This window comes from Gammaproteobacteria bacterium (genome assembly GCA_035501935.1).
In the GTDB taxonomy this organism is placed as follows: domain Bacteria; phylum Pseudomonadota; class Gammaproteobacteria; order JAJPIJ01; family JAJPIJ01; genus JAJPIJ01.
Genome location: DATJVC010000032.1, coordinates 1 through 50,610 on the forward strand (window position 1 = coordinate 1; position 50,610 = coordinate 50,610).

Consider the following 50,610-nt stretch of genomic DNA (forward strand, 5'->3'; position numbering starts at 1 on the left):
GCGCGCGCCTCACCGCCGTATTTCTTGGCCATCACGGTCGTGATCGCCGCCGTCAGCGTGGTCTTGCCATGATCCACGTGGCCAATGGTCCCCACATTCACGTGCGGCTTGGTGCGCTCAAATTTGCCCTTGGACATGATCAAATCCCCTCAAGATGTTTTATGTCTCCAAAACAAACAGGTACTGGTGCCCACGACTGGAATCGAACCAGCGACCTCACCCTTACCAAGGGTGTGCTCTACCGACTGAGCTACATGGGCATAAAATTCCTCATCGAGCCTTGGTCGTTACGTTGGAGCGGGAGACGGGAATCGAACCCGCATCATCAGCTTGGAAGGCTGAGGTTCTACCATTGAACTACTCCCGCCTCGCGCTCGCGCCGGTCTGCTGTCCGCCACCATTTGGTGGAGGGGGAAGGATTCGAACCTTCGAAGGCAGAGCCGGCAGATTTACAGTCTGCTCCCGTTGACCGCTTGGGTACCCCTCCTCAATCGAGCCGAGTATTTTCGTTAATGGGGAGAAGGATGTCAATGAATTAACTATGAAGATCGTAATATTTTGCCGGTCAAACCATCATATATGGGCGTAGGTCCAGACAACCCGCCCAATTCTCCCGGTAGGATATCCTCCAAGGCGCGGCCAAACTGGCGATGGATCGCCATTGCATCCCGACAGGGCCGGCGGCCGGCGACGTTGGCGCTGGTGGATACCAATGGGCCTGTCTTCCGACATAACATGACCACGGGCGGATGGGCGGACACCCGCACCGCCAGACTGCCGCGGCCGCCATGCAGCCAGGCCGGCACACCCCCCTGGACCGGCAAGACCCAAGTCACCGGCCCTGGCCACGTGGCCCGCACCCGCTCCTTGATGCCGGGAGAGGGAAAGATGACAAACGGGGATAATTGATCGATGTCCGCGGCCACCAGAATCAACCCCTTGCCGACAGGGCGCTTTTTCAGGGCAAGCAACCGATACACGGCTTCGGCATTCAGCGGATTGCAGCCCAGTCCGTAAACCCCCTCCGTCGGGTACGCAATCACTCCACCACGGCGCACCACCCAGGCGGCCCGCCGCAGGCGGAAATCAACCATCAAGGGCGTCAACCTTCGGCGGCAACCTTGGCACGCTTGGGCGGGAAGCGACGCCCGCCGCGGCGCGCCGCCGGCGCCTGCGTCAACAACTCCTGTGCCTCCGCCAGCGTCAAGGCCGCTGGATCGCGCTCCTTGGGTACGCGGGCATTCTTGGTTCCATCGGTAATGTAGGGGCCATAACGGCCATTGAGCACGCGTACATTGGAATCGGGAAACTCCTTGATGAACTTGGCGGCATCGGCCTGCTGTTTTTCGACAATCAGGGCCAGCGCCCGTTCCAACGTAATGGTGTAAGGATCATCTTCCTTTTTGAGTGAAACGTACTTGGCGCCATATTTCACGTAGGGGCCGAAGCGGCCAACGCCGACGCTCACCTCATCGCCCTCCGGGTTCCGACCCAACTGGCGCGGGAGCACGGCGAGCGCCAGGGCTTCCTCCAAGGTGATGGTGTCGATGCGCTGGCCGGGACGCAGGCTGACAAAGCGCGGTTTCTTGTCGCTGTCGGCGCTGCCGATCTGTACAAAGGGTCCGTAGCGGCCCATGCGCGCAGATACCGGCAGCCCGGTTTTTGGATCGGTGCCCAGTTCACGGGCCTGTGCCACCTCCTTGCGGCTGACGTTGCTCTCCTTGTCGAGCACCTTGTGCTTGAAAGGCTGCCAGAATTCCGCCAGCAGCGGTGTCCATTGTTTTTCGCCGCGCGCCACCGCGTCGAGATCGTCCTCCAGCCGCGCGGTGAATTCATAATCCACATAATCGTGAAAATGATCGGTCAGAAATCTGGCCACAATGCGGCCGATGTCGGTCGGCCGGAAACGTTTGTTTTCCAGCTCGACATATTCACGCGCCTGCAACGTCGAGATGATGGCGGCGTAGGTGGAGGGGCGGCCGATGCCGTATTCCTCAAGGGTTTTGACCAGGCTGGCCTCCGAATAGCGGGGCGGCGGTTCGGTGAAATGCTGCTCGGCGCGCACGTCAATAAGGCTCACGCGATCGCCGATCTGCATGGGCGGCAGTATTTTTTCATCTGCATCGCCGGTGGTTTCGTCCGCACCCTCCATATACACCGCCATGAATCCGGGGTCCGCCAGCGTCGAACCATTGGCGCGGAAGGCTGTGGCCGCATCCACCGACAGATCCACGGCCACGGTGTCGATGGTCGCGGGATTCATCTGGCAGGCCACGGTACGCTTCCAGATCAACTCATAAAGCTTGTACTGCTCAATGCTGAGATGGCCCTTGAGCGATTCCGGCGTACGCAACGCCGAGGTGGGCCGGATGGCTTCATGAGCCTCCTGGGCGTTCTTGGCGTTGGTCTTGTACACGCGTGGCGTTTCCGGCATTTGATCAGCGCCGTATCGCTGGCGCACGAATTCCCGGATCTCGGTGACGGCCTCCTGCGCCAGATTGACGGAGTCCGTGCGCATGTAGGTGATGAGACCGACAGACTCGGGGCCGATATCCACGCCTTCATAGAGCTGCTGCGCCACCCGCATGACCCGGCTGGCGGTAAACCCCAGTTTGCGCACACCCTCCTGTTGCAGCGTCGAGGTGATGAATGGGGCGGCGGGCTGGCGCTTGCGTTGTTTCTTCTCGACGTTCGCCACCGTGAGCGAACCCCTGGCCGCCGATAACACGGCATGACGCACAGTTTCCGCCTGGGTGGCGCTGGTGACCGTAAATTGTTCGACTTTTTCGCCCGCGTAACGCACGAGCTTGGCTGCAAAGGGCTGTCCTGTGTGCTTGGCATCGGCTTCAACCGTCCAATACTCGCGCGGCGTGAATTTTTCTATTTCCTCCTCGCGCTCGGCGATCAGCCTCAACGCCGGACTTTGCACACGTCCGGCGGACAACCCGCGTTTGATCTTCTTCCACAACAGGGGCGAAAGATTGAACCCGACCAGATAATCGAGCGCCCGGCGGGCCTGCTGCGCGTTGACCAGTTCCATCGATAGATCGCGGGGGTGTTCAATGGCCTCCAGAATCGCCCGCTTGGTGATTTCATGAAAAACCACACGGTGGACCGGTTTCTGATCGAGCGCGTTGCGTTCCCGCAGCAACTCGGCCAGGTGCCAGGAAATGGCCTCTCCCTCGCGATCCAAATCGGTGGCCAGATAGAGTGCCCCGGCCTTTTTCATCGCTGCGGCAATGGCATCGACGTGTTTTTTGTTCTTGGCGATCGGTTCATAGTGCATCTTGAAACCGTTGTCCGGTTCCACCGCGCCCTTTTTGGGGCGCAGATCGCGCACATGGCCGTAGGAGGCCAGCACTTCGAAGTCGGGGCCCAAATATTTTTTGATCGTGCCCGCTTTCGCGGGTGATTCAACGATGACGAGTTGCTTGCTCATGAGTGATTCGATTAATGGATAAATGGGGACAGCCCGCGAAACACACGGTCAACGCCGGAGGGCTTTCCTCCCGCATGACGCGCGTCACAGAATCAATGCAATTGACTTCGAAATTCCTCCATGAGCAGGGACTCCGCCCACTGCGCGGCGTCGCCTTGTCCGGCCTGGTTGAACAGCACCATGCAAACCACCCAGCGTAATTGTTCGATGTCGATCTCCTCGGTCTCGAGGGCGATCAAGCGGTCGATGACCCGCTCACGATGATGGGCATTCAACACGCCGATCTGTTCAAGATGCTGCAGCAGACCACGTCCTTCACGGCTGATCTTGACACATTCTTCGTCGTTGAAGATCCGTATTGCGCCATGTGATGTTGGGGAAAGGTCTGAAGTTTCCTGATCTGTGGCCAGGGCCTGCAACCAATCCATGGCCTTGTCGATGGGCGTTTCCTCGAAACCGGCCTCCTGCAACAGTCCCCGCAAGTCCTGCCGCCCAACATCCACGCTCTCGCTTTCATCCGTGTGATTTTCAAACAGATACATCAAAACATCCATCATGCTGTGTCGCAATCTCATCTCCTAGACGCGGCGCAGGTAGAGACCGCCCGCCTGTGAACTGACCCGGCCTTCCAACTCCATCAATAACAGCATGGATGAAACGGCGTTGGCCGTCAATCCAGTGCGCGCCACAAGCACATCCACTGAGACTGGATCGTAGCCTAGGGCCTCAAGCAGTCGATCATGTTCTCCGTCGTGTGCCGATGTGTGCGCGAGGTTCGCGGTACCCTGTGGGTCCGATCCCGCCGGCTGCGACAACGATGGTAATTCCTCAAGGATGTCATCGACCGTTTCCACCAGCTTGGCGCCATCACGGATCAAGGCATGGCAGCCGCGGGCGAGCGGATTGTGTATGGAGCCGGGGATGGCGAACACTTCGCGGCCCTGCTCGACGGCGTGCCGCGCGGTAATCAGAGAACCGCTGGCCTTCGCGGCCTCCACCACCAAAACACCCAGGGCCAGTCCGCTGATGATACGGTTGCGGCGTGGAAAATTTTCCGGCCGCACCGGGGTGCACAAGGGGAACTCCGACACCAGCGCGCCTTGGGCGGCGATTTGCCCGGCGAGATCCTGATGACGCGGCGGGTACACGCGATCCATGCCCGTGCCCATCACGGCGACGGTATGCCCCCCGCCGGCCAGCGCCCCGCGATGGCCGGCGGCATCGATCCCCAGCGCCAGTCCGCTGATGATGGTGACGCCCCGCAACGCCAGATGACGGGCGAAATCCTGCGCCAGTTCAGCACCGGCGGGCGTGGGGTTGCGGCTGCCTACGATGGCGATTTGCGGCTGGTGCAGCGCCATGACGTCGCCGCGCACAAACAGCAGCGGCGGTGGATCGGCAATCTCGCGCAGCCGTGGTGGATATTCCTGATCCGCCAGAGTCAGCACACGGTGTTGCGGTGAACCCGACAGCCATTCCAAGTCCTGACTGACCGCCGCCCAGTCGGGGTTGGCCACTGAGGCCAGCGTATCAGAAGTCAGGTTCAGCGGCTTGAGCCTTTCCGCCGACATGGAAAAAACAGCAGCGGGATCGCCGGCATGTTCCAGCAATTTAAGAAAAGTGGCCGAACCAACGCCCGTTGTGCGGGCCAAGGCCAGCCAGTATTTGAGATCTTCGGAAGGCGGGGACACGCCACTATGTTAGCGCGTATCGATGAAAATATGTCCGCCCACCCAAAGGTGGGAGGACGATGATGAGATTGCTCAAGGATTGGCGACGCTGTCGCTGATATGCACCGGCCGCGTCGTATTCATCACCAAGGCATAGGACAGTTTATCGAAGGCGCGGAATACCATCAGTTCGCCCGCGCGTTCTTCCGGCAGTCGCACCTGATCGGGGACGGTGTTGAATTTCACACCAAAAAATTTGTCGACCGAGCGCTTGGTATTGCGGACATCATTGAACAGGTTTTCGAAAACCTGGTCGACGGCGCTTTGATCGGAATATTGAAATTTGAGACGGCGTTCGTCATCTTCTCTTTCTCGAAGATCGGTCTTGATGTCATCGCGCACGCTCAAGCTGCTCTGGAAAATACCCAACACGTGCCCGGGTTCGATGCCCTGCTCCTTGCCCAGATTGATGATGACCACCTGATTGCGCCCGGTCTCCCACACGGCATCGACTACGGAAACGATGTTGCCATGTACTTCCTGTGCCGGCGCATGTGGTATGAATTCAGGCAATTGCTCCTCGACGTCCGGAAACAATCGGTCCCCGTTCAACACCTCGCGCTTGGCGGTGATAAGTTGGGCCGTGGCCGGATCACCGCCGCGCACCACCACCACGTCGCCGACATGAATGGCCTGATAGCCGAGTATGTCTCCCTTGGCGCGGTATTCCAGAACATCGTTTTCACCCTTTGGGTTATAGACGACGTCGCCCTTGCGATACACGGTGTAATGAGTGACATTGCCGCCCTCGGGCAGCCCGCGCACGTATATGCGGTTGCCGGCGCCGTTCACCAAGTGTTGATCCTGGCTGGACACCACATAGGGCGCTGTCTGGATTTCCTGATCGCTCAAGACCAGATGACGGCTCAAAAAGGGATGAATCGCGTCCAGGGGGATTGCCCGGATCGCCTCCTCATGCGTATATTCCCGCACCGTCGGTGAAAGTTTGACGTTGCGTCCGCCGCCCTGTCCTGCACGGCTGAGTTCAAGTACGGGTTTGCCGTCGACATAGGCCAACGTCAACATGTCGCCGGGATAGATCAAATCAGGATTTTTGATCTGGGGGTTGGCATTCCAGATCTGCGGCCACAACCATGGTTTGGTCAGAAAACGACCCGAGATGCCCCATAGGGTGTCGCCTTTCACCACCGTATAGCTCTCGGGGTGATTGGGATTCAGTTGAAGCTCTTCTGCAAAGAGCGTCGCAGAGAGCAGTGTCAGACCGATAGTTATATATATTTTCTTAATCATGTCAGTACCCTTACACCATTTGCTTCATGTAGTTTAACAGAAAATCAACTGCAAGTTGAAGTCTTTTAAGAGGAAGCCAATCTAAGCGTACGAAAGGGATGCAAAATTTTCTGAGAATAAATAATAATTATTATATCATTCAGCAGGTTACATAATTCACAATTATCCGCATAGGTGTGGTATGGCACTCATGGACATATTGCATTACCCCGACCCCAGGTTGCGGACGCGCGCCATGCCCGTGGCCCGGGTGGATGATCGCATCCGACAACTGGCCGCTGACATGCTGGAGACCATGTATCACGCCCCCGGCATTGGTTTGGCCGCCACGCAAGTCAACGTGCACGAACGGGTGATCGTGGTGGATGTTTCACCGGAGCACAACGATCCGCGCTGTTATATCAACCCGGAGGTAATCGCCCGGGAAGGTGAGGAAGAAATGGAAGAGGGTTGCCTTTCCGTGCCCGGGGTTTTCGACACGGTGCGGCGCGCCGAGAAAATCCGCCTGCGGGCGCTGGACTTGCAGGGGCAACCCGTGGAACTCGATGCCGATGGGCTGTTTGCGGTTTGCATCCAGCATGAGATCGACCATCTGGACGGCAAATTGTTCGTGGACTATCTGTCCGGTCTGAAGCGCGACCGCATACGCAAAAAACTCACCAAGGCGGCGCTGTAACCGCGCCCGCCGCGGCACGCCGATCTTCAACATGCACCGCCGGAGATGAGCCGTGTCCGATTCCCTGCGCCTGGTCTTCGCGGGTACGCCGGAGTTTGCTGCTGTTTCCCTGCAAGCCCTTATCGCAGAGAAACGACATGACATCTGCGCGGTTTATACGCAACCCGACAGGCCGGCGGGGCGTGGAAAAATAGAAACCGCCAGCCCGGTAAAACAACTGGCTTTGAAACACGGCCTGCCGGTTCTGCAACCCGCGCGAATGGATGAAACCGCAATCGCCGCGCTCTCGGCCTTGAAGCCCGACGTGATGGTGGTGGTGGCTTATGGATTGATCCTGCCGACATTGCTGTTGAATCTGCCGCGCCTGGGTTGCGTCAATATCCATGCCTCGCTCCTGCCACGCTGGCGCGGCGCAGCACCGATAGAACGAGCCATTCTCGCCGGTGATGCCGAGTCCGGGATCACACTCATGCGCGTGGAACCTGCGCTGGATAGCGGCCCGATCCTGGCGCAGAAACATTGCATCATCGATGAACACGATACCGCCGGCGATCTGCATGACAAACTCGCCGCGCTGGGCGCCTCGCTGCTGCTGGAGACGTTGCCCGCCATCGCCGCAGGCCATATCGAGCCGACGCCACAGGACGAGCAACTGGCCACCCATGCCAAAAAAATAATCAAATCCGAGGCGCGGCTGGAGTGGCATCGCCCTGCGGCGGACCTGGCGCGTGCCGTGCGTGCTTTCAATCCCCGGCCGGGTGCCACAGCGGATCTCGCCGGCAAGGAGATAAAAATTCTGGAAGCGCGGTCACTTGGAACTCCCGCCGCAGGTGAAACGGGGCATATCATTCGCGCGGGCAAAGAAGGCATTGATGTGCAGACCGGCGATGGAACATTGCGAATCCTGACACTGCAGGTGCCGGGCAGGCGGGCCGTCACGGCGGCGGATTATTTAAACGCTCATCCCGGACTGCGGCGATCCGCATGATCGAACATGATGCCGCAGCGCGAGCGCGAGCCGCCGCCGCAAGTGCCATCAGGGCGGTCATGCAAGGTCAATCACTGGGCCGGGCGTTGCCCGATGTGTTGCAATCGTCACATGGGACGGATGAGCGCGCGCTGGCACAGGAACTGGCCTACGGTACGTTGCGATACGCGCATCAACTGCGCTTCGTCGCGCAACGCCTGTTGCAACATCCGCTGAAGGATCGGGACGCGGACATTGATGCCTTGTTGCTCGTCGGTCTTTATCAGTTGCGCGTTCTGCGGACACCGGCGCATGTCGCTGTCACCACCACCGTCGAGGCCTGCCGCGTCTTGCGGAAGGAATGGGCCTGCGGGCTGGTGAATGCCGTGCTCCGCGCATACGACCGTGGCCGCGAAGGGCATGAGCAGGCAGTGGCATTGTCCGCCGCCGCCCGCTTCAGCCATCCCGACTGGCTGATTGAACGCATGCAGGCGGCGTGGCCGGCGCAGTGGATGGAGGTGCTTGACGCGAACAATACCCGACCGCCGCTCTGCCTGCGCGTGAATCTGTTGCAAGGTTCGCGCGAGGAGTACCAAGATCAACTTTCCCAATGCCACATCCATTCCCATACAGGTCCTCATGCGGCCACGGCGCTTTATCTCGAACAACCGATGGATGTCGCGGCGCTGCCTGGATTCAGCGAAGGCCGCTGCTCGGCGCAGGATGAGGCCGCGCAGCTGGCCGTCCCGCTGCTGGATTTGCAGCCCGGCCAGCGGGTCCTGGATGCCTGTGCCGCGCCGGGTGGCAAAACCACGCATCTGCTGGAGAGCGAACCGCGATTGCGCCGGCTGGTCGCCCTGGACCGCGACACACGGCGCCTGGGGCGGTTGCGCGAAAACTTGCAACGTCTGAGACTGTCGTGCGAAATACAGGCGGCCGATGCGGGCAAACCGCAGGAATGGTGGGATGGACAGTATTTTGATCGTATCCTGCTCGATGCGCCCTGCTCGGCCACCGGCGTCATCCGCCGCCACCCCGACATCAAACTGTTGCGCCGGCCCACGGACATCACCTCGCTGGTCGGGACACAACGGCAATTCCTGCACGCCCTGTGGCCGTTGCTGGCACGCGGAGGTAAGCTGTTGTATGCAACCTGTTCAATCCTGCCCGATGAAAACCAGATGCAGATCCGGGAATTTCTGGCCCAGCGGCACGATGCGCGGGTTGAGGAATGGCCGCTGGCGTCGTGGGGGATTGCCACCGATCCCGGCCGGCAAATCCTGCCCGGAGGCGATCAAATGGACGGCTTTTACTATGCCCTGCTGGTTAAAACCTGATGTGATCCGGCGAAAGGCCGTCAAGATGGCAGTCATGCTGTGTCTGCCGCTGGCCTGGCAAATTGCCCTGCCCGCTACCGCGCGCGCCGAACCGGGTATAGTTGTCGAAGCGGCCAGTGCCCGCGTTGAGCATGACATCTATCTGGTCGATGCCCGGTTGCGTTACGAATTGAGCGAAGAGGCGCGTCAGGCGCTCGAAAGCGGCATTCCACTCACTTTCACGGTGGAAGTGGAATTCCGCGAGCGACGATCCTATCTGTGGGACCCCGTGGTCGCCGACAGCCGGCACTTTCTGCGTCTGGAGTATCACGTCCTGAGCCGCAGCTATCTGGTCAGCGATCTCACCATCAAAACCCGCCAGAGCTTTCCGCAATTGCAGGAGGCCCTGGATGCGCTTGGAACCATCCACAACATGGCGGTGGTGGAGCGCAATTTGCTGGACCCCAACGCGTCCTACCAGGCCCGCCTCAGCGCGCGGCTGGAGATCGAATCGCTGCCGGCTCCGTTGCGGCCGGCGGCATATTTCCAGAGCGCCTGGCGGATCAAATCCCCTGTCCACCAGTGGGCATTGACGCCATGAACGCCCGCCTGCGCCTATTGCTGGCGATCGCCCTGCTGAGTTCCCTGCTGCTCGGCTCGCTCATGATGATGAGCGACGCCCTGCAGAACTCCGAGCGTTTCGGCAGCATCTACTCGGTCTTGCTGGTGGCGAACACCGTGGGGCTTCTGTTTTTTGCCGCCATCATCGGCATCAACATCCGCCGCCTGTGGCGTGAACTGTCCGTGGCCGCTCCCGGCGCGCGGCTGAAGCGGCGCATGACGCTGATGTTCGCCGGCATCGCCGTACCACCGTTGTTGATCGTTTACGGTTTTTCGGTCGACGTGGTCAAACGCGGCATAGACAACTGGTTTGACGTCAACATCGAGGAAGCTTTGAGCAATGCGCTTGATCTGAGCCGCGCGTCGCTGGATTTGCGCATGCGTGATCTCCTGAAACAAACCCAGCAGCTGGCCGATAACATCAGTCAACCTTCGCGCAACAATGTGCGTCTCAATTTCGAAGAGCTGGAGCTGCCGGATAACACCATGGTCGTCAACGAACCCCCGTCCATGCCCCCCGTGGATCTGGATGATCTGCGGCACACCAGCGGCGCCGATGAATTGACACTGCTGACTTCCAAGGGTGCGGTCGTGGCCAGCACCGAACTTTCGCCCACCCTGCCCTCGGAAACAGTGTTGCTGCAACTACGACAAAAGGAAAACTATATCGGGCTCGATCCGGTGCATGATGATCGCCTCAGCATACGCGTGGTGGTCAATGTACCCGGCATAGGGATCGGCAATGATGGGCGCGTCCTGCAGGCACTGTACCCCGTCGCCGAACGCATGACCGCGATGGCCGGCAAGGTGGAACAGGCATTCGTGAAATACAAGGAACTGGCCTATCTGCGCCAGCAACTGAAGATCGGATTCATTCTGACGCTGACGCTGGTGCTGCTGTTCAGTCTGCTGGGCGCGGTATGGCTGGCGTTCTACTCCGCGGAAAACCTGGCGGCGCCGATCCGTGATCTGGTGCAGGGCACGCGCGCCGTGGCCACCGGCGATTACAGCACCATCCTGCCGGTGGATCGTCGCGATGACATGGGCGCCTTGGTGGAGTCGTTCAACGAGATGACGCGACGCCTGGCCGCAGCACGCGATGAGGCGCGGGAGTCGCGTGCCGAGGTTGAGGCCCAGCGGCTTTATCTCGAAGCCGTGGTGGGCCGACTGTCCACGGGTGTGCTGACCATCGATGCCGGACATCATGTGCGCACCGCCAATGCCGCCGCCGCGCACATTCTGGGCGCGCCGGGAACGCAACTCGGCGGCGGTTCTATTGATGACTTCGCACGCCTGATGCCGCACACCCAGCCGTTCGTGGACAGCCTGCTGCGCCATCTGCGCGCCGGTGATCGCGAATGGCAGGAGCAGATCACGTTGTTTGGCCTGTCCGGCCGCCAGCTTTTGATATGCCGTGGTGCACTGCTGACGGCGGCGCACGAGCACGGCGGTCATGTCATCGTGTTCGACGATGTCACCGCCCTGGTGCAGGGCCAGCGCGACGCGGCCTGGAGCGAAGTGGCACGGCGGCTGGCGCACGAGATCAAAAACCCGCTGACGCCCATACAATTGGCCGCCGAGCGGCTGCGACAGAAATACCTGCACACCCTGCCCGCCACGGAGATCGAAACGCTGGAACGGCTGACCACCACCATCATTCAGCAGGTGGAGACAATGAAAGGCATGGTGAACACCTTCTCGGATTATGCCCGCAATCCGACCGCCGGACACGAGTTGGTCAACCTCAACCAGCTGGTCGATGAGGTCATGGATTTATACCGCAGCGACGACCCGCGCATGACACTCACCGCTGAACTGGCGGATGATCTGCCGGTGATCCACGCGGATCCGAAACGCCTGCGACAGGTCATGAACAATCTCATCAGCAACGCCATCGAGGCCCAGTCCGAACTGCCGCAATGCCGGATCAAGGTCGGCACCCGCCTGTTGCGCGAGGCGGACGCGACCGCCGTTGAATTGCGGGTCACTGACCGCGGCCCCGGCATTCCGCCGGAAATGCTGGCCCAGGTATTCGAACCCTACGTCAGCAGCAAACCCAAGGGCACCGGATTGGGCCTGCCGATCGTCAAGAAAATCATTGAAGAACACAGCGGCAAGGTGTGGATGGAGAACAATGCCGACGGCGGCGCGGCGGCCGTTATCCGTCTGCCTGTATCCACCTCCGCCACGGCTGCAGCCACCGACTTTCCGACGGCCAGCAATGCACGGAGCAATGTCGCATGAACCGCCCGCATATTCTGGTGGTGGATGATGAGCCGGATATCCGCAACCTGCTCAAGGAGTTCCTCGCCGATGAAGGCTATGAGGTCAGTCTCGCCGCCAATGTCGCCGAAGCCAGGATCGCGCGGCGTGATCAGGCACTCGACCTGATCCTGCTCGATATCTGGATGCCGGATGGCGATGGCATCTCGCTGCTCAAAGAGTGGGCCGGCGCGGGCGGCCTCGATCCGCCGGTTATCATGATCTCCGGCCACGGCTCCGTGGAAACGGCCGTCGAAGCGACACGGCTTGGCGCCTACGACTTTATCGAAAAACCGCTGTCCTACGCCAAACTCAAGGTCACGATGCAACGGGCGCTGGAAACGGCGTCGCTGCGGCGCGAAAACATCGCCCTGCGCCGGCAAACCGTCGTCAGCGAACCGCTGGGCGACAGCCGCGCGATCGCGCAACTCAAAACCAGCCTGCAACGGCTGGCGCAACACAAGACCACCGTTTTCATGACCGGCGAGTCAGGCAGCGGCAAGGAGGTATTCGCGCGTTACCTGCACGCGCACAGCCCGCGCGCGGAGGCGCCGTTCGTGGCCTTCAACATCGCCGCCGTGGCCGCGGAGGCGCTGGAGGAGGAGCTGTTCGGCGGCGAACACGACGGACAGATTTTTGCCGGCGCCTTCGAGCGCGCGAATGGCGGGACGTTGTTCCTGAAGGACGTGGCTGATCTCAAACCCCCATTGCAGGCGCGCCTTCTGGACGTGCTGGAAAAACAGTCGTTGCTGCGCGCCAACGGCCGCGAACCGGTGAAACTCGACGTGCGGCTTGTGGCCGCCAGTCGCCGCGATCTCAAGGAGGCGGTGGCGCAGGGCCGTTTCCGCGATGATCTCTATTATCATCTCAACGTGGTGCCCGCCGCCGTGCCGCCGCTGCGTGAGCACAGCGAAGATGTGCCGCCGCTGCTGTTACATTACCTGGAGGCGGCGGTGGCACAGGAGGGTCTTTCCCCCCGCCGATTCTCCGCCAGCGCCATGCAGCGGCTGCGAAATTACGAATGGCCCGGCAACGTGCGTGAACTGCGCAACCTCGTGCAGCGGCTGCTCATCCTGGGACACGGCGAGATCATCGAGACGCGCGAGGTCGATCGGGCGCTGGGCCTGCAAACCACGGCGACGCCCGAGGCCACGGCCACAAACTACGACATCCCCTACCGGCAGGCGCGCGAGGAATTCGAACGCGCCTACCTGGAATACCAGTTGCAACTGGAACAGGGCAACGTCAGCCGCGTGGCCGAAAAAATCGGCCTCGAACGTACCCACCTGCACCGCAAGTTGAAGACGCTGGGCATCGACCCCAAGGCCAGCAAGGCTTCTCATCAAGACGATCGCGTGACCTGATTGGGCCGCTTCCGGCTTTCAATCCACACCCCTGGACCTTATGCCCACACCAGCCGCCCTGTTCGCTGCGCTCATTTTCGGCATCATCGGCCTGGCGGCCTTCCGCTACGGCAAGAAGTCATCCCAGTGGATACCGATGGCGCTGGGCCTGGCCCTTATGGGCTACCCCTATTTCTTCTCAAACACCTGGCTGCTTTACGGCGTTGGCGCAACGCTGACCGCCGCTTTGTTTGTATTCAGGAATTGACCATCCGTGGGCATCAGCCGGTGCAGATGGCGGTTTCGTGGCCATGCAGTTGCAGGGTGCCGATAAGATCTTGCACGTTCTTTAATTTGTGGCGCTTGAGATAATCAATGATGCCGGCATTGATCTTGGGGCAGGCCAGCGGATCGTAAAACAGTGCAGTGCCCACGCCGATGCCAGCCGCGCCGGCAATCAGAAATTCGACCGCATCATGCGCAGTGACAATGCCGCCCTGCCCGATGATCGGGATCTTGTGCGGCTTGCTGACTTGGTACACCTGATGCACTTTCAACAAGGCGATGGGCTTGATGGCGGGTCCGGAAAGCCCACCCTGATTGTTGCCGATGACGGGTTTGCGCTTTTCGATGTCGATGGCCATGCCCATGAGCGTATTGATGACGGCGAAGGCGTCGGTGCCCGCCTCAATGCAGCGCGTCGCGTTGGCGGCGATATCGGTCTGATTGGGTGACAGTTTGGTGATGATGGGTTTCTTCGTCGCGCGGCGACAGGCCTCCACCACCCGCGCGGACATCGCCGGGTCATTACCAAACTGCACGCCGCCCTCTTTCACGTTCGGGCAGGAGATGTTGATCTCGACGGCGTCGATGGGCGAATCATCGAAAATGCGCGTGACTTCCTCGTATTCCTCCACGGTCGATCCGGAGACATTGGCGATGAAGCGCGTCTCGCTGAAGTCGAGCTGCGGCAGGATCTTTTCGACGACGTAGCGCGCGCCGGGATTCTGCAGGCCGATGCTGTTCAGCATGCCATCGGGCGTCTCGGCGATGCGATGGGGGGCATTGCCGAGCCGTGGCTTGAGCGTGGTGCCCTTGAGGCACACCGCGCCGGCGTCGCGATTGGAAAAACCGACGATGCGCGTATACTCCTCGCCGAAACCCACGCATCCGGAAAGCAGCACCAGCGGAGTGGAAAACCTGAGCCCGCAGAAATCGAGCGCGAGCATTTTCTGATCGTCAGCCGTCAACGCCATTATGTTTCACGTTGTCCTGTATCAACCGGAGATTCCCCCGAACACGGGCAATATTATACGCCTGTGCGCCAACACCGGGGCGCAGCTGCATCTAATCCATCCGCTCGGATTCCGCATGGATGACCGCGAACTCAAGCGCGCCGGCCTGGACTACCACGAATACGCGCGCTGTAGCGAGCATGAATCGCTGGAGGCTTTTCTTGCCGCAACTACGCCGCGGCGTTTGTTTGGGTTTTCCACGCACGCTGCCCGCCCGTTCACGGATGTGCGGTATGCCGCCGGGGATGCGCTCCTGTTCGGGCCGGAGACCCGCGGCCTGCCGCCGGAGTTGCGCGCACGACTGGGCACCGAATCGCTGCTGCGCATCCCGATGCGCGCCAGAGTGCGCAGTCTCAATCTATCCAATGCGGCGGCGATCGCAGTCTATGAAGCCTGGCGGCAGTGTGGCTACGCCGGCCAGAACGAACCGGCGGATTATTCAGATGTTGGACCGCGGGCGAGCAGCGTCTGAACCGCGGCTTGCGGCGTGGTCTCACCGCGCAGGATGCGCGCCACCTCCACCGCAATGGGTATCTCCACACCGTGTTTCTTCGCCAGTTTCTCGACCGCGTCGGCGGTGTGTACTCCCTCCACGGTCTGATTGATCTCCTTCAGTGCCGTGGCGAGATCCTTGCCTGCCGCCAGCGCCAGTCCGAGGCGCCTGTTGCGGGACTGATCCTGGGTGCAGGTCAGCACCAGATCGCCCAGACCCGCCAGGCCCATGAAGGTTTCGCGGTGCGCGCCCATCGCCTCGCCCAGGCGCATCATCTCGGCCAATCCCCGCGTGATGAGCGCGGCGCGGCTGTTGGCGCCAAACCCCAGGCCGTCGCTGATGCCGGCGGCGATGGCGAACACATTTTTGACCGCGCCGCCGATCTCAATCCCCGTGACATCCTCACTGCGGTAGGTGCGGAACCGGCCACCATGCAGCCGCGCCACCAGATCACCGGCGAAGCCGGCATCACGGCTGCCGACAACTATCGCCGTCGGTACATCGGCCGCAACCTCCCTGGCAAAGCTGGGTCCGGAGATGACGGCCTGCGGGCAATCGCGGCTGAACATCTGCTCAACGATCTGATGCGGCAGACACAGCGTGTCACGCTCGAAGCCTTTGCAGGCCCAGCTGATGCGGACATCGGCCGGCGCATGTATGGCGATTTGTTCCAGCACACCGCGCAAACCCGCCACCGGTACGGCGGCGATCACGTCGCGCGCCTGCGTCAACGCCTCTTCCAGTTCCTCCACTGGCGTCAGCGGTGGTGGAAAGGCAAAACCAGGAAGGTGACGTGCATTGCAGCGTTCGCGGCTGAGGCGCGCGATATGCGCCGCGTCATGCCCCCACAACAGCACCGGATGGCCATTGCGGGCAATGAGAATGGCCAGCGCCGTGCCCCAGGAACCGGCGCCCGCAACCAGTATCGGCCGGTGATTCACGCGTTCGCCGCCAGGCGGATCAAATCAGCCGTTCAATGCCCCATGGCCGCCGGGCCAGCCTCGCCTTCAGCCACGGCACCGCGCTTACGCATGACCTCCTGCGCATACAGGGCTTCAAAGTTGACCGGCGCCAGCAGCAGTTGCGGGAAACCAGCCTTGGTGGCGACGTCGGAGACGACTTCGCGCGCGAACGGAAACAGGATATTCGGGCAGACGGTGGCCAGTACCGGCGCCAGATGCTGCTCCGGAAAACCGGCGAGATTGAAAATACCGGCCTGTTTGACCTCGATTAGATAGGCCACCTTGTCTTCGAAACGCACCGTCACCGTCACGGTCAGCACCACTTCGTGGATGTCGCCACCAAGCGACGTCGTATTGTTGGTGAGTTGCAAGTCCACCGTCGGACGCCACTCCTCCATGAATATATGGGGGGTGTTGGGCGCCTCGTAGGACAAGTCCTTCACATAAACCTTCTGGATGCTCAGATGACCCGTACGCATCTTCCCATCGGACTTGTCGTCCGCTGCGGCATTCGCCGGCGTATTTTTTTCCTCTGCCATGATGTTCTCTTTCTTTTTTCTTTATGCCTGAAACCCTGCCCATCCCCGGCAAATCCCTTGACGCAGTCAAACCACCACTGGAAGATTTTCCTGCCGCCAGGAGTTGAGTCCACCCTTTAATACATGCACCCTGGAGAAGCCCGCCTGCTGCAATGTCTTGCAGGCCCGGGTGGAAACGCTGCCGGCGGCGCAATATAGCAGCACCGGCCGTTCACGGTAAGAGGCCAGCGCCGGAACCTGCGCGTCCAGCGTGGCCGCCGGCGCATGACGGGCATTGACGATATGGCCGCGCTCGAATTCCGGTTGTTCGCGCACGTCCAGTACCAGCGCGCCATCGCGATTGATGAGACGCACCGCCTGCGCCGGCGCCAGCAGCCCGCCACCGCGGTTGAATTCGCCGGCGAGATTATAGGCCAGCAACGCCAGAATGACGCCGAGAATAATGAACAATACCCAATGATGGAGAATGAATTCCTGTAGCTGCGACATGGTGGTTTTCGAATTCGCTGCGGATGGATGCCTGCGATTGGATTTCACTTCATGATACACTGTCCAACTGAAACGTGCCGTTCGGCACGAACCTGGGTTTCGCGTATAGAACCTATCTCAAAAATCCGCGCATGCGCGACGGTGCGCGATTTTCGCGCAGTCCAAGGCGCGAGGAGCGAGATTTGGTGGCTCCAAATGAGCAACGAGCAACGCCGGAATGCGCGAAAATCGCCCCGTCCAATCATATGATTTTGTTATTTTCATTGAAGAGTTGCGACCCCAAAGCGCGTCTGCTTCGTTACTCGACTCGCCCAGAGGCGCCGTGGCTGTGGGCGTCACTTCGCGCCTTGCATCCGCATCTTTGGGGCCGCAACGCATCATGCGGGGATTTTCGAGATAGGTTCTGAATTCATGCCGCGGCAGTGTCAACCGGTGCTCCTGATCGTCCTCGACGGCTGGGGTTACTCCGAGAACACGCAGTACAACGCCATCCATAGCGCCCAGAAGCCGGTGTGGGATCGCCTGTGGGCGACATCCCCGCACATGCTGATCAGCGCCTCCGGCCTCGATGTCGGGCTGCCGGAACATCAAATGGGCAATTCCGAGGTCGGCCACATGCACCTGGGCGCGGGGCGCACGATGGACCAGGAATTCACCCGCATCACCAGCGCCATCCGTGAGGGGGAATTCCAACACAACCCGGTGCTCACCCGCACCTTCGACGCCGCAGCGCAGGAGGAGCGCGCCGTGCACATCCTCGGTCTGCTGTCGCCCGGCGGCGTGCACAGCCATGAGGACCACATCCTGGCGTTGATGGAACTGGCCGCCGTGCGGGGCGTCAGGCGCATTTACATCCATGCCTTCCTCGACGGCCGCGACACCCCGCCGAAGAGCGCGGGTCTCTCGCTGCAAAAGGTCATGATCAAGTTCAATGAACTGGGGCGATGCGGCCGCGTCGCCAGCCTCATCGGCCGCTACTACTCCATGGACAGAAACCAGCGCTGGGCGCGGACTCAGGCCGCCTACGACCTGATCGCCGACGGCCGCGGTTTGCACGTCTCCAGCGATCCACTGATCGCGCTGGACACGGCCTATGCCCGTGGCGAAACCGACGAGTTCGTGCAGGCCACGACCATAGTCCCCCGCGACGGGCGGCCGGTGCGGGTCGAGGATGGCGACTTCGTGGTATTTGCCAATTTCCGCGCCGATCGCGCCCGTCAGTTGAGCGAAGCCTTTCTGGAAAAACGGTTCCCCTTTTTCGCCCGCGCGCGCACGCCCCACCTGGGCGCATTCATCACCATGACGCGTTACAGCGATGATTATGATGTGCCGGCGGCGTTTCCACCGCAGCACATCGACAACACGTTCGGCGAATACATCGCCCGACTCGGCCTCAAGCAGTTGCGCATCGCCGAGACCGAGAAATACGCACACGTGACCTACTTTTTCAACGGCGGCGAGGAACGCGTCTTTCCGGGCGAGGATCGCATCCTCGTGCCCTCCCCACACGTGCGGACCTACGATCAGCAGCCGGCCATGAGCGCAGTGGAAGTCACCGACAGGCTGGTGGAGGCCATCCGCGGTAAAAAGTATGCCGCCATCGTCTGTAATTACGCCAACGCCGACATGGTCGGTCACACCGGCAATTTCGAGGCGGCGGTCAAGGCCATCGAAACGCTGGATCAATGCCTGGGTCGCGTCGAAACGGCGGCCCGCGAGGCCGGCATGGAAGTCCTTATCACCGCCGATCACGGCAATGCGGAAAAGATGCGCGAGGTCTCCACCAAACACGTCATTGGCCAGACGCACACCGCGCATACCAGCAACAAGGTGCCGCTGGTGTACCTGGGCCGCTCCGTGACAATGGCCCACAACGGCACGCTGGCCGACGTGGCCCCCACGTTGCTCACCATCATGGGCCTGCCCATCCCCAAGGAGATGACTGGCAAACCACTGGTTGATCTGCCGGTGACCGAGGTGATGTCACCGGCCACCAGCACGGGCCGCCGCGCGGCGTTTTAAAATCGTTTTTCCGCTGATATCCGTCATATATTTTTTCTGATCTTCGGCTCCCCCGGTCATCGCTGCAATACCTGATTAACTACGACGGCTCTTTGATATCTGCCCAGCGGATCGAGTTTGGTCGCAATGGCGAGTTCGGAGTATGCCGACTCTTTATTGCCCATCTGGGCGTACCAGTTAGCGAGACCGACGTGAAACATTGCGTCGTCCTGATTCAACGCAATGGCTTTTTTTAGGTATTCACCAGCCTCGAATTGCCGACCACGATCACCCTCCCAGACAGCGCGCAGATTGTATATCTCTGCGGTCATGCGCCTGCCATTTCTGGGATTTTGCGAGAAATTGTCGAAAATACCCGCCATGTCATCGGAGGGGATTTTGCAGTAGGCACGCTGGCAAAACACCAAATCCGTTAAGTAGGCCAGATTGGAATGGCTCGGCACGTCGATATTAAGCCGATGCTTAATGACGGAAAACCATGTCGGGTCCGGCTCCACTCCGGCTTCGTAGCTCATCATCACCAAAGTGCGATAAGGCAGGATGTCAATTTGATCGAGTTCGGCTGCGCGCTTCAGCGTATTCCGCGCCAGCGTCAGGGTGTCCGTATCATGCGTCTTCAGGTAGATGCGGAAGTACAACCAGCCCAGGGCATGCAACGAGCGGGCCGACTGCGGATGATTGATCGCTTCCTCGACGGTGTGCCCTGCGTACTCCCCGAAATCCCATGCGCGTGCGAAGGTGTTGTTGAGTATCAGAACAAAGAACAGGGCAGCCGGCGCAAAGCGCCACCACGCGTGTGTCGCGGCGCGCGCCAACAATGTCAATGCCCATGTTGTGGCCAGCAGGGGGCCATAGGCGGGTAGATAGTTGCGGTGTTCATGTGCAATCTCGAGTGGCAATATGGTCGATTCCAGCACATGGCCGGCCAGAAACCAGAACACGGCCAGGGCCAGCAGCGGTGTCCGTCGCGATGATCGCGCTGCGATTACAATCAGCACGATGATGCCCAAGATGGCGGCCAGGGTGGTGGGCGGCGACAGCAGACCACGCGAGATTGTGATGTCATCATGGTACAGCCCCATACGGGTGATATCCGGGTAGAGAATGAGGGAAAGGTAGAACCAGAGCACTCGCGTCTCTGTCATCAGGCGTTCAATCAACGTGAAGTCGCGACTTTGATAACCCTCGGCGAACCATTCCGGTCCGGAGAGCAGATACGGCACGGCCAACAATACTGGAAGCGCCACGGTGGCTGTAAAAAATCCATACAGGAATTTCCGATCCGTCGGCACCGCCACTCGCCAGCGAAACACCGTTACTTCAACGACCAGCATATACACCGGCAGCAATACGGCGGTTTCCTTGCTCGCCAACGCCAACAAACCGAACCCGCACAACGCCCCGATAATAAGCCCTTGTCCACGCCCCACCGCCAGCATCCTGCGTCTGCCCACGGCATAGCACAGCAACCCCGCCAGCATGAACAGACTGGCCAGGCTCGTCATGCGCTGTACGATGTACAACACGCTGGTGAGATTGAGTGGGTGAAGCAGCCAGATCGCGGCCGCAGCCGCCGCAAGCGGTTCACACATTGCCGGCGCGAAAGCCATTTCCGCCAGCAGGATGCGTCCCAGCAGAAATAGCAGTATGCCATTGATCAGATGGATGAGGAGATTGACGAGCTTGAAGTAAAATGGATTCAGACCAAAGTAATAATGATTCAGGGCAAAGCTCAAATAGGCCAGCGGCCGCAATAACGGTCCGGAATTACCCGCCAGTGCGGCGTTTTTGAAGGCCGCGACACTTGCCTGCGAGACGTGCAGGGCGTCGACTCTGACGATATTGGGGTAGTCGTCGAATTCGAATTCACCGCGCAAGCCGGGCCAATACGCCGCAACGGTCAGCAGCAGCGCCGCCAGCATTGCGAGCGCCGGGGAAAAGTTCTTGCTCATGGAGACATTAAATCATCAGGCATACAATGCTCATAACCGCGATCGCGCTGGCGCAGCTGGACGACGTGAAACTTAACCGTTCGTGATGCTCGCTTGTATGGTACGGCTGATAAGGTCGGCACTGGCTGTCGATCCAGTGGTGGCCGTGGAGGTCAGGTTGTACACGTTGTAGGTATTCGCGCCCTCTGTCACCGAGGTCGAAGTACAGGTCACGGTAATGGTGAAGTTATTCGGTGCTCCAGATGCCGATGTGATGGTGGTGCTTGCAGCGCAGCTGCCCCCCCCGCCGGGCGGTAACGCCTGGCGCGCAGCCCACTCGATGCCGCTTAGCGCTGCTGCGTACGCTCGCGCGCCCTGCAATGAATACGTTGCCGCCGCCTGTTCGGTCCCGGAAATAGTCACCAGAAACGCGGCCAGCGCCGCCAGCACGGTGATGATGAATACCGTGCCGACCAGCGAGAACCCAAGTTCGTATCGGCCGCGGTTAAATACCTTGGGGGATTTCCAGATCGACGGTTCCCTGCCCGCGGAATCCAAGTTTTTATTCATGGTATGTTGAGAACATGTGCTTGATCGAGGAGTGTCACCTGCATATTACCCCCACTTGTGGCGCTGGGATCCGTGACCGTAATACGAATAGTCAACAGTCCGGCCCGCGTCGCCGTGCCCGCCGTATAATCGAATTTGCACGCGGTCACCTGGTTCGCCAGCAGCCTGGCGACACCTCCCGGTGGCACGGCATGGGTGGCCGCAATGGGATAGGCGTCGTACCGATTGATTTGATTCGTGGAAACATCGCAAACGTAACTGACCGGCGTATCGACAACGTCAAAACGCTGGCTGGGCGAGCCCGTGGGAAACTTGGTCCTCCCGGCCGCTATGTTGAAGGATATCGATTTCAGCAAACCGACCGTTGCGACCTGCGTAATCACGGCGATGTTGTCACCGGCGTAGGCACTGGCGCCGCTTTGACCCGTGTTATAGATGACCAGACAGTTGGCGGTGGACGCATTCGATAGACAATTCGCCTGGGTGGCGCCGCCGCCACCGGCTGTGATAAGACCGAAACTCGGCGGCGGCCCCAATACCTCAAAGCAATCGGCGGCGGCATTGAAATTGAGGGTATCTCCATCACCACCCGCACAGACGTCGTTGTTGGTGGCATCGGCCTGGACGCGATAACGGCCGCCGCTGACGGTACGCAGGATCTCGATCGCGCACAGTGTGCCGGCGCTCGCCGTGCAGGAAGAGGAAAATGTGGTGCCGTCTGACGTGAGACGAATACTGTTGGGCGCCGCCAGCCGGATTTCGCTGGTCATGCGGTGCAGCGCGCTCTCGGCGACGTCGACCAGCTGGGCGCGCCGGGTGGTGTCCTCGAAGCCCGTAATGGGCTGCGAGATATTGCGCCACGCCACCGCCGCAAGTATGCCGCTGATGACGATGACCGTTACCATCTCGATCAGCGTGAATCCAGCGTTACGCATACGATGCATGATTCAGTAGTTGGTCTTATAACCGGTGACGGTGCGGGCGCCGGTGAGCGCCGGATGAGTGACCTTGACGTCCACGCGCACCACCTGCCCGTTGTTGGAATTCAATCCGTTGAAGGTCACCCCCGCACTCGCCACGGTGACGTTGATCGTATAGTTTCCCAATCCGATGATGGCAGTGCCGTTTTGATCGCGCGCGCCGTTGTCGTTCAGGCCATTGTAGTCACACACATCGTCGTAGAGCGCCCGGGAACCCTCGGCGGCCGAGCAACTTGCACTGCTGCAGGCGCTGGCAGTGCACGCCGTGGGGCAATTGCTGGTCACATCGGGATCACAAAAAGGTTTGAGTAGAACCTCCTCAAGATAGGACTGGGCGATGGCGGCGGCCTGTTCTTCGATCATCGGATCGGCGCTCCTGCTGACGGTGGTGTTTACCGCCAGCATCACCCCGCCCACGGCGATGATCAGGATCAGGATCGAACTGACCAGTTCGATGAGGGTCAAGCCCCGTTGCGATTCGCGCATCAGTGTACGAAGCCGGTCTCTTTTTCCACCGTGATGGTGCGGCTGCCAATCGTGACAGTCGTGGTGGCGGGGGTGCGGCCCATGTCGTCAAAACTGATCGAGGCGGCTGTTACAGCCACCCCCGTCGGCGCGGTGTTGCTGAAGTTGCCGCCACTAGGCCGCAGCACCGACCCGGCGCCCGGACAGCCGGCATATGTGAGCGCGTAGCCTGCGGGAGGGCCGGTGCCGGCGGTAAAGGTCGCGGTTACCGAGGTGCAACGGGAGGCGATGGCGAATTTTTGTGCGTAGCGCAACGCCGCCAGCGAATCTTCATAAAAACCACGCTCGGCGAAGGGACTGGTGGTGAAAAACCGGGGCCCGGCGAATGCGGCCACGATACCCACGATCACTAAAACGGTCACCAACTCCGTGAGAGTGAAGCCACTGAGGCGACCCCTTGGCCAAACGCCGCTGCCGGGAGTCGTCGACGTCCGCCGCATGCCCCCTTCAGACTCCCGCCTCACGCGCCTTCGACCACTCGTCGGGTGCGTGGGCGGCAGCCATTATTTTTTGGCTATTTACAATTTGTAACAGTGGCGGCAATACCCGGCGCTGCGCCGAGGCTCGCTGCTGCTGTATATGTCACTCTACAGTTGGCCGTCACGGACGCGCTGTTGATGTAATAGTACCTCGTGCCAGCGGCGGTAAAGCCAGTTGTACTTTGAAGAGTAGCGTCAATACCCCCTACGGCAGCGGTGGGATAGCCGAACGTCATGGCCACAGAGTTACCTTCCATGGTGACCGCTTGGCCCGAGCTTTTGCCCTGGGCGAGCTGGGCCGCATGCGCCAATGCCGCACCGGCCCTGACACCTCCTGCCATGCCGTTTACGGCCGCAATGCGCGCTTGTTCCTCCAGTCCCGCAAACCGCGGCAAAGCAAAGGCGGCAAGTATGCCGAGTATCACGATGACCGTGACCAATTCAATCATGGTGAACCCTTGTTGTTCAGATTTCATGCATTTTCTCCTTTCTTCAATAAGTAATCCTAGCACAAGTTTAGAACGAAATTGCTCCAAATGCCCAGTTTTGCGCACTGCGGAAAACCCCAATTTCTTCTCACTTTTCTGTCCATTCATAGCGATCCAGCTTCTTTAAAACCAGCCCTTGAATCTGGTCCACCCCAGCGTCATAACGGCCGTTGCCATTGACGTCCTCATATTTCAGGCTCAAGCGGATTCGAATACGGCCGGGGCCTGGCAGGCCGCCTTTGAAGTACCGGTCGTTGACCACACGGTAGATGATCTGTCCGTTCTTCTTGTCGAAATACCAATGCCCCGGCGCCATGAGGGTGGGCCGATCGCCGTCGATCTCGCCGGCGTAATTGGGCGGCGCACTGAATATGCGCTCAAAGGGGTTACGCCCATCGTATTCCGCCAGTTGGCCGGTTTTCCCGGTCATGGTCAGCTCGCTCTCAAAGATGAGCAGTTGCGTACTGACTTGATTGATCATCAGATCGATGGCTGCATGATCCATATCGGCTTCCAACCGCTGCACCCTGTGGTAAAAGACCGTTGCCAATATACTCGTCAAGATGACGACCAACGCCGTTTCAAACCTGCCAAGATTGCGGCTGAGGACGGCCGTTTCCAGTGACATCAGTGTCTCAGTTTGACCGCCGCCAGATCCCACATCGGCAGGAAGATGCCGAGCGCCAGAATCAGCACCATGCAGCCCAAGCATACAATTAGGATAGGTTCGATGGTCTGGCTCAGGTTCTTGATGTCGTAGTCGACCTCGCGCTCATAAAACCCGGCCACTTCCTCCATCAACTGATCGATCGCGCCGGTATCCTCGCCGACCATCAGCATCTGGATGACCAGCGGCGAGAAAATGCCGGTGAGCGTCGCCGTGTGACTGAGGGTGTCGCCACGTTCCACGCCGGTGCGCATGCTCAAAATGTGACTGCCTATATAGGTATTGTCCACCGCGCGCGCCACGACGTTGAGTGACTGGATAAGAGGCACCCCCGCTTTCAACGCCATCGACAGCGCGCGGGCGAAACGGCCCAGTGCGGCGCGCGTCAGGATGTCACCCACCACTGGTAGCCGCAATTTCATGCGATCCCAAACCAGGCGGCCCTGCTCCGTGGCCACCCATGAGCGCGCCATGACCGCCGCCGCCAGAATGACGATGATCATGGCCGGCCAATAGTGGACAAAGATATTGGACGTACCGATCAGAATGCGCGTGGGCAGCGGTAATTCAACATTCGCGCGGGCAAACAACTCGGCGAATTTCGGTATGACCAGAACATTAAGAATACCGATGGCAACTCCAATGGCAACAATGACCATGGCGGGATATCGCAGCGCGGCCTTGACCCGTTCGCGGGTGTCTTTTTCAAGGTCCAGATACTGCGCCAACTGCAACAAGGAATCATCAAGCCGGCCCGTTTTCTCGCCTATGCGGATTATCGAAACAAACAGCGTGCTGAATACCTTCGGGTGCAGCGCCAGACAGGCGGACAGTTCACGACCCGATTCGATATGGGTCTGCACATCTCTGAGCACCTCCACCAATCCGGGATTACGGGTGGAGCGCACCAGCCCGGTCATGGCCTGATTGATGGGCACACCGGCCCTTAACAGTGCGTAAAGCTGGCGGGCAAAAAGAATCAGGTCCGTCAGCGTGGGTTGCTCCTTGACGAGTTGCCAGTCCAAGAAACTCGTCTGTTTTGCCGCTTCGATGATCTCTATGGGTGTGACATCGCCATTGATCAACTGAGCCGCGACGGCGCCCGTATTGGCCGCCTCGACCCGGCCTTCGATGATCTCGCCCAGGCGGTTGCGGGCGCGGTAACGGTAGTTAGGCATCGGAATTCACTTGCTGTTTGGCTGCAGCTGCAGCCACTGGCTCTTCAAGCTCGGGGCCAGCGGTGTCCGCCGAAACGCGCATGACTTCATCGATGGTGGTGATGCCATTGATGGCGTAGTCCAGCGCCATTATTTCCAACGGACGATACCCGGCGGCGCGTCTGGCATGAAGGGCGAAGGTGGCGCTGTCGCCACGGGAAAGTATCATGCCCGTCTGCTCCGTCAACTCCAGCAGTTCATAGACGCCGACGCGTCCGGAGTAGCCGGTGTTGTTGCAGTGGTGGCAACCCGCGCCACGCATGAATTTCGCATGCACATGCTGGGTGCCGGTCTTGGCCTGCAGCCAGGCCTGCGCTTGCGGTGAAAGCGGCGCGGACTGACTACAGCTCGTGCATATCCGCCGCACCAGTCGTTGCGCCAGGATGGCATTCAAGGCCGAGACGAGCAGATAGCCGGCGATGCCCATATCGAGCAGGCGGTTGACGGTGCTTACCGCGTCATTGGTGTGCAGTGTGGACAGCACCAGATGGCCGGTCATGGCCGCACGCAGGCCGATCTGCGCGGTTTCCTCGTCGCGCATCTCGCCGACCAGGATGATGTCCGGATCCTGGCGCAGGGCCGAGCGTAGGACGCGCGCGAAAGTCAGCCCGATGTTGGTGTGCACCTGCACCTGGTTGACGCGGGGCAGGCGGTATTCCACGGGGTCTTCGACGGTGATGATCTTGTTCTCCGGCAAATTCAGCAGTTGCAGGGCGGAATAGAGGGTGGTCGTCTTGCCGCTGCCGGTGGGGCCGGTAACCAATACCATGCCGTGCGGGCGCGAGATGATTCGTTTGAAGCGCTCGCGCATTTCCTCCGGCATCCCCAGTTGATCGAGGTTCAATACGCCCTGGGTCTGATCCAGCAGGCGCATGACCACCGATTCGCCGTGTTGTACCGGCATGGTGGAGATACGCACGTCGACAACGCGGCCCCTGACCTTTATGGAAAAGCGCCCGTCCTGCGGCAGGCGTTTTTCCGATATATCGAGACCCGCTATCAGCTTCAGACGCAGCACCAGTGAGGCGGCGATGCGTTTTTCATTGAGCACGTGTTCCTGCAGGACGCCGTCCACGCGCTGGCGTATGCGCAACACGGTCTCGTCCGGCTCGATATGTATGTCGGAGGCCTTGATCTGCAGGGCGTCCTCAAACAGGGTCTGCAGCAACTTGACCACCGGCGCATCGGCGACGTTGGTGGCGACCAGTTCCTGAGTGATATCGCCGACACCCAATTCCTGTTTCAGTTCCTGCGCAAACCCGGTGATCTGCTCGGTGCGCCGGTATACCGCGTCGATGGTCTTGAGCAGATCCGCCTCGCGTACCACGGCGAGATTCACAGGCTTGCCAAGCAGCAGGGTCAACTCATCGAAGGCGAAAATATTGGTGGGGTCGGACATGCCCACCATGACGCCGTTCGCATCGACCTTCAACGCCACCGCGCGCAAACGGCGGGCGTGAATTTCCGGAATCAGCTTGGCCACTTCCGGATCCAGCTTGTAATGCGCCAGATCGACGAACGGGAATGGGTTGCTGATCTGCTTGGAGAGGAATTGCACCAACTGGTCTTCGTTGATATAGCCTTTGTCGATGAGAATGCGGCCGAGCTTTTGTCTGCTCTTTTTTTGTTCCTCCAGCGCCGCCTCCAGTTGCTGAATGGTAATGACCCTGTTCTCGACAAGCAGTTCACCGAGACGGATTTTTCGCCGTTGCGCCATTTACGTGCTGGCTCCTTGCAATTGTTGAAGTTGATCGTTGAGGAACTGCCGCAACCGGCCGGGAAGGCTCTGATCCGTCAGGGCATGGGTGAACGCGTCTCGCGCCTGCTGGCGCTGGCCGGACGCCGACAGTGATATCCCCAAACCCATCCACCACAGGCCGTTTTGCGGCTGCACGGAAAGCAGGCGGCGGTAGGAAACGATGGCGTCATTGTGACGTCCGGCACGCTGCATCAGGGCGGCAAGCAATGCATGATAGTCGGGGTCGCTCGCGGGGGCCGGCGCGTCATGCGCCAGCAAATCAATCGCCTTGCCGATCTCGCCGGTTTCCGACAACAGGCGCGCATAGAGCAGCTTGTAATCGCGGTTCCCGGGCGCCTGACTCAAACCCGCCTCCAACTGCGCGCGCGCTTCCGCCGCATGTCTGTCCTCCATCAACAGCGTCGCCACCAGCACCCTGGGCGCAACGGCCGGGGGATCGGCGTCCATGGCCTGCCTGCCCAATGACAACGCCCGCGCGCGATCCCCGCCGCGCAGCGCGGACACCGCCGACTGGTACAGTTCGGTCTTGCGGTCTGGCGGCGCGGGCACGTGTGGAATCATGCGGAAATCACCGGGCCGCTCGCTTTCAACCATTTCGCGCCCGCCACTGGCGGTGTCGGCACGGTCAGCGCGCGCAGATGCCCCTTTGTGCGGGCGTCCGCGCTTGTTTTCAGGCGCCGGTGCGGGTTCCTTCGGCTGATCCGCATGAATTTTCGCCGCGGCGTGAGCCGGCGCATCGGCAAGTCGTTGTGGGGAAACACCTGGTCCGGGCGTGGTCGGAGCGACAAGCGGGGCAATCCCGGTGTTGTCGCAGTGCACTATCAGCTGATAGCCGCCTCCATCCGCCGGCGTGACCTCCACCTTCCCCGTGCTCACGCCCGGGCGGAGGTAAAAGCGTACGGACACATCCCCACCGTCCCCGTGTCGCACCTGAACATCGTGTATCAGCCCGTCTCCATCGAAGGCCTGCAGGTAGCCCTCGCGCAACCTGACATTGGCGAGCCGCAACGTGGCTCCGCCTTTTGGATCGGTCTCCAGGGTGTACTCAACCGGCGAGGAAAGATGCAACCAGAGCGCAACCCCGTTGTCTTCCTTCCTGGCGGCCAATTGCAAGAGTTCGGGGACATCGGTCGAGGCCGATGTTCCGGAGTCCGCCACAGTGGGATCGACTGCGGCCGGTACCGCCGCCAAGGGCGGGGATTGGGGTTGTACATCCGTCGAATCACGGAGAGGAGTGCCCTCACCGGCTCCGGAGGTGCTCTCAATGGGCGCATTTGGCGGTGACGGTTTTGTGACCGCGATCATTTTCTCCGCTGAGAAGACGGGAATATGGAATAACCGTTGCAGAACGTTCTCCCGCCAGGCCAGCAATGCGCTGGCAAACAACAGCAGCAAGAGCAGGGCCGTTCGGGTGGCGGGTTGCGATTCTTGGAGAACAGCGGGGCGTTCCGCCGCAGCCAAGCCTGCCAGGGTGACTTGCGCGGTCGGCGACAGGGCGCCGCCGCGCCTTTCTTCAAGATCGGTGAGCACTTGATTGACCAGGCTCATGACAGCATGTTCCTGAGCAACTCGATATGCAGGCCGGTCAGCAGCAGCGCCGCCAGCGCCATCGCCCCCTTGGCGCCATACAACCAGCGGAAGATGCGCTGACCGATGCGCGGTTTTTGGATCTGCGCCCACCGCCTGGCGTCAGCGGTATCATCAATGGCGGGCAGCACATGTGCCCTGTCCACCAGCCGCTCGCCGCGGCCGAAGGCGGCCATCAATGCCTTGTTGGCGAGGATATTGACCAGCCGCGGGATGCCGCCGCTGGCGCCATACAGGAGATCGAGCGCATGGCAGGTGAATAATTCCGGGCCATGGTATCCCGCGACCGCCAGACGGTGACGCACGTACTGATCCAGGCCCGCACGGTTCAAAGGCAGCAGATGAAAGGAAAAGGTGATCCGCTGGCGCAGCTGGCGGATCGAGGGGTTTTCCAGCACCCGATCCAGCTCCGGCTGGCCGAAAAGCACCACTTGCAGAAGCTTGCTTTTCTCCGTCTCCAGATTGGTCAGCAAACGCAACGTCTCCAGCGTCTCGACCGGCATGGCCTGCACCTCATCCAGGCAAACCACCACGCGTTTGCCGGCACGGTGAAAATCATGCAGCGCCTGATACAGCCGTTTCATGAAATCGTGCTGATCGACGTTGCTGGCATATGGGATCTGCAATTCATCGGCAAGCGACAGAAACAGCGCCATCGGTTTGAGGTAGGGGTTCGGGATATAGGCCGTCAGGTATTCCGGGCCCAGCCGGTTCATCAGCGTGCGGCATAACAGGGTCTTGCCCGTGCCCACCTCGCCGGTGACCTTGACGAAGCCCTCGCCGCTGCGCAGCGCGACGAGCAGCACATTGAGGGCGTCCTGATAGCCGGCGCGGCTCATGAAAAACGCCGTGTCCGGCGTGATGGAGAACGGCAATTCGCGAAAGCCAAAAAACTCGAGGTACATACCAGGCTGCCTTTAGGCCGGTACGATCAAGGTGTCGTGGTCCCGTAGGGAGCGGCCGGGTCCTGGCGGTGTTCAGTCCATTTGTCGAGTTGCTCGCGCATGCGCTGGAAGCTGGCCTTGGATTCGTTTGCGGCGTTCATCCAGTCATCCTCGCCCTCCACGACGATGGGCCGCAGCAGGATGACCAACTCGCTCTTGAGGGTGGCCTGGCGCTTGTGGCCGAAAAAGGCCCCGATGACCGGGAGATCCCCCAGTTTGGGCGTCTCCGCATCATTATCGTTGGTACTGTCCTGCATCAGGCCGCCGATGACAACCATCTGCCCGCTCTTGGCGCGGACGACGCTATCGGACTCACGCACCGTGGTCTTCGCCAGCGGGAATTGCTGGGTGACGCCGCCGACGCTGAACGTCCGCTGATCCTCGGCGACGACGCTTACCGAAGGATGGATGTGGAGCGTAACGTCGCCCTGTTCACTGATCTGGGGCGTGACGTCCAGTGCGATGCCGGAGAAGAACGGCGTCAGTTCGATGTTCGGCGTGGAGGTCGTTGCGGTGCCGGTCACGGTCGTGGTGGAGATGTTGGTCACGAAGAATTGATCCGTGCCCACCTTGATCAGCGCCTTCTGGTTGTTCATGGTGGAAACGCGCGGACTGGAGAGCACCTGCACGTTGCCCTGGGTTTTCAGCAATTCGACGAAGGCCTGAAAGTTGCTGCTGTTGACCGCCAGCGCAAACACTCCGCCAAACGCCTGGGTCAGCGCACTCGTCACCGCGGCCTTGCCCGGTGAAATCAAGGTATTGGTTCCCGCGGTTGAATTCAGGCCCGTGGCGTTCGACGGATTCAAATTTGAACCGCCACCCGTCTGGAAGGCGGCGAAATCGCCGCTCAGGGCACCCCAGTTGATGCCGGTCTGATAGCCCTCGTTCAACTGCACTTCCAGCACCTTGGCCTCGAGGATCACCTGCCGCTGGGTGACCAGCTGGGTGGCGCGCAGGAACGTCTCGACTTCGCGCAGCTCATTCGGCAACGCCCGCACCACGACGACACCGGATTCCGGATTGACCACGACACTGCGGCCGGGATTCGTTCCCACAATGGCCTGCACGGCGTTCTGCAACTCCTTCCAGAATGACGTTTCCGGTTGCACGGTGCTGATCTCCGTCCCCACCACCGCACGCCGGCTGTTTGATGAGTCTGAAGTCACGGGGCTGCCATAACCGCCGCCCGTTTGTTGTGACTGGTTCTGGCCTGCGCCATTGACCGTTTGGAGGGTGCCGGAACTCACGAAGGTCGAGGATTCGCCACGGCGGCTAACGTTGAGGTAGTTGATCTGATACACGCGAGCCTCCAAGCGCGCCGGCAGCACCTCGAAACCGTAATCCGTCCGCAGGAATTCATAGCCGTAGACGTCGCGCGCCGCCTCCAGCACCTCCGGAATGGTGGCGTTCTTTAGATTGAGGGTGATGTTGCCGGTGACCTCGGGGTGCACGACCATGTTGTACTTCGTCCCATCGACCAGGCTCATAAAGAACTGATTGGCGGGCACTTCATTGACCGAGATGTCGAAGTGCTGCTCGTCGGCAATCTTGGGCATCGCCGGCGCATTGAGGCTGATGGAAGGCAGCAGCGCGGCGGAAACGTCGGCCGGAACGGGTGTCGGTGATTTCTTGGCCTCCGATTTCGTAGGCGCGGGTATTTCCTGTTGTATCTTGTCCAGCGTGTTCTTGAGCGGCGGCAGGTTGTCACAGCCGGCAATGAACAACATGACCAACATCGCGGGCAGTGATCGATGCAGCACGGTGCTTGTCCTCATGGTTGCTTGCCTCGTGTATGAGCGGCATGCGATGGGGTTTTTACGTCATTGGACAGCAGCGACAGGGTGATCTTCTGGCCGTTGTAATCGATCAGCACCCGGTCCGGTTGAATCCGAAGAACCTGTGCCGGCCCAATCTTGTCACCCTCCTCCACGCGTTCGCTATTTATGATGGCCCAGCGCAATTTTGCACCCACCTTCACGGCGTTCAAGCGGAAATTGGTGACCTCCTCGGCAATCTCCGTCGACGCCGCCGCCGGTGCGACGGTTTTGAAATCCGGCGGCTTCGTCGGATCGACCAGCGGGGCGGCATATGACGGCCACACCAGGCCCGCGATGAGAATTCCAAGAAGCGATGGGGAATGAGAGTGATTCATGTGCCGATCCACGCCGGGGCTAGACTCACGGTATATACTATAATGGCTCCCTTGGCTTGTGGATATTCACTGACTTCATACTCCACGGCGCCCCACAGGAACTTCCAAGGCAGAGATTCCAACGTCCGCAGATATTCCAGCATATCGAGGTAAGGACCGGAAAATTCCAAGCGCAGGCCGTGCCGGTAGGCCACCGCGGGCGGGGCGGCAGGCGCCGGGTTTGTCGTTCCGGGTTGCGCATTCGCTGGCGGCGACAACAATGCAGCCGGCCCCAGCGGTGAGGTACCCAGACTGTTGAGTGCGATCAGACTCAGCTTGCCGGATTTCGATATCATCGTCTGCAAAACCTCGGCCATCTTCTCCGGCGGGACCAGTTGCGATCCGTCCTGAGCCAGTTGCTGCCGGACTTCGTCAATCTGCGCGCGCAACTGCGCCATCCGGCTTTTGTTGTCGGCGTCCGGATCGACAATGCCGCGTTTCTCAATGTCGCTCGCCTGCTGCTCCGCCGAGACGATGTCGTTCTGCGTCTGGGTAATGTTCTCCATGGCCTGCACCCGCTGCTGGGACAGCGGCTGCCACAGCGCTACATCCCACAACCATGCCAACAGCAAGGCGGCGGCGCCGAACAGCAACGCGCGCTCCCGTCCCGGCAACGCGTCGATCCTGGCCATGGTCTGCGCGACATTAGCCATTTTTCTTGCCCCCCTGAGCCGCATGGGATTGGGTAAACAGCGAAAAGTCCACGCGCACGGCCGTTTGATCTGCCGGCCGTTTCAACTCCAGTTCGCTGAACGACTTGCCGTTGAAAATCCTCTCCTGACTCAGGCGCTGGACGTAAAGCGGCACCAATTCAGGTTCAAGCGCATGGCCTTCCAGGCCAATCTGCCTGCCGCCCTCAGTAATCTCTATGCGTCGCAGCCAGGTGCCCTCCACATGCTGTCTCGACAAGGCCTCAAAATACGGAGAGAACCCGTTGCGATCGCCGTAATCGCCGGCTTGCAGCGCCTGTACCACATATTGATCGTCATCCAGTTCCTTCTGCAATTGCTGCAGTTCCTCTTCCAGCCGCTTGTCCTTCTGCCGCTCGGGAAATTTGGCCTGGGTCTCCGCCAGTTTTTGCTTCACGGCCTGCGCCTGATTCTGCAGGTCTATGAGCTGCACTTGCAACATGCGGGTCTCCCAGAATTGCCAGCCGTACACGCCGGCCAGCGCGCCGGCGAGTACCAGCAGCATGCGCGTCATGAAGGCGGCCGTCAGCAGCCTGCGCTGCTTGCGGAACTGCGATTGAAACAGATTGATCTGCTGTTTCATGCGGCATCCGTCTCGCTGCGCAACGCCGCGCCCAGGGCCGGCAGGCAAAGCACCTGTGCCAGCTCGGGCACGGGCCTGGGGCAATCGATGAGATCATTCAGATCAAGCACGCGGCACTTCAGGCCAAGTTGCGAGGAGAGATACTCCGCTATCCCGCGGACTTTTTTGCCGAGCGGCGCCACCACGACGCCAGCGATGGGCGGCACCGAAAAATTGCTTTCATAGTAGTCGAGGGAACGCTGGAGTTCGATGACTATCGAATCCAGCCATTCCTTGATCTCGGCGGTGAATTCATCGGCGTCATCGCGCCGGATTGCTGCGTTATCGCGCCAGAGTATTTCGGCCCCGGTTTGCAGGCGCCGCGAGAAATAAAGCGTCCCCTGATGGGTCAACGTCAGCATGCCGCGCTGGCGGGCGAGGCAGATAAAGGCCACCCCCCCGGCGTCCTCCGGCAGCAGACTGGCGATATTGCGAAAGCACAATTCCGGGATGTCGACGACGTCCAGTTTCAGCCCCGCCTCCAGCAACTGGTCGACGCGCTGCTTGACGAAGGGGGTGCGCGCCGCGACGACGTAGACCATGCGGTTGCCGCCTTTCTTCTGCGGCGGCACATCGAACACATCGATGACCGCGTCATCCGCGGGAAAATCGATCAGCTCGCGCACCCGCCAGCGCATGGCATTGCGTAGCTCATTGGCGGGGACCTCTGCCGCCTCCGTCAGCAGGAGGCTGTAAGCGCCCAATTCCAAGGCACTGGTGCACTCTATTTGCTCCAGGTGCTTATTTTTTACCAGATTTTTTAACTGATCATTTTGAACGTGTATGTTGGGGGATTGCAGATACTCACAGTATTCGAGCGTTGGCGATCTTCCCTTTTCCCGCCGCACTTGGGCCACGGCGATGCCCTCTTCGTTCGGGCAAACCGCCAAAAGGACATTTCTGCGCAGCGACTTTTTGAATAGCCCCACCCGATGCCCCCCCTGCTTCTCGTGTTGGATACTGCTTATAATTTCTGTGATTCCAGCTTTAGAATTTCATACTAACCCATTATTGTCAATGATGTTTTTTCAGATTATGGGGGGGCGACGCCGTGAAGGTCGTCGCTGCGCTGCAGCGTGTCGTAAGCCACGCGCCGTTATGTCGAGTGCAGGCAGGTACCTTTACCGATGGTGAACAATAGACCCTGGATCTTGGAGATAACCACAACCCGATTGTTTTCAGGATGATATCACCAGGGTTCGCGGATATAGATCTGGCGCTTTGAGCCGGAATAGGTGCCGAAACTGATGCGCGCCGGCGGTGGATCGTTGTCATTGACACCGTTGCCATCCCAGTCGTAGCGCAGCCACGGCAGGGCGCCCAAGGTGGCCTGAAGGGTGAAATCACCGACGTTGCCCGTTCCCGGGGCGCTAAAACTCAGACCGGCATCGCCCGCCAATACGGGATTGTTCGCGATCGTGCCGGTGGTCGTGCCACCACCCACAGGTACACTGGCGAAGGTACCGGCAGAGGGCGTCAGCATGGCCGAAGTGATCTGTATGCAACCGTCTTGGGTGTTGGTGACGAAACCACTGCCGTTGTAATACTCGGTGTGCAGCGGCACCGGCAACGCCAGTAATTCCGAACCCAAGGCGTTGGCGAGTGTGGCCCGGCCAAAGCGCATTTCCTTGCCGGCGCTGAAGGCGATGCCATTGCCGGCGGTGGCCTGGCCGAATTTCGCGGGATTGCCGACGTATGCAACAGAGTCCGTGTCGATCACGTTGACCGACAGTGCGATATCGGCATTGAACGGCGCCGCGGGCGCGGCGGCGCGCGTGAACTTGAGTCCACCGGTAGAACTGAAGGTGAGCGTTCCGGTGCCGTTACCATTGGCGACGATCACGGGGTCGGGCCCGATGACGGGATCCGGAAGCGCCGAGACATTCAGCGTGCCGGTTGCGGCGGCGTAACGTGCCGACTGGGTCGAGGGTGTAAGGCTGCTGTTGGTCAGCTTGAAAAAGGCCTGCGCGGCGGGCGAGGTGCCGCGGTAGTTCGTCGTTGTCGTTCCGCTCAGGTTGCGTGCCGTCACCGTCAGTACCGGCGCTGTTAAGTACGTGAATGGCTGATCGAGATATGTGAAGTTACCGGTCGCACATCCCGTAGTGAATTGCGGCGCGTTGTAATTCACGTTGAAGTCGGCGGGGTAAAAGCGACCGACATTGCCGCTGGCCGTGCCGGTTGCATCGCCAGCGCCGAGATAATCGCCATCGCCTACACTCGGCGTCAGCGTGATGATCCCGACCTCGCCCCAATTGAAGGTCGTGCCGGTGGCCACGCCGCTGCTGAACGCGCCGAATGCGGTCGGGTTCGCCAGCGCGGGTATGGCGCCACCCGCAGGCGCGACCAGATTGGCGGTGAGCTTGACGCCTTCCGGCGTGACTTCCTTGCCGTAATTCGGCGTGGCCGTCACGCCGTCGATGGTGGTCGCGGTGACGGTCGCGCTGAAACTCTCCCCCGCCTTGACGAATTTGGCGCCGGTGGCATCGGTCGCGGCGGGATTCGCGGTGTTGGGGGCCGCCGTCTGCTGGATACCGGACAACGCGAATCCTCCCGGCTTGACCACGAATGAATTGGAGTTGCCCATCATGTAATTGCCGGACAAGGTCGAGGGTGTGGTATCACGGGGTATGTTGTACCGCGCGTATAACTTTATCTGCCCCACATCCGGATAATTAAGCGCTATCGGTGCGGTTGAAATGAGCCCGCTATTGGTGCCGAAGTTGAGCGTCGCTGCGGGCACCGACGTATACGTCGATACGGCGCCATTGTTATTGGCGGCGATGGCCGTCCCGTTGATGCTGACCTGGCGTCCCGCGCACGCGGTTGGGTTCTGGCATTCCGAGGCCAGGTCAACGCTGACGTTGCCGTTGAATACAGCGGCACAGGCACCCGTATTCGTGTCGGTGCGTATGGCCTGCAAGTACAGCGTTTGCGCCCCGGGCGCGGCGTTGGACGCCTTGCCCGCCAGTTGCGCGCCTATGGTGGCCACCCCGGCGTTATCCACGAACTGGAACCCGGAAGTCACCATCACCAAATCCGGATCGAACGGAACATCCGCACTGGCGGTGCCGGTTCTCTCTGTGACGGCGCCAGAGAGGATATTGATGTTGGTGGTTTCAGCGAAAGTGTCCTTCAGATTCAGCACGAAACTGCTCTCGGCACCGGAAACATACTGTGCCACACCGTTTCCCGAGTTGGTCAGCGTGCCCGCACCGCTGACCAGCGACCAGTCGCCGTGCGCAGTGGAGGTTGAAAGATTGACGACCGTGCCGGCGGCCATCGGGAACAGGGCGTGCGCAGCGTCGTGCGCGGTGATGGTGATAGGCACCGCCTGACAGGTCACCCCCGTTCCGGAATGAGTGATTGCGAAATGATCGGGCGTGAGAGTGCAGGGATGGGTCTGTCTGGCCATGGCGGCCAGTGCATTCTGGCTCAGGACCTTTTGAAATACCCGCAACTCATCGATATTGCCGTGAAAATGGAACCCTGACGTCGCTTCGGCCGAGGCGTTGGTTTCCCCACCGATCGACGGTGGCCCGGCGTCGGTTCCCCAGGTACCGGTGAACGCGGCGGCGTCGCTGGTGCTGTTCTGAAGCACTCCCGCGGAATTGTAGACATAGATGGTCCGTATCTGGTTGTTGATGTCCGCCACGGCAGCCACGAAATACCAGGTATTGTTCGCAATGGTAAATGTGGAATCGAGACTGATCGGGGCAATGCTACGAGAGAAAAACCTAAGCCGTCCCGCAGCACCATCGGCCAGACTGAATCCATAACCGCCCGTGTTGTTCTGATCGTCGATGAAAATACGCTGCCCGGTAAAGGTGTTGTTGGTTGTTCTGATCCAGGCGGTGATGGTGAAATCGGCGGTCAGGTTTGGGAAGCCGACCGGCACCGCGACGTAACCCTGGGTAATGGTGCCGCCGTTGTCGAATATCCCATAGCGACAGGTGCCTGGATCGCCGGCAATTGCCGGCGAGGCATTGGTGGTGGTCGCCGAGTTGGCGGCGGTGGCGTTCAAACCGCTGCCTGAACTGTCGGCAACTTCACCGGCGGTCCCGGCCCAGCCGGTCTCATCCATGTGGTACTCGACCAGGGCCGGTGTGGCGCTGATGGTATAGACCTCCCCGGTGAAGGTGCCGCTGAGCGCGTTGCCGGCCAGATCAGCAACCGACCCGGCGCTGGTTTGATTCAATCCCAGCGTGCCCGAGCCTATACCGGTGTTGGCCGTGATCGTCCAGGTGGCGCCGCTGCCCGTCACATCGCTGATAAATGCGCCGCTGAGTCCGCTGGCCGCCAGCGTGAAGGCGCTGGCATCCACTCCCGTCACACCCTCGCTGAAGGTCACGGTCCACTGCACGCTGGCGGCGTTGGTCGGATTTGCTGAGACCCGGGTGATCGAGGAAACCGTGGGGGGGATCGTGTCGGTTGTGTAATCAACGGTGATTTCAATGAAATCGACGCTGACCGTATGAGATCCCCCGGCAGAACTGGGTTTTGTCGCCGCAAACGCCGCGCCGAAGTTGGCGGCGTTGATGTCTGCGGGCGTCCAGGTCAATCCCCACAGATCGGTGGCGCCGCCATGCGCTTCAGTAACATCAGCGGTGGTGTATTGGGTCGTGGTGGAACGGTCGCTGGTGCCGATGGTGCCGCCCTGGACGATCCGCATTGCGGCATCAAAGCTGCCGCCATTGGCCGTACTGGAGGATTTGCGTTCGACATTGACCGTGATGCCGAGAATTGTTGCAGTGGCGGGAATCGTGAATCCATAGTTCAGGCATTTGATGTAGTGGCTCGTGGTGCCATCCACGGTCCGCGTTGCGTAAACATTATTGCTGGAGAAGGCGTTACCAGGGTTGGTCCAGGTCAACGTCCCGATGCTGTTGTCGTCAGTACAATTTCCCGTGGCGCCGGGACCTCTCGTCTGGGTCACGGCATTTGCGAAACTGCTCCATACCAGGACCAAAGCCAGCCCGGCCAACAGTGCAGTGACCCGGAGAATCTTCAGCCAATAGATCGCAACGATCGATTTCATCGGCAAATCACCAAAGCAAATGCAATACGGGAAAACTGCCCGGGTTCGTCACCCGTGAATGAATCGTCAGTGATGGGAAGATGATTCCAAGCTGACGATTTTTATTGTGATATCACCACGGTTCGCGGATATAGATCTGTCGTCCGGAGCCGCCGTAGGTCCCGAAGCTGATGCGCGCCGCGGGTGGGTCGTCATTATAAACACCGTTGCCATCCCAGTCATAGCGGAGCCACGGCAGGGCGCCGAGACCAAGCTGCAGGGTGAAATCGCCGACATTGCCCGCCCCCGGGGCGCTGAAACTCAAGCCGGCGTCGCCCTGCGATACGGGATTGTTCGCGATCGTGCCGCTGGTCGTGCCACCGCCTATGGGAACACTCGCGATAGTACCGGCTGAAGGCGTCAGCATGGCCGTGGTGATCGACGTGCAGCCATCCAGATTGGTTGCGCTTTTACCGACGAAACCGCTGCCGTTGTAATATTCCACTTGCAACGGTACTGGCAACGCTAGCAATTCCGAGCCGACGGCGCCGGTAAGCGTGACCCGGCCGTAGCGCACCTTGGTGGTCCCCCCGCCTATGGCCACACCGGTACAGGCCGCCGCGCAGGCGCCGCTGGTGGCGGGATTCATGTTAAGGCCGGTGAGCACCGCGCCATCGGCATCAGTCACCTTGACCCCAAGCTGCAGTACATCGTAGGGACCATCCGGTGCACCTGAAGCCTGCCTGCCGAAGGTAGCGATCGTGGTGGTAAAACTGTAGGTACCCGTTGTCCAGGAGCCCGCAGGTGCGGACACGCGTGAACTGAGATCGGTGCCGTTGTCGTTGTTTTCCGCCAGTATCGACACTGTGCCCGTATTGTAGGCGGGACTGTTGATGTAATTGGCGGTCTTCGCGTTCGAAAGATTTCGCGCTTCGATCGTGAAACTGTAGCCCAGAGCGGGCTGATCCATGTAGGTGAAGCCGCCGGCGGCGCACGCCGGCGTCACCCCGCTTGCGGTCAGCGTAAAGTGATCCGGAAAGAAGCGCCCGACCACGCCGTTGCGCGCCGGTGTGGCGCCATTGTCAAACACGATCGCAAGCCCGTTCGCGCTCGTCAGATCGACCCCGGCCGTGTTGAGGAAGCTGGTCGCGCTCACGCTCATTGTGAAGCTGCCGACTTCGTTGTAGCTGAGGGTGTTTGGCGTCGCGCTGCCGCCAGCGAAAGCGCCGGCGGTGAGCGCGCCGTTGTTCAACGCGGCCAGCGTCCCGGCCGCGGGCGTATACGGATTCGCCGCGGAAAGCGCCGTTGCCCAGGCGTATTTGGGCGTCAGTCCATTGGCGGTGATCTGCGCCAGCGTCGCCCCCGCATCCGGCACGCCGTCGTTATTGGCATCCGCCGCTGCACTCCATAAATAGGCACCCACCGTTGCCTGGAAACCGGTGCCGGCCGCAACGAACTTGCTGCCGCCGGTCGCCGTGCCGGCGGGATTGTTGGTCGCCCCGCTTTTGATTGCGTTCACGACCAGCGCAAACGGTCGCGTCGTGATCGAGTTCGAGGCGCCGCTGATGTCCACGGCGCTGGCAAACGCGCGCGTGTCGTCGCGGATGTTCAACACGTACTTGCCGACGTCGGTCGTGGATAAATTGAAATTTGCCTGTCCATTGGTAAACGTGAGCGTGAGATTGTTCGACGCCGGATTCGAAGCTGGCGCGGCGCCCGGCAGGCTCAGTGCACCGATGGTCGGCGCCGCGCCGCCCGGGTCCTGCGCGTCGCGCGTGATCCAGGCGTCGAGCGTTTTTGCCCCGGTGTAGAGGGTATTGATTGCGCAGTTGCCGGTGGATGCATCCTTGGTCCACAGCGCCACGGCCATCGCTTGATTGCGGCCGGCAACCTGGATCGGATCATTGGTAATCACGAACACGTTGTCACGGAAATTGATGGTCGCCGATGTTGACAATGTGGCTGGAACGATGCTGTCGACCACGCTCACCGTGGTGTCGTCGGCATGGGTATCGGTCAGCCCCAGAGTGATCACGCCGTTGTCGCTGGCGACAAAGGTGTAGGCCGCCACGCCATCGTCCGCCGCGCCGTTGTTCAATGTCCCATTGGCACTCACGGCGGACCAGTCGCCGTGACCTGACGAGGTCGTGATGTTGATCGTGCCGGTGTAGCTGGTGATGACGTTGCCGACCGCGTCGATTGCACTGATGGTGATGCTTTTTGCCGCGCAAGTGCTCGCCGAGGCCGCACCGATGTTGATGGCGAACTGAGTGATCACACTCCCCGGCCGTAGTGCGAGCATGTCCGTGGCGCCGGTATCGGCGGCGGGTGTGGGGGCGGTCCACGTCGCGGTGCGCGTCCCCGTCGCGCCCGTGGTCGCATTTAGTTGCGTATCCATTTCCATGCCTACGCCGAGGTCGTTGTTCGGTGTCAACGATGCGACATCGGCCCGCTCGGTCATGCCCGCGGGCGGTGTCCATGTCGGCGATGAGTTGACTGCATACGTGCTGACCAGCATGGTATTGGCGACGGTGCCGACATTAATCGATGGCGCCGCATGGGAGGTGCTCGATGCCGTCAATTGCCCCGCATCGGCCACGATCGGATTCGTGGTGTCCACGCCGGAGAAACTCACGATGCCGCCGGCCGCGCCCGCGTGGACCGGTGAGCCGCCGAAGGTCCACGTATAGCTGGCGGGCTCCGTCCCGTCGACCACGCGCTGATACACAAACAACTGCAGGCCATTGCCGCCCGTTCCACCGCCGCCGGGTTGTAGTTGAGACTCGACCAATGTCCAATCAGGGTTCGCCGTTATCGTCACCGTGCAAGGCAGTGCGGCATTGCTGCAGGGACGGACCACCACGCTGGCGATCATCACGTCATTTACTGCCGTTCCCGCAGGGACATTGATTGTCAATGTATTCCCATCGGCCCGCAGCGCGACCAGATGCGCGATATTGTCCGCGGCACCAGCGGCAATGGTGGAGGTCTTGGCGCCAGAGGCCCCTGCGGCGGCCAGGGTCTGGTCGTCCTCCGACACCGTGACGCCGGCAGTGGTTGTGCCCACATTGACATCGTAGTGTTCGGCCATGCCCGTGGCCGTGGAGTGGGTGCTGGCGCGCGAGGAACCCAGCAGCGCCACCAGCATCGCACTCGGCGTGGTGGTCGTGACGTTCGGAAGCGTAATGGTGGCATTGTTATTTCTGGTAACGGCACCGAAGACGTCGATCGGCGATCCACTCGCGTCCACCCCACGGTAGGCGGTGATGCCGCCCGCCGCGTTCCGCGCACCGGTCCACGACCAGGTGTAATTGGCGGGCTCACCGGCGGCCACGCGGCGCCAGTACACCGCCTGTGTTATCTGGCCGCCTGCTGTTGAAGTGGACCGCTGATCGATGAGGTTCCACCCGACTGCCGGCGGCGTAACAGTGGCGACCACGCCCTTGAGCGCGATCTGGGCGATCATCACATCGTTGACCGCCGTGCCACCCGGCTTGTTGATGGTGATTGAAGTGGTGGTGCTGGTGCCGGTGGTCTGTGCGACGCGGGTGATGGTCGTGACTGCGTCAACGCCTCCCTGCGAGGCGGCGCGGAACGCGATCGCTGCGTGTACCACAGTGGGGGCCAGCCACGCTGCCGCCAGCAACGTGAATATGAGTACGCCCTGCCGCCTCAGATCCCCCAGGTTCATAATCACCGCTCTGCTTAAGCTACAGTATTTGGCAGAGAATCCCTCTTCCCTAGGTAATTCAAATCCGATAATGAACGTTTCTCGCTGCTTTTAGTAGAATTCTGGTCCAAGACGGGCGTTTATCCATGCAATATGTCTCATTTTGGCATTTATTTCTGGATTTCGTGAATTAATTCATGTTCCAGCCATGCCTGATCAACTCCGGCCAGGTACATCGGCCATGCAACTTGTCAGGCTTCGGGCGGGAAGGCTATGCTTGCACTTCCGCTTTTTCATTCATTCCCGTGAACTGAAATGAGAGCGACCGCCGGCCCGGTGGCGGAATACGGGCCGTGTTTGGCAAACAAAATATAAAGTACGTTGGAACTGTCAATGAACAACAGGTTGCCCACATCAATTGTTCGGATGTCAGCGTTGACGCTGGCGTTTCTTTTTGTCACGCCGCTCAGCCGTGGCGCGGACGAGCCTGAGCCAGCGGCGGCGCCGGCCGCCTCACCCGCAACACCGTCACAGGAAGGCCTGCCGATTGATGATTTGCGCGTGTATACCGAGGTCTATGCCAAGATTAAAAGCGATTACGTCGAGCCGGTCACGGACAAGACGCTCATCGAAAATTCGATTCGCGGCCTGCTCAACGGACTGGATCCCCACTCGGCCTACCTCGATCCGGAGGAATACAAAAACCTGCAGGAAGGCACCAGCGGCGAGTTCGGCGGCCTGGGGATAGAAATCGGCGTCGACGACGGCATCATAAAGGTCATTGCCCCGATCGACGACACGCCGGCGCAGAAGGCCGGCATCCAGGCCGGCGACATCATCATCAAGATCAACGATACGCCGACCAAGGGCATGAACATGAACGACGTCGTTAATCTGCTGCGCGGCCGTCCCGGCACGGAATTGACGCTGACCATCGTGCGGCAGGGGCAGGACAAGCCGCTGCCCATTACCATCAAGCGCGACGTCATCAAGGTGGCGAGTGTCAAGGGCAACCTGCTGGAGCCCGGTTTCGCCTACGTGCGCATCGCCCACTTCCAGGCCCACACCGGCGCCGATCTGCGCTCCACGATGGAACGCCTTCAGCGCGAAAACAAGGGCGCCCTCAAGGGTTTGGTCATGGATTTGCGCAATGATCCCGGCGGCGTGCTGACCGAAGCCGTTGAGGTCTGCGATGCCTTCATGGAGTCGGGCAAGATCGTCTACACCGAGGGGCGCGTGCAGGATTCGCAACTGGAATTCTCCGCCAAGCCGGGTGATCTATTGAATGGCGCGCCCATGGTCGTGCTGATCAACGGCGGCTCCGCCTCCGCCTCCGAGATCGTCGCCGGCGCGCTGCAGGACAGTCAGCGCGCGGTGATCATGGGCAGCCAGAGCTTCGGCAAGGGCTCGGTGCAGACCATCCTGCCCATGAACAACGGCGCCGCCCTGAAACTGACCACGGCGCTCTATTACACGCCGTCGGGGCGCTCCATCCAGGCCCAGGGCATCACGCCGGACATCGTCATCAAACCGGCCAGGATCGCGGATGTCCAGGAGGAAATCGCCAACACCGTCAAGGAAAAGGACTTGTCCGGACACCTCATCAATCAGGAAGACAACGGTAAATCGTCAGCACCAGTACAGGCAGCCAAGCCCGGCATGGAGGCGGCACAGAGCAGCGATTATGAGTTGCACGAAGCACTAAACATGCTCAAGGGCATGGCCTTGCTGAAGGAACGTGCGGGCGCGCACGGCTGATTATGCGTTTTTCTGTCCACGGTTCTTTATTGATGTTCTGCAGCGCCCTGATCGGTGGAGGCATGCCGGCGCCGCTGCGCGCCGAGCAGGCATTGCCCGCCATCGGCATCATCATTGATGACATGGGCTACCGCATGGCCGAGTGCCGGGAGGCGTTGTCGCTGCCGGGACCGCTGGCTTATTCCTTTTTTCCGCATCTGTCCGGTAATCAGGAACTGCTACAGCGCGCGATGGCCGGCGGCAAGGAAATCCTGCTGCACCTGCCGATGGAGGCCGAGCATAAAAACAATCTCCTGGGTCCCGGCGCACTTTTCGAGCGCATGAGTCAGGGCGAGCTGGAAGCGACCCTCAATTCTGATTTCGCCTCCGTGCCACAGGCCGTGGGCGTCAACAATCACGAAGGCAGCGTGCTCACCGCCGACCCGCAAGCCATGGGCTGGCTGATGCAGGCAATTAAAACCCACGGCGGTTTGTTCTTCGTTGACAGCCGCACCACCGGGCGCACCGTGGCGGGACAGACGGCGGCGGTGGAAGGCGTCCCGCATCTGAATCGCGACGTATTCCTTGATAACGAATCGGATCGTATGGCGATCCGCCGTCAGTTCCTGAGCCTCATCGAAACGGCCAAACACCGCGGTACGGCGCTGGCCATCGGCCATCCGAAACCGGAAACGCTGGCGGTGCTGGCCGAAATGCTGCCCACCCTTCCACAATATGGCGTCCAGCTCGTTGCATTGCACGATCTGCTCGCCCGGCAATCGCTCCCAGAGGTCACATGGCAGTCGTCCTCGTCCCACTCGCCCAGGGTTGCGAAGAACTAGAAGCAGTCACCATCATCGATCTACTGCGGCGTGCGCAGATCACCGTGGTCACCGCCGGTCTCGACGATAAGCCGGTGCATGCCAGCCGCGGCGTCACCCTGATCCCCGACACCACGCTGGAGGCCGCGCTCAAGCGGGAATACGACATGATCGTACTGCCGGGCGGCATGCCGGGCGCCGATCATCTCGATCGCGATGCGCGTCTGCGCGCGGCGCTTAAAGCCACCAGTGAGCGCGGTAGATTCGTCGCCGCCATCTGCGCCGCGCCCAAGGCCCTCGCCTCCGCCGGGCTGCTGGATCACAAACGCGCCACGGCCTATCCCGGCATCATGGATAATCTGACAGCACCGGGCCTGACAAAAACGAGCGAGGCCGTCGTCTGCGATGGCGTCGTCATCACATCGCGCGGGCCGGGCACGGCGATGGATTTCGCCCTGATGTTGATCGAAAAACTCGCGGGCCGGACCAAGCGCGACGAGGTCGAGCACGCCCTCTCCCGCTGATTAATTTCAGAAACTCCGCAAGGTTTGGAGACAACAAACTAGTCGCCGCGCAGGGCGGCGATCACCAGCACCATCCCCGCGACGGCCAGCGCCAGCAGCAGCAATGTCCTGCCGGGCAAGAGCGCCCCGCCGGACAGCAATGTGGCGACACCGAGCAGGAGCGCCGCACCCAGTATCACCCATCTCGTCTGCCGTTGCGCGTGAACGAGATCCTGGCGCAACTGCTGCAACTCCTTCTGGCTGGCCTCGTCCCAGCGGCCGCTCTTGATCCTGTCCATGGCCTCGATGGCCAGGCCCGGCAATTCCGGAAGGCGCTCCATCCATGACGGGGCGTGCTCGCGCAGGGCGCTCATGAACTTGCGCCAGCTCACGCGCTCATGCAGCCAGCGTTCCAGCGATGGCCGCGCCGCGGCCCACAGGTCCAGATCGGGGTACAGCTGCCGGCCGACGCCCTCGACATTGACCAGCGTCTTCTGCAACAACAGCAGTTGCGGCAGGATTTTCATGTGAAAACGTTGGGCGGTCTGGAACAACCGCAGCAACAGATGGCCGACAGAGATGGTACGGATGGGCCGATCGAAGATGGGCTCGCACACCGTGCGGATGGCGAACTCGAAATCGTCCACCCGCGTGTCGCGCGGCACCCATCCTGACTCCACGTGCAGCTGGGCGACGCGGCGGTAGTCGCGGTTCATGAAGGCGAGGAAGTTCTCGGCCAGATAACGTTGATCGAAATCGCTCAAACTGCCCATGATGCCGAAATCCACCGGCACGAAGCGGGCACGGCCGCCCGCCAGCGGCTGCACGAACAAATTGCCGGGATGCATGTCGGCGTGGAAAAAATGATCGCGGAACACCTGGGTGAAAAATATTTCCACGCCCGACTCCGCCAGCCACTGCAGGTTCACCCCCGCCGCTTTGAGCGAGGCCACATCGTCGACACGGATGCCGGAGACCCGCTCCATCACCAGCACCTCCCGCAGCGTCAGCTCCCAGTGCACCTCCGGCACGTAGATCGCCTCGGCATTGGCAAAATTGCGGCGCAGCTGCGAGGCGTTGGCGGCCTCGCGCAGCAAATCCAGCTCATCGACCAGCGTCTTTTCGAATTCCGCCACGACGCCGGTCGGCTTCAGGCGCCGGCCCTGCCCCCAGTATTTCTCGAGCGCCCTGGCCAGGATGTACATGAGCCCGATGTCGCGCCGGATGACGGTGAGGATGCCGGGCCGCACCACCTTGACCACCACCTCGCGTCCGTCCTGCAGGCGGGCGGCGTGCACTTGGGCGATGGACGCCGAGGCGAGCGGTTGCTCGTCGAATTCTGCGAACATCTCTTCCAACGAGCGGCCATGGGCCTTTTCCACCAGCCGACGCGCCTCCCTGCCAGGAAAAGGCGGCACGCGATCCTGGAGCTTGGCCAGTTCCTCGGCGATGTCATCCGGCAGCAGATCGCGCCGGGTGGAGAGGATTTGCCCGAACTTGACGAAGATCGGCCCCAGTTCCTCCAGCACATGACGCAGGCGCACCGCGGTGGGCGCGTATTTGTGCCGCCACCAGTTCCACGGCAGCAGGTACAACAGGAACCGGAAGGAGCGGAGCAGCGGCGTGGCGAAGATGATCTCATCCACCCCGTGGCGAATCAGCGTGCGCTGAATGGTGAACAGTCGGAAAAATTGCCCGGGCGTGATCATGTCCCCGTCTCCGGCCCGGTGCGTTCGCGCAACCTCCGGACCCGCGCCGCCATGCGGTCGGTGTCGGCGCGCAACAGATCCACGGCGGTGTTGAAACCCTCCACTTCCTCACGCTCCGGCAACAGCGCGGCTTCAAACCGGCCATATTCCGAGAAATCCTGCGCGAAGGCACGGGCACGCCCGCGCAGCCATTGCCAGGCGCCACGCGTGACACGCGTCAGTTGATGCGCGGGCACATCGCCGAGACGGCGCGCCAGCATCTCCTCCCAGTCTATGTCCATGTTCTTCAGGATCGCCTGCAACTGTTGCGCAGTCTGCAAATCGCCCTGAATCTCAACGCCCGCCGCGCCCGCTGCAGTTCCTTTTTGCAGCAGTCCGATAAAAGACGGCAGCGTCCCGCGCAGGCGCACATGCACGGGCTCCGGCGAACCAGCCTTCAATACAGGTCCTTGAGGCGTCACGGCGAACAGCAGCGTGCGTTCAAGCTCCATGAATTCAATGGCGATGCGGCGATCCTGCAACTGCCTGAGCGCGGCGCCGCTCTCCGGATCGAATTCCAGCGTGTGACGCAGGGCGCGTTCCAGCATCGCCAGCAGGCGCTCCGGGGGCGATGTGGAGGTCATAAATGCCAGCCGCGATGCACGGCGACGATGCCGCCGCTGAGATTATTCCAGGCCACGCGCGCGAACCCCGCCACTTCCATCATCGCAGCCAGCGCGCGTTGATCCGGATGTCGCCGAATCGACTCAACGAGATACCGGTAGCTGTCGCGATCGCCGGCGACCAGTTCGCCCAAGGCCGGCAGCACCCGGAAAGAATAGGCATCGTACAGTCCCCGCAATCCCTCGGAGACCGGCCGCGAAAATTCCAGGATGGTGAGACAGCCGCCGGGGCGCAGCACCCGCCGCATCGACCGCAGGGCCTGCTCCTTGTACGTCACATTGCGCAACCCGAAGGCGATGGTGACCACGTCGAAACTGTGCGCAGCGAACGGCAACGCCTCCGCATCCGCGCGCACGCACTGAACCCTGTCGAACCAGCCTTCATCCATGAGCCGATCGCGACCTCGTTCCAGCATCGCCGCATTGATGTCGGTGCCGATAACACGGCCGCTCCCGCCCACCGCGCGCGCCAGCCGCGCGCACATGTCGCCGGTGCCGCAGGCCACGTCCAGCGCCCGGCAACCCGGACGCGCGCCGCAGACCCGCACGGCATAATTTTTCCACAAACGATGCAGGCCGGCCGACATCAAATCATTCATCAGGTCATAGCTCGGCGCCACCGAGGCGAAGACCCGCCCGACCCGCGCGGTTTTTTCCGTCGCATCGACCTTCTGATAACCAAAGTCCACAGATTCCGTCACCGTCTTCCCTCGGACTGGCGTGTATACCCCTGCGCCTTCAGGGCATCAAGATACTCCCGCCACAAGGCGTCCTGATGCTCGCCCAATTCGCGCAGATAATCCCAGGTGTAGAGACCGGTATCATGGCCATCGTCGAACACGAGCTTCACCGCATAATTGCCGACCGGTTGTATTTCCTTGATGTTCACATTTTCCTTGGCCATCTGCAGCACCCGTTGACCGGGCCCATGACCCTGCACCTCCGCCGACGGCGAGTAGACCCGCAACAGTTCGCAACGCAGTTTGAATATCCGGCCGTCGTCGTAGGCAATTTCCAGCAGGCGCGAACTTTGATGCAGTTTGATCTCCGTGGGCGCGGGTGTGTCCATGCGGATCACAGAATATATTTGGCCAGGTCTTCGTCGCGGGCCAGCTCGCCCAGGTGTTTGTCCACATAGGCGGCATCGATGCTCACGGTGGCTTCGCCGGGCTGCTGGAAGGAAATATCTTCCAGCAAACGTTCCATGACCGTGTGCAGGCGGCGTGCGCCGATGTTCTCCGAACGCTCGTTGACCTGGGAGGCCACCTCGGCGATGCGTGTAATCCCTTCGGGGGCGAATTTCAGCGTCACGCCCTCCGTGGCGAGCAGTGCCGTGTATTGCCGGGTGAGCGACGCATCCGGCTCGGTGAGGATGCGGACAAAATCAGCCGTGCCCAGTGACGACAACTCGACGCGGTTGGGAAAACGGCCCTGTAATTCCGGGATCAGATCGGCGGGTTTGGCGAGATGAAACGCACCGGAGGCAATGAACAGGACGTGATCCGTTCGCACCACGCCGTATTTGGTCGATACCGTGCAGCCCTCGACCAGCGGCAATAAATCGCGCTGCACGCCCTCGCGCGACACGTCGGCGCCGGCGTACTCGCCGCGGCGCGCCACCTTGTCGATTTCATCGATGAACACAATGCCATGCTGCTCGACGGCGGCAAGGGCGTGGGTCTTGATATCGTCTTCGTTGATGAGCTTGGCCGCCTCCTCCTCCAGCAATATCTTCCGCGCCTCGCGGATTTTCAGGCGGCGGTTGCGGGTGCGCCCGCCGCCGATATTCTGGAACATGTTCTGCAACTGGCTGGTGAGTTCCTCCATGCCGGGCGGGGCCATGATCTCCACGCCCACGCTGGCCTGACTGACCTCGACAGTGATCTCCTTGTCATCCAGCTTGCCCTCGCGCAGCATGGCGCGGAACCGCTGGCGCGTGACCACATCCTCCTCGGCCTGCCCGGTGGCAACCAGCGTGTCGCGCGGGCGCGGGAGCAGCGTATTGAGAATGCGTTCCTCGGCGGCCTCGGCGGCCTGCGCGCGTACCTTGTTCATGGCCTCTTCGCGCGTCATCTTGATGGCGGCATCGACCAGATCGCGGACGATGGATTCGACATCGCGCCCGACGTAGCCCACCTCTGTGAACTTGGTGGCCTCCACCTTGATGAACGGTGCATTGGCCAGCTTGGCGAGCCGCCGGGCGATCTCCGTCTTGCCCACGCCGGTCGGTCCGATCATGAGGATGTTCTTGGGGATGATCTCATTGCGCAGCGCGGGTTCCACTTGGGATCGCCGCCAGCGGTTGCGCAGCGCGATGGCCACCGCGCGTTTGGCGGCATCCTGGCCGATGATGTGTTTGTCGAGTTCGGCGACGATCTCGGCGGGCGTCAGCGCGGACACTGGTTGTTCCTGAAAGAGTACGCGGACTCAGCCGCGCAGC

The 50,610-nt window shown here is 60.8% G+C and carries 45 protein-coding genes and 3 tRNA genes; 12 read left to right on the plus strand and 36 right to left on the minus strand.

From position 1 onward, the window contains the following. The 9 genes from VMH34_08495 to VMH34_08535 all read right to left on the minus strand — a co-directional run. On the minus strand, positions 1–137 hold a 137-nt coding region (locus tag VMH34_08495), incomplete at its 3' end, for a GTP-binding protein (protein HTT08814.1). A 47-nt stretch (positions 138–184) separates the two neighbouring features. Then, a tRNA-Thr gene (locus VMH34_08500) sits at positions 185–260 on the minus strand. A 33-nt stretch (positions 261–293) separates the two neighbouring features. Then, positions 294–367: transfer RNA gene (locus VMH34_08505), tRNA-Gly, on the minus strand. Positions 368–402: 35 nt separating this feature from the next. After that, positions 403–487, minus strand: a tRNA-Tyr gene (locus VMH34_08510). Positions 488–539: 52 nt separating this feature from the next. After that, positions 540–1,094 (minus strand): Sua5/YciO/YrdC/YwlC family protein, encoded by a 555-nt coding sequence (locus tag VMH34_08515; GenBank protein ID HTT08815.1) that lies wholly within the window; start codon positions 1,092–1,094, stop codon positions 540–542. An 8-nt stretch (positions 1,095–1,102) separates the two neighbouring features. After that, positions 1,103–3,439 carry a DNA topoisomerase I gene (locus tag VMH34_08520; GenBank protein ID HTT08816.1) on the minus strand — a complete coding sequence of 779 codons (2,337 nt, stop codon included), beginning with the start codon at positions 3,437–3,439 and terminating at the stop codon, positions 1,103–1,105. A gap of 92 nt (positions 3,440–3,531) precedes the next feature. Next, positions 3,532–3,996: a DUF494 domain-containing protein gene (locus VMH34_08525; GenBank protein ID HTT08817.1), complete on the minus strand. Its 465-nt coding sequence runs from the start codon at positions 3,994–3,996 to the stop codon at positions 3,532–3,534. A gap of 21 nt (positions 3,997–4,017) precedes the next feature. Next, on the minus strand, positions 4,018–5,130 hold the full coding sequence (dprA, locus tag VMH34_08530) for a DNA-processing protein DprA (GenBank protein HTT08818.1): 1,113 nt from the start codon (positions 5,128–5,130) through the stop codon (positions 4,018–4,020). A gap of 72 nt (positions 5,131–5,202) precedes the next feature. Beyond that, entirely contained in the window at positions 5,203–6,420 is a 1,218-nt protein-coding gene (locus VMH34_08535) for a LysM peptidoglycan-binding domain-containing protein (GenBank protein ID HTT08819.1), read from the minus strand. A 181-nt stretch (positions 6,421–6,601) separates the two neighbouring features. Here VMH34_08535 and def point away from each other — a divergent pair, with 181 nt between their 5' ends. The 7 genes from def to VMH34_08570 all read left to right on the plus strand — a co-directional run bounded on the left by def (position 6,602) and on the right by VMH34_08570 (position 13,873). Then, positions 6,602–7,096 carry a peptide deformylase gene (gene def / locus VMH34_08540; protein ID HTT08820.1) on the plus strand — a complete coding sequence of 165 codons (495 nt, stop codon included), beginning with the start codon at positions 6,602–6,604 and terminating at the stop codon, positions 7,094–7,096. A gap of 64 nt (positions 7,097–7,160) precedes the next feature. Further along, positions 7,161–8,084, plus strand: a complete 924-nt coding sequence (fmt, locus tag VMH34_08545; protein ID HTT08821.1) for a methionyl-tRNA formyltransferase — start codon at positions 7,161–7,163, stop codon at positions 8,082–8,084. Then, the gene (gene rsmB, locus VMH34_08550; protein ID HTT08822.1) at positions 8,081–9,400 is read left to right on the plus strand and encodes a 16S rRNA (cytosine(967)-C(5))-methyltransferase RsmB; all 1,320 of its coding nucleotides are present in this window, start codon (positions 8,081–8,083) and stop codon (positions 9,398–9,400) included. The genes fmt and rsmB overlap by 4 nt, the downstream gene beginning before the upstream one ends. A gap of 1 nt (position 9,401) precedes the next feature. Continuing rightward, positions 9,402–9,980 (plus strand): DUF4390 domain-containing protein, encoded by a 579-nt coding sequence (locus VMH34_08555; protein HTT08823.1) that lies wholly within the window; start codon positions 9,402–9,404, stop codon positions 9,978–9,980. Beyond that, entirely contained in the window at positions 9,962–12,244 is a 2,283-nt protein-coding gene (locus VMH34_08560) for an ATP-binding protein (GenBank protein ID HTT08824.1), read from the plus strand. The genes VMH34_08555 and VMH34_08560 overlap by 19 nt, the downstream gene beginning before the upstream one ends. After that, the gene (locus VMH34_08565) at positions 12,241–13,626 is read left to right on the plus strand and encodes a sigma-54 dependent transcriptional regulator (protein HTT08825.1); all 1,386 of its coding nucleotides are present in this window, start codon (positions 12,241–12,243) and stop codon (positions 13,624–13,626) included. The genes VMH34_08560 and VMH34_08565 overlap by 4 nt, the downstream gene beginning before the upstream one ends. A 40-nt stretch (positions 13,627–13,666) precedes the next feature. Then, positions 13,667–13,873: a hypothetical protein gene (locus VMH34_08570; protein HTT08826.1), complete on the plus strand. Its 207-nt coding sequence runs from the start codon at positions 13,667–13,669 to the stop codon at positions 13,871–13,873. A gap of 13 nt (positions 13,874–13,886) precedes the next feature. Here VMH34_08570 and VMH34_08575 read toward each other — a convergent pair whose 3' ends face one another. Next, positions 13,887–14,861, minus strand: coding sequence for a dihydroorotate dehydrogenase (locus VMH34_08575; GenBank protein ID HTT08827.1), 975 nt, complete (start codon positions 14,859–14,861; stop codon positions 13,887–13,889). Position 14,862: 1 nt separating this feature from the next. On the opposite strand from VMH34_08575, the gene trmL reads away from it, so the two are divergent. Next, entirely contained in the window at positions 14,863–15,372 is a 510-nt protein-coding gene (trmL, locus tag VMH34_08580) for a tRNA (uridine(34)/cytosine(34)/5-carboxymethylaminomethyluridine(34)-2'-O)-methyltransferase TrmL (GenBank protein HTT08828.1), read from the plus strand. On the opposite strand, the gene VMH34_08585 is transcribed toward trmL, so the two are convergent. The 3 genes from VMH34_08585 to VMH34_08595 form a co-directional block, all read right to left on the minus strand. Beyond that, entirely contained in the window at positions 15,336–16,334 is a 999-nt protein-coding gene (locus tag VMH34_08585) for an NAD(P)H-dependent glycerol-3-phosphate dehydrogenase (GenBank protein ID HTT08829.1), read from the minus strand. The genes trmL and VMH34_08585 overlap by 37 nt on opposite strands. Positions 16,335–16,366: 32 nt before the next feature. After that, a complete protein-coding gene (gene secB / locus VMH34_08590; GenBank protein ID HTT08830.1) occupies positions 16,367–16,894 on the minus strand; it encodes a protein-export chaperone SecB in 528 nt (175 codons plus the stop codon). A gap of 66 nt (positions 16,895–16,960) precedes the next feature. Further along, positions 16,961–17,383: a rhodanese-like domain-containing protein gene (locus VMH34_08595; GenBank protein ID HTT08831.1), complete on the minus strand. Its 423-nt coding sequence runs from the start codon at positions 17,381–17,383 to the stop codon at positions 16,961–16,963. Positions 17,384–17,794: 411 nt separating this feature from the next. On the opposite strand from VMH34_08595, the gene gpmI reads away from it, so the two are divergent. After that, positions 17,795–19,405, plus strand: a complete 1,611-nt coding sequence (gpmI, locus tag VMH34_08600; GenBank protein HTT08832.1) for a 2,3-bisphosphoglycerate-independent phosphoglycerate mutase — start codon at positions 17,795–17,797, stop codon at positions 19,403–19,405. Between the two features lie 56 nt (positions 19,406–19,461). Here the strand turns inward: gpmI and VMH34_08605 are convergent, their stop codons facing one another. The 18 genes from VMH34_08605 to VMH34_08690 form a co-directional block, all read right to left on the minus strand. Then, the gene (locus tag VMH34_08605; GenBank protein HTT08833.1) at positions 19,462–21,357 is read right to left on the minus strand and encodes a pilus assembly protein PilF; all 1,896 of its coding nucleotides are present in this window, start codon (positions 21,355–21,357) and stop codon (positions 19,462–19,464) included. Between the two features lie 72 nt (positions 21,358–21,429). After that, positions 21,430–21,906, minus strand: a complete 477-nt coding sequence (locus tag VMH34_08610; GenBank protein ID HTT08834.1) for a pilus assembly protein MshP — start codon at positions 21,904–21,906, stop codon at positions 21,430–21,432. Beyond that, positions 21,903–22,850 carry a type II secretion system protein gene (locus tag VMH34_08615; GenBank protein ID HTT08835.1) on the minus strand — a complete coding sequence of 316 codons (948 nt, stop codon included), beginning with the start codon at positions 22,848–22,850 and terminating at the stop codon, positions 21,903–21,905. The genes VMH34_08610 and VMH34_08615 overlap by 4 nt, the downstream gene beginning before the upstream one ends. A gap of 3 nt (positions 22,851–22,853) precedes the next feature. Further along, positions 22,854–23,372: a type II secretion system protein gene (locus VMH34_08620; GenBank protein HTT08836.1), complete on the minus strand. Its 519-nt coding sequence runs from the start codon at positions 23,370–23,372 to the stop codon at positions 22,854–22,856. Then, the gene (locus VMH34_08625; protein ID HTT08837.1) at positions 23,372–23,851 is read right to left on the minus strand and encodes a type II secretion system protein; all 480 of its coding nucleotides are present in this window, start codon (positions 23,849–23,851) and stop codon (positions 23,372–23,374) included. Before VMH34_08625 ends, VMH34_08620 begins: the two co-directional genes overlap by 1 nt. Before the next feature lie 74 nt (positions 23,852–23,925). Continuing rightward, entirely contained in the window at positions 23,926–24,486 is a 561-nt protein-coding gene (locus VMH34_08630; protein HTT08838.1) for a type II secretion system protein, read from the minus strand. Then, on the minus strand, positions 24,467–25,006 hold the full coding sequence (locus VMH34_08635; protein HTT08839.1) for a hypothetical protein: 540 nt from the start codon (positions 25,004–25,006) through the stop codon (positions 24,467–24,469). The genes VMH34_08630 and VMH34_08635 overlap by 20 nt, the downstream gene beginning before the upstream one ends. After that, the gene (locus tag VMH34_08640; GenBank protein HTT08840.1) at positions 25,006–26,223 is read right to left on the minus strand and encodes a type II secretion system F family protein; all 1,218 of its coding nucleotides are present in this window, start codon (positions 26,221–26,223) and stop codon (positions 25,006–25,008) included. The genes VMH34_08635 and VMH34_08640 overlap by 1 nt, the downstream gene beginning before the upstream one ends. Beyond that, the gene (locus tag VMH34_08645) at positions 26,216–27,979 is read right to left on the minus strand and encodes a GspE/PulE family protein (GenBank protein HTT08841.1); all 1,764 of its coding nucleotides are present in this window, start codon (positions 27,977–27,979) and stop codon (positions 26,216–26,218) included. Before VMH34_08645 ends, VMH34_08640 begins: the two co-directional genes overlap by 8 nt. Beyond that, on the minus strand, positions 27,980–29,569 hold the full coding sequence (locus tag VMH34_08650; GenBank protein ID HTT08842.1) for a tetratricopeptide repeat protein: 1,590 nt from the start codon (positions 29,567–29,569) through the stop codon (positions 27,980–27,982). Beyond that, positions 29,566–30,513: an AAA family ATPase gene (locus VMH34_08655; GenBank protein ID HTT08843.1), complete on the minus strand. Its 948-nt coding sequence runs from the start codon at positions 30,511–30,513 to the stop codon at positions 29,566–29,568. The genes VMH34_08650 and VMH34_08655 overlap by 4 nt, the downstream gene beginning before the upstream one ends. A gap of 26 nt (positions 30,514–30,539) precedes the next feature. Beyond that, on the minus strand, positions 30,540–32,327 hold the full coding sequence (mshL, locus tag VMH34_08660; protein HTT08844.1) for a pilus (MSHA type) biogenesis protein MshL: 1,788 nt from the start codon (positions 32,325–32,327) through the stop codon (positions 30,540–30,542). Then, complete coding sequence (locus VMH34_08665) at positions 32,324–32,704, minus strand: general secretion pathway protein GspB (protein HTT08845.1); 381 nt, start codon at positions 32,702–32,704, stop codon at positions 32,324–32,326. The genes mshL and VMH34_08665 overlap by 4 nt, the downstream gene beginning before the upstream one ends. Then, entirely contained in the window at positions 32,701–33,396 is a 696-nt protein-coding gene (gene gspM / locus VMH34_08670) for a type II secretion system protein GspM (protein HTT08846.1), read from the minus strand. The genes VMH34_08665 and gspM overlap by 4 nt, the downstream gene beginning before the upstream one ends. After that, positions 33,389–34,015 carry a PilN domain-containing protein gene (locus tag VMH34_08675; protein ID HTT08847.1) on the minus strand — a complete coding sequence of 209 codons (627 nt, stop codon included), beginning with the start codon at positions 34,013–34,015 and terminating at the stop codon, positions 33,389–33,391. Before VMH34_08675 ends, gspM begins: the two co-directional genes overlap by 8 nt. Continuing rightward, positions 34,012–34,764: a pilus assembly protein PilM gene (gene pilM, locus VMH34_08680; GenBank protein ID HTT08848.1), complete on the minus strand. Its 753-nt coding sequence runs from the start codon at positions 34,762–34,764 to the stop codon at positions 34,012–34,014. The genes VMH34_08675 and pilM overlap by 4 nt, the downstream gene beginning before the upstream one ends. Before the next feature lie 479 nt (positions 34,765–35,243). Continuing rightward, positions 35,244–39,089: a DUF6701 domain-containing protein gene (locus tag VMH34_08685; protein ID HTT08849.1), complete on the minus strand. Its 3,846-nt coding sequence runs from the start codon at positions 39,087–39,089 to the stop codon at positions 35,244–35,246. A gap of 112 nt (positions 39,090–39,201) precedes the next feature. Then, positions 39,202–42,759, minus strand: a complete 3,558-nt coding sequence (locus VMH34_08690) for a DUF6701 domain-containing protein (GenBank protein ID HTT08850.1) — start codon at positions 42,757–42,759, stop codon at positions 39,202–39,204. Between the two features lie 405 nt (positions 42,760–43,164). Here VMH34_08690 and VMH34_08695 point away from each other — a divergent pair, with 405 nt between their 5' ends. Genes VMH34_08695 through VMH34_08705 form a run of 3 tightly spaced genes read left to right on the plus strand, consistent with a single transcriptional unit; the run spans position 43,165 to position 45,820 of the window. Next, positions 43,165–44,496 (plus strand): S41 family peptidase, encoded by a 1,332-nt coding sequence (locus VMH34_08695; GenBank protein HTT08851.1) that lies wholly within the window; start codon positions 43,165–43,167, stop codon positions 44,494–44,496. A gap of 32 nt (positions 44,497–44,528) precedes the next feature. Continuing rightward, positions 44,529–45,317, plus strand: a complete 789-nt coding sequence (locus VMH34_08700) for a divergent polysaccharide deacetylase family protein (protein ID HTT08852.1) — start codon at positions 44,529–44,531, stop codon at positions 45,315–45,317. Then, on the plus strand, positions 45,272–45,820 hold the full coding sequence (locus VMH34_08705; GenBank protein ID HTT08853.1) for a DJ-1 family glyoxalase III: 549 nt from the start codon (positions 45,272–45,274) through the stop codon (positions 45,818–45,820). The genes VMH34_08700 and VMH34_08705 overlap by 46 nt, the downstream gene beginning before the upstream one ends. Positions 45,821–45,858: 38 nt before the next feature. On the opposite strand, the gene ubiB is transcribed toward VMH34_08705, so the two are convergent. From ubiB to hslU, 5 genes are read right to left on the minus strand one after another with little or no spacing between them, the layout of a single operon-like run. Next, entirely contained in the window at positions 45,859–47,508 is a 1,650-nt protein-coding gene (ubiB, locus tag VMH34_08710) for a ubiquinone biosynthesis regulatory protein kinase UbiB (GenBank protein ID HTT08854.1), read from the minus strand. Beyond that, a complete protein-coding gene (locus VMH34_08715; GenBank protein ID HTT08855.1) occupies positions 47,505–48,131 on the minus strand; it encodes an SCP2 sterol-binding domain-containing protein in 627 nt (208 codons plus the stop codon). The genes ubiB and VMH34_08715 overlap by 4 nt, the downstream gene beginning before the upstream one ends. Next, positions 48,128–48,871 carry a bifunctional demethylmenaquinone methyltransferase/2-methoxy-6-polyprenyl-1,4-benzoquinol methylase UbiE gene (gene ubiE / locus VMH34_08720; GenBank protein HTT08856.1) on the minus strand — a complete coding sequence of 248 codons (744 nt, stop codon included), beginning with the start codon at positions 48,869–48,871 and terminating at the stop codon, positions 48,128–48,130. Before ubiE ends, VMH34_08715 begins: the two co-directional genes overlap by 4 nt. Then, positions 48,868–49,239 (minus strand): DUF971 domain-containing protein, encoded by a 372-nt coding sequence (locus VMH34_08725; protein ID HTT08857.1) that lies wholly within the window; start codon positions 49,237–49,239, stop codon positions 48,868–48,870. The genes ubiE and VMH34_08725 overlap by 4 nt, the downstream gene beginning before the upstream one ends. Before the next feature lie 5 nt (positions 49,240–49,244). Next, positions 49,245–50,570: an ATP-dependent protease ATPase subunit HslU gene (gene hslU / locus VMH34_08730; GenBank protein ID HTT08858.1), complete on the minus strand. Its 1,326-nt coding sequence runs from the start codon at positions 50,568–50,570 to the stop codon at positions 49,245–49,247. Between the last annotated feature and the right edge of the window lie 40 nt (positions 50,571–50,610).

What these genes read in the sequence shown, in the direction of transcription:
- VMH34_08515 (HTT08815.1), bottom strand. Translation starts at nt 1,094, where the DNA reads ATGGTTGATTTCCGCCTGCGGCGGGCCGCCTGGGTGGTGCGCCGTGGT.
- VMH34_08520 (HTT08816.1), bottom strand. Translation starts at nt 3,439, where the DNA reads ATGAGCAAGCAACTCGTCATCGTTGAATCACCCGCGAAAGCGGGCACG.
- VMH34_08525 (HTT08817.1), bottom strand. Translation starts at nt 3,996, where the DNA reads ATGATGGATGTTTTGATGTATCTGTTTGAAAATCACACGGATGAAAGC.
- VMH34_08535 (HTT08819.1), bottom strand. Translation starts at nt 6,420, where the DNA reads ATGATTAAGAAAATATATATAACTATCGGTCTGACACTGCTCTCTGCG.
- def (HTT08820.1), top strand. Translation starts at nt 6,602, where the DNA reads ATGGCACTCATGGACATATTGCATTACCCCGACCCCAGGTTGCGGACG.
- rsmB (HTT08822.1), top strand. Translation starts at nt 8,081, where the DNA reads ATGATCGAACATGATGCCGCAGCGCGAGCGCGAGCCGCCGCCGCAAGT.
- VMH34_08565 (HTT08825.1), top strand. Translation starts at nt 12,241, where the DNA reads ATGAACCGCCCGCATATTCTGGTGGTGGATGATGAGCCGGATATCCGC.
- VMH34_08570 (HTT08826.1), top strand. Translation starts at nt 13,667, where the DNA reads ATGCCCACACCAGCCGCCCTGTTCGCTGCGCTCATTTTCGGCATCATC.
- VMH34_08575 (HTT08827.1), bottom strand. Translation starts at nt 14,861, where the DNA reads ATGGCGTTGACGGCTGACGATCAGAAAATGCTCGCGCTCGATTTCTGC.
- trmL (HTT08828.1), top strand. Translation starts at nt 14,863, where the DNA reads ATGTTTCACGTTGTCCTGTATCAACCGGAGATTCCCCCGAACACGGGC.
- secB (HTT08830.1), bottom strand. Translation starts at nt 16,894, where the DNA reads ATGGCAGAGGAAAAAAATACGCCGGCGAATGCCGCAGCGGACGACAAG.
- VMH34_08595 (HTT08831.1), bottom strand. Translation starts at nt 17,383, where the DNA reads ATGTCGCAGCTACAGGAATTCATTCTCCATCATTGGGTATTGTTCATT.
- gpmI (HTT08832.1), top strand. Translation starts at nt 17,795, where the DNA reads ATGCCGCGGCAGTGTCAACCGGTGCTCCTGATCGTCCTCGACGGCTGG.
- VMH34_08605 (HTT08833.1), bottom strand. Translation starts at nt 21,357, where the DNA reads ATGAGCAAGAACTTTTCCCCGGCGCTCGCAATGCTGGCGGCGCTGCTG.
- VMH34_08610 (HTT08834.1), bottom strand. Translation starts at nt 21,906, where the DNA reads ATGAATAAAAACTTGGATTCCGCGGGCAGGGAACCGTCGATCTGGAAA.
- VMH34_08615 (HTT08835.1), bottom strand. Translation starts at nt 22,850, where the DNA reads ATGCATCGTATGCGTAACGCTGGATTCACGCTGATCGAGATGGTAACG.
- VMH34_08620 (HTT08836.1), bottom strand. Translation starts at nt 23,372, where the DNA reads ATGCGCGAATCGCAACGGGGCTTGACCCTCATCGAACTGGTCAGTTCG.
- VMH34_08625 (HTT08837.1), bottom strand. Translation starts at nt 23,851, where the DNA reads ATGCGGCGGACGTCGACGACTCCCGGCAGCGGCGTTTGGCCAAGGGGT.
- VMH34_08630 (HTT08838.1), bottom strand. Translation starts at nt 24,486, where the DNA reads ATGAATGGACAGAAAAGTGAGAAGAAATTGGGGTTTTCCGCAGTGCGC.
- VMH34_08635 (HTT08839.1), bottom strand. Translation starts at nt 25,006, where the DNA reads ATGTCACTGGAAACGGCCGTCCTCAGCCGCAATCTTGGCAGGTTTGAA.
- VMH34_08640 (HTT08840.1), bottom strand. Translation starts at nt 26,223, where the DNA reads ATGCCTAACTACCGTTACCGCGCCCGCAACCGCCTGGGCGAGATCATC.
- VMH34_08645 (HTT08841.1), bottom strand. Translation starts at nt 27,979, where the DNA reads ATGGCGCAACGGCGAAAAATCCGTCTCGGTGAACTGCTTGTCGAGAAC.
- VMH34_08650 (HTT08842.1), bottom strand. Translation starts at nt 29,569, where the DNA reads ATGAGCCTGGTCAATCAAGTGCTCACCGATCTTGAAGAAAGGCGCGGC.
- VMH34_08655 (HTT08843.1), bottom strand. Translation starts at nt 30,513, where the DNA reads ATGTACCTCGAGTTTTTTGGCTTTCGCGAATTGCCGTTCTCCATCACG.
- mshL (HTT08844.1), bottom strand. Translation starts at nt 32,327, where the DNA reads ATGAGGACAAGCACCGTGCTGCATCGATCACTGCCCGCGATGTTGGTC.
- VMH34_08665 (HTT08845.1), bottom strand. Translation starts at nt 32,704, where the DNA reads ATGAATCACTCTCATTCCCCATCGCTTCTTGGAATTCTCATCGCGGGC.
- gspM (HTT08846.1), bottom strand. Translation starts at nt 33,396, where the DNA reads ATGGCTAATGTCGCGCAGACCATGGCCAGGATCGACGCGTTGCCGGGA.
- VMH34_08675 (HTT08847.1), bottom strand. Translation starts at nt 34,015, where the DNA reads ATGAAACAGCAGATCAATCTGTTTCAATCGCAGTTCCGCAAGCAGCGC.
- VMH34_08685 (HTT08849.1), bottom strand. Translation starts at nt 39,089, where the DNA reads ATGAAATCGATCGTTGCGATCTATTGGCTGAAGATTCTCCGGGTCACT.
- VMH34_08690 (HTT08850.1), bottom strand. Translation starts at nt 42,759, where the DNA reads ATGAACCTGGGGGATCTGAGGCGGCAGGGCGTACTCATATTCACGTTG.
- VMH34_08695 (HTT08851.1), top strand. Translation starts at nt 43,165, where the DNA reads ATGTCAGCGTTGACGCTGGCGTTTCTTTTTGTCACGCCGCTCAGCCGT.
- VMH34_08700 (HTT08852.1), top strand. Translation starts at nt 44,529, where the DNA reads ATGTTCTGCAGCGCCCTGATCGGTGGAGGCATGCCGGCGCCGCTGCGC.
- VMH34_08705 (HTT08853.1), top strand. Translation starts at nt 45,272, where the DNA reads ATGGCAGTCGTCCTCGTCCCACTCGCCCAGGGTTGCGAAGAACTAGAA.
- ubiB (HTT08854.1), bottom strand. Translation starts at nt 47,508, where the DNA reads ATGATCACGCCCGGGCAATTTTTCCGACTGTTCACCATTCAGCGCACG.
- VMH34_08715 (HTT08855.1), bottom strand. Translation starts at nt 48,131, where the DNA reads ATGACCTCCACATCGCCCCCGGAGCGCCTGCTGGCGATGCTGGAACGC.
- VMH34_08725 (HTT08857.1), bottom strand. Translation starts at nt 49,239, where the DNA reads ATGGACACACCCGCGCCCACGGAGATCAAACTGCATCAAAGTTCGCGC.